Here is a 57,671-nt window from a genome sequence, read left to right as displayed (position 1 = left end):
TTCTTCCGGCTTAATACCCAGCGTATCGGCCAGCGACTTCACGCCGGTGCCTTTATTGACGCGTTTATCGAGGATTTCGAGGAAGTACGGCGCGCTTTTCAGCACGGTATACTTCTCTTTCACTTCCGCCGGAATACGAGCGATGGCCCGATCGAGAACGGCAGGCTCATCGATCATCATCACCTTCAGCAGCTGAATGTTACGGTCCATTTTTTCTGCTTCGCAGAATACCAGCGGAATGGTCGCCACGTAGGATTCATGCACCGTGTAGTAGCTGATATCGCGGTTCGCGGTATAAAGCGTATTACGATCGAGCGCGTGGAAATGCGAGCCGACGTCACGAGAGAGTTGCTCAAGGAAGCGATAATCATCGTAGCTTAACGCCGTTTGTGCCACGGTGCTGCCGTCGCTGGCTTTCTGAACCAGCGCACCGTTATAGGTGATGCAGTAGTCGCCCGGCTGTTCCATGTGCAGCTCTTTCAGGTAGCTATGAACACCAGCGTAAGGGCGGCCAGTCGTCAGCACCACGTTAACGCCGCGGGCGCGCGCTGCCGCGATGGCGGTTTTCACCGCCGGAGAAATGGTATGGTCCGGCAGCAACAGCGTGCCGTCCATATCAATTGCAATCAGTTTAATAGCCATGGGATCCCCGGGTAAGATGAGTCTTTACTCATGCTAACGCGATTCCGCTCAAAAAACAGCTCTCGCAACGGGAGAAAACGAGGATGGATTGCGTGGGAGGATTCCTCTTTTGCCGCAAAAGAAAAACCCGGCAGCGCAACGCATACCGGGTTTAGCAAAGCCGTGGCCCCGGTAGACAGTATGTCGCCGGGGAAATACAGGCTTAGATATCGATGTTCGCCGCTTTCAGGGCGTTCTCTTCGATAAAGGCGCGACGCGGTTCAACGGCATCGCCCATCAGGGTGGTGAACAGCTGGTCGGCGGCAATCGCATCCTTCACGGTGACGCGCAGCATGCGGCGGCTGTCCGGATCCATGGTGGTTTCCCACAGCTGATCCGGGTTCATCTCGCCCAGACCTTTATAACGCTGGATAGAGAGGCCGCGACGCGACTCTTTCACCAGCCAGTCGAGCGCCTGTTCGAAGCTAGCTACCGGCTGGCGGCGCTCGCCGCGTTCGATAAACGCGTCGTCTTCGATAAGCCCGCGCAGCTTCTCGCCGAGGGTGCAGATGCGGCGGTATTCCGCGCCGGTGATGAACTCGTTATCCAGCGGGTAGTCGGTATCGACGCCGTGGGTACGCACGCGCACGATAGGCTCGAACTGCTGCAACTCGCTGTTTTCACGAATATCAAACTTCCACTGGCTGCCGTGCTGCTCTTTTTCGTTCAGCTCGCTAATCAGCTGATTAACCCAGCGGGTGACGGTCTGCTCGTTGCTCAGATCGGCTTCGGCCAGCGTCGGCTGATAGATAAGCTCTTTGAGCATCGCTTTCGGGAAACGGCGCTCCATGCGGCCAATCATTTTCTGCGTCGCGTTGTACTCGGCCACCAGTTTTTCCAGTGACTCGCCGGCTAAGGCCGGTGCGCTGGCGTTGGTGTGCAGGGTCGCGCCGTCGAGCGCGATGGAGATCTGGTACTGATCCATCGCTTCGTCGTCTTTAATGTACTGTTCCTGCTTGCCTTTCTTCACTTTGTACAGCGGCGGCTGAGCAATGTAAACGTGACCGCGTTCAACGATTTCCGGCATCTGACGATAGAAGAAGGTCAACAGCAGGGTACGAATGTGCGAGCCGTCGACGTCCGCATCGGTCATGATGATGATGCTGTGATAACGCAGTTTATCCGGGTTGTACTCATCGCGGCCGATGCCGCAGCCCAGCGCGGTGATAAGCGTGGCTACTTCCTGAGAAGAGAGCATTTTATCGAAGCGGGCTTTCTCAACGTTAAGGATTTTACCCTTCAGCGGCAGGATAGCCTGGTTCTTACGGTTACGGCCCTGTTTCGCAGAGCCGCCCGCGGAGTCCCCTTCCACGAGGTACAGTTCAGACAGCGCCGGGTCGCGTTCCTGGCAATCCGCCAGTTTGCCCGGCAGGCCTGCCAGGTCAAGCGCGCCTTTACGACGGGTCATTTCACGGGCGCGACGCGCGGCTTCACGCGCACGCGCGGCGTCGATAATTTTGCCGACCACGATTTTCGCATCGGACGGGTTTTCCAGCAGGTATTCGCTCAGCAGTTCGTTCATCTGCTGTTCAACCGCCGATTTCACCTCGGAGGAGACCAGCTTGTCTTTAGTCTGAGAGGAGAACTTCGGATCCGGCACCTTTACGGAAACCACGGCAATCAGGCCTTCACGCGCATCGTCGCCGGTAGCGCTGACTTTCGCCTTTTTGCTGTAGCCTTCTTTATCCATGTAGGCGTTCAGGGTACGGGTCATCGCCGCGCGGAAGCCCGCCAGGTGAGTACCGCCGTCGCGCTGCGGAATGTTGTTGGTAAAGCAGTAGATGTTTTCCTGGAAACCATCGTTCCACTGCAGCGCCACTTCAACGCCAATACCGTCTTTTTCGGTGGAGAAATAGAAGATATTCGGGTGGATCGGCGTTTTGTTCTTGTTGAGATACTCAACAAACGCCTTGATGCCGCCTTCGTAGTGGAAATGGTCTTCTTTGCCGTCGCGCTTATCGCGCAGGCGGATAGAGACCCCGGAGTTGAGGAACGACAGCTCGCGCAGACGTTTCGCCAGGATTTCGTATTCGAATTCAGTGACGTTGGTAAAGGTTTCCAGGCTTGGCCAGAAACGCACCATGGTACCGGTGCTTTCGGTTTCACCGGTTACCGCCAGCGGCGCCTGCGGCACACCGTGCTCATAAATTTGTTTGTGAACTTTGTTATCGCGTTGGATAACCAGCTCCAGCTTCTGCGACAGGGCGTTAACCACCGAGACGCCTACGCCGTGCAGACCGCCGGACACTTTATAGGAGTTATCATCGAATTTACCGCCGGCGTGCAGGACGGTCATGATAACTTCCGCCGCGGAGACGCCCTCTTCCGGGTGAATGCCGGTTGGGATGCCGCGGCCGTCATCCTGTACGGAGACGGAGTTATCGCTGTGGATAGTAACAACGATGTCTTTACAGTAACCTGCGAGCGCTTCGTCGATAGCGTTATCCACAACCTCGAATACCATGTGGTGCAGACCGGTGCCGTCATCCGTGTCGCCGATATACATACCCGGGCGCTTACGCACCGCATCCAGCCCTTTCAGGACTTTGATACTGGAGGAGTCATAAGAATTCGACATCAACGTTTCTCGCTCATTTAATCTTGGGTTAATCCGTTATTTTACCCTTTTCCACGGTGAACATCTTCGAATTTTTGTCCGACATGTCCATTACGTGTTCAGCGCTGATTGCGCTGACGAAAACCTGCGATTGCGTGGCTTTTAAGCGGCTGGCAAGCAACCCGCGCCGGGCATCGTCAAGCTCCGAGGCAAAATCATCTATCAGGTACAGGCAGCGCCGCCCGCTTTCGCGGGTCAGGAACTCGCCCTGCGCCAGTCGTAGGGCGCACATCAGCAGCTTAAGCTGCCCGCGCGACAAGGTGTCTTCCACCGGCGCCCCATCGGCGCGAATGCGAAAATCCGCTTTATGCGGACCGTGGGCGGTGTAGGTTAACATTCTGTCGCGTTCGAAATTCCGCTCCAGCACCTCGGCGTAGTCCGTTTCTTTTTCCCAGCCGCGCTGGAAAGAGAAGGTGAGGGTGAATTCCGGTAAAAATTGCTGACAGGTATCCGCCATGTCTTCGACAATAGCGGCGCTGTATTCGGCACGCCAGCGGCTGATTTGTTCCGCCAGCGGGATTAATTCCAGGTCCCACGGCCGCAGTTGCGCATAGCGGCTCACCTGGCGCAGCGCGGCGTTGCGCTGTTTCAGCAGGCGCTTCAGGTTGCTCCAGGCGGTGAAGAATCCGGCTTCGTTATGAAAGCATCCCCAATCAAGGAACGCTCTTCTGTATTTGGGGCCGCCGTTGAGTAAAGTAAACCCCTCCGGCGTGATCAGCTGCATCGGCATCAGGTGCGCCAGTTCCGCCACCTTGTGGCCATCGGTGCCGTCGATACGCACTTTGCTGTCGCCCTGTTTGTCTTTGGTCAGGCCAATGGCGGTTTCCCGCTCTTCGCCCTGTAAACGCCCGTGCAGGACAAACGAATCCTGCTCGTGACGAATTACCCGGCCAATTTGCAAACTGCGAAACGCCCTGCCATGGCCGAGCGTATAGATAGCTTCCAGCACGCTGGTTTTGCCGCTGCCGTTTGCGCCAACCAGGAAGTTAAAGCTGGGGGATAAAGCGAGATCCGCATTTTCGATATTGCGGAAATCTTTGATTAGGAGTCGGGATAGCGACATATCAGCTCGTCATCATTCAAGGGGCGTGGGTGTCGCAGCCAGTTCGTCTACCGCCAGCGCGCAGAAAGCGGAGCGTACACGAAGTACGTGAGCATTTCGAGCACTGCCGGAAGGCGAAATGGCAAGTAAACCAGCCCCTTTGCAGATTCTACAATCTCATAGGCATGACAACATAGGCGGCGGACTGTGAAGCCGCATCCTCAATCTGCACGCTCGATACGGAATCCGTCAGCAGTATGCGCACATTCTCGCACTTCAGCGCATTGAGCACATCCAGCACGTAGCTAACGTTAAAGCCGATTTCCATCTCGCTGCCCGAATAAGTGACATCGAGAATCTCTTCCGCCTCTTCCTGTTCCGGGTTATTCGCGGTGATTTTCAGCTGGTTTTCGCTGACGTACAACCGCACGCCGCGGAATTTCTCGTTCGACAGAATTGCCGCGCGGGCAAAGGCCTGCTTGAGAATGTCGCAGCCGGCATCAAGGTGTTTATCCGGGTTTTTCGGCAATACGCGGCGATAGTCCGGGAAACGGCCATCAACCAGCTTCGAGGTGAAGATAAAATCGCCGACGTGAGCACGGATATTGTTGCTGCCGATCTGCACGCGCAGCGGCGTATCGCCGCCATCGAGCATACGCATCAGCTCAATCACCCCTTTACGCGGCACGATCACCGAATGGTTCGGCAGCGACTCTTCCAAAGGCATTGAACAAACCGCCAGACGGTGGCCATCGGTGGCGACGGTGCGCAGTTCGCTACCTTCGGTTTCAAACAGCATGCCGTTTAAGTAGTAACGGACATCCTGGTGCGCCATCGAAAACTGGGTGGCTTCAATCAGGCGCTTCATCGTCGCCTGCGGCAGGGTAAATTCCACTTCGCTCTGCCAGTCGTCGAGATTCGGGAAATCGGCGGCAGGCAGGGTCGACAGCGAGAAGCGGCTGCGGCCGGAGCGCACCAGCATACGGTCGCCTTCAAGCTGCACGGCGATCTCCGCGCCTTCAGGCAGGCCGCGGCAGATATCAAAGAATTTACGCGCCGGAACGGTGGTGGCGCCCGCTTCGTGCGGCTGAATCAGCGACACGCGCGCGACCATTTCCATTTCCAGATCGGTACCGGTTAGCGACAGCGTGCCGTCCGCGACCTGAAGCAGCAGGTTACCGAGAATTGGCAGCGTCGGACGACCACCTAACGGACCGCTCACCTGTTGCAGCGGTTTTAATAAATGTTCACGTTCTACGGTAAATTTCATAGCGTCACGAGGATAATGTTCTGATTAAATTGGAAAAATCTTCTTTAATATCGTGGCTTTCTTCACGCAACTGCTCAATCTTACGGCAGGCGTGCAGCACGGTGGTATGGTCGCGACCGCCAAACGCATCGCCGATTTCCGGCAGGCTGTGGTTGGTCAGCTCTTTGGCCAGCGCCATCGCCATCTGGCGTGGGCGCGCCACCGAACGGGAGCGGCGTTTGGACAGCAGGTCCGCTACCTTAATCTTGTAATACTCCGCCACCGTCTTTTGAATATTGTCGATGGTGACTAATTTTTCCTGCAGCGCCAGTAAATCGCGCAGCGCTTCGCGCACGAAATCGATGGTGATCGCCCGGCCGGTAAAGTTGGCGTTAGCAATGACGCGGTTCAGCGCCCCTTCCAGCTCACGCACGTTCGAACGCAGACGCTTAGCGATAAAGAATGCGACTTCGCCCGGCAGGCGGATATCGTTCTCATCGGCTTTCTTCATCAGGATCGCGACGCGGGTTTCCAGTTCAGGCGGCTCGATCGCCACCGTCAGGCCCCAGCCAAAGCGCGATTTCAGACGATCTTCAACGCCGTTGATCTCTTTTGGATAACGATCCGAAGTGAGGATGATCTGCTGATTACCTTCCAGCAAGGCGTTGAAGGTATGGAAGAACTCTTCCTGCGAACGCTCTTTATTGGCGAAGAACTGAATATCATCGATCAGCAGGGCGTCAACGGAGCGGTAATAGCGTTTAAATTCTTCGATGGCGTTGTTTTGCAGGGCTTTAACCATGTCCTGCACGAAACGCTCGGAGTGCATATAAACCACTTTAGCATTTGGCTTACGCGCCACAATGCCGTTGCCGACGGCGTGCAACAGGTGGGTTTTACCCAGACCGGTGCCGCCATAAAGGAACAGCGGGTTATACGCGCCGCCCGGGTTATCGGCCACCTGACGCGCCGCCGCGCGTGCCAGCTGGTTAGATTTACCTTCGACGAAGTTATCAAACGTATGCTTGACGTTGACGTTGGAACGGTAGGTGGGCTCTGCCGGCGCCGGAACGTTATCCCAGCCCTGACGGGCGACAGCCGGCGCGACGCGCGCGGTTTGCACCTGAGCGGCCGGGATCGCCGTGGCGACGTTGGCCGTCCCCTGGTGGGACGGCGCCGCAGGCTTCGCGCCCACTTCAAAGCGCAGCTGTGGGGCGTCCGCACCACAAAAGTCATTGAGGAGCCCATTGATATTATTGAGGTATTTGTCCCTTACCCAATCGAGCACAAAACGGTTTGGCGCATACAGTGCCAGCGTGTTATCGCTCAGTTCCGCCTGCAATGGGCGGATCCACATGCTGAATTCTGTGGCTGGTAACTCATCCTGCAATCGGGCAAGACACTGCTGCCAAAGCGAAAGTGACACGGCGGACTCCACTCGAACATAAAATCGATATAAAAGAAAAACTGAAACAATCGTGATTGTTGGCACACGTCGCAAGACCCTGCATTAGCCGAAAAAGCCCCTGCGCAAAAGGGGTGACGTGCGAACCGCTATTTGCGGTTTTACCCGGGACGGATCCGTGGATCGCGATCGGGACCGGGGATCATAGCCTAAACTGAGAAAGAGATCTTGTGTTTCTCAACAGATTCTTCCCGATTTATCCACAGGAGGATCGAAACCGGGTAAGTGTAATCGATCCTGGCGAGAGTGCGGCACGATTTCGCCCGCATATTGGAAAAATTAATGAGCTATGCCGGTTTTGAACAGAATTGATCTAACAAAGATCCTTTACGATCCTTGCGCTTTACCCGCCAGGCCGTATAATCCCCCACCCGGCGCGTAACGCCCGTTTTCGCAACTCGTCTCAGCTTATTTTTTGTGCGGCAAGGTGCGAGAAATAAGGAAAGAGAATTGACTCCGGAGTGTACAATTATTACAATCCGGCCTCTTTAATCACCCACGCTGAGGCGTAAGTCGTTCGAAGTTCGTTCGGGTCTACGCAAAAGTCAGTGAATTTATTCAAGTTTAGGTAGAAATCGCCATGAAACGCACTTTTCAACCGTCTGTACTGAAGCGCAACCGTTCTCACGGCTTCCGTGCTCGTATGGCTAATAAAAATGGTCGTCAGGTTCTGGCACGTCGTCGTGCTAAAGGCCGCGCTCGTCTGACCGTTTCCAAGTAATAAAGCTAACCCTGCGTGGTTAAGCTAGCATTTCCCAGGGAGTTACGTTTGTTAACTCCCAGTCATTTCACTTTCGTCTTCCAGCAGCCACAACGGGCTGGCACGCCGCAAATCACCATCCTCGGCCGCCTGAATTCGCTGGGGCATCCCCGCATCGGTCTTACCGTCGCCAAGAAAAACGTTAAGCGCGCGCATGAACGCAATCGGATTAAACGTCTGACGCGTGAAAGCTTCCGTTTACGTCAACATGAACTCCCGCCAATGGATTTCGTGGTGGTGGCAAAGAAAGGGGTTGCCGACCTCGATAACCGTGCTCTCTCGGAAGCGTTGGAAAAATTATGGCGCCGCCATTGTCGCCTGGCTCGCGGGTCCTGATAGGCCTTATCAGGGTCTATCAGCGCCTGATTAGTCCGCTACTCGGGCCGCACTGTCGTTTCACGCCAACCTGTTCTCAATACGGAATTGAGGCATTGCGCAGGTTTGGAGTGATAAAAGGCAGTTGGTTGACGGTGAAACGCGTATTAAAATGCCACCCTTTACACCCTGGTGGTGACGACCCCGTCCCGCCTGGACCATTTGATACCAGAGAACACTAACGATGGATTCGCAACGCAATCTTCTTATCATCGCTTTGTTGTTCGTGTCTTTCATGATCTGGCAAGCCTGGGAGCAGGACAAAAATCCGCAAACCCAGCAGCAGACCACGCAGACTACGACCACAGCAGCGGGTAGCGCCGCAGACCAGGGCGTACCGGCCAGTGGCCAGGGGAAACTGATTACGGTTAAAACTGATGTGCTTGATCTGACCATCAACACCAGCGGTGGTGATGTTGAGCAAGCGCTGCTTCCGGCTTACCCGAAAGCGCTGAAATCTACTGAACCGTTCCAGTTACTGGAAACCACGCCACAGTTTATCTATCAGGCACAGAGCGGCTTAACTGGTCGTGACGGCCCGGATAACCCGGCTAACGGCCCGCGTCCGCTGTATAACGCTGATAAAGATGCGTATGTACTGGCTGACGGCCAGAACGAAATCGTTATTCCGCTGACCTACACCGACAAAGCGGGCAACGTCTTCACCAAAACCTTCACCCTGAAACGCGGTGATTATGCGGTGAACGTTGGCTACAACGTGAAAAACGTCGGCGAAAAACCGCTGGAGATCTCCTCCTTCGGTCAGCTGAAGCAAACAGCAGCGCTGCCATCAAGCCGCGATACGCAAACCGGCGGTCTGTCTACCATGCACACCTTCCGTGGCGCGGCGTACTCCACTGCTGATTCGAAATACGAAAAATATAAATTCGATACTATCGTCGATAACGAAAACCTGAACGTCAGCACCAAAGACGGTTGGGTGGCGATGTTGCAGCAGTACTTCACCACCGCGTGGGTTCCGCATAACAACGGCACCAACAACTTCTATACCGCTAACCTCGGTAATGGCGTTGTCGCTATCGGCTATAAATCACAGCCGGTACTGGTGCAGCCAGGTCAAACCGACAAGCTGGAAAGTGTGCTGTGGGTCGGTCCGGCTCTGCAGGATAAAATGGCTGCCGTCGCGCCGCACCTGGATCTGACCGTCGACTACGGCTGGCTGTGGTTCATCTCCCAACCGCTGTTTAAGCTGCTGAAATTCATCCACGGCTTCCTCGGCAACTGGGGCTTCTCGATTATCGTCATCACCTTTATCGTTCGTGGCATCATGTACCCGCTGACTAAAGCGCAGTACACCTCCATGGCGAAGATGCGTATGCTGCAGCCGAAGATTCAGGCAATGCGCGAGCGTCTGGGCGACGATAAACAACGTCAAAGCCAGGAAATGATGGCGCTGTATAAAGCTGAAAAAGTTAACCCGCTGGGTGGCTGCTTCCCGCTGATTATTCAGATGCCTATCTTCCTTGCTCTGTACTACATGCTGAGCGCCTCGGTTGAACTGCGTCATGCGCCGTTTATCCTGTGGATCCATGACCTGTCCGCGCAAGACCCGTACTACATCCTGCCGATCATCATGGGCGCGACCATGTTCTTCATCCAGAAGATGTCGCCGACCACCGTGACCGACCCGATGCAGCAGAAGATCATGACCTTTATGCCGGTCATCTTCACGGTGTTCTTCCTGTGGTTCCCGTCTGGTCTGGTGGTGTACTACATCGTCAGCAACCTGGTAACCATTATTCAGCAGCAGCTGATTTACCGTGGTCTGGAGAAGCGTGGCCTGCATAGCCGCGAGAAGAAAAAATCCTGATACTCTTCATTCTTCAAGCCGCAGATGCGTTGGCTTCATTAGTTCGCCCCAGTCACTTACTACAGTAAGCTCCTGGGGCCTCACTAACTTGCCGCCTTTCTGCAACTTGAATTATTTCGAGTATCTACGGTAACGTTAATGCCAGAGAAGGCGGTCAATGGACCGCCTTTTTTACATCTACATAGAGAGTCACCATGAGCCATAACGACACTATCGTCGCCCAGGCAACCCCTCCGGGACGCGGGGGTGTGGGCATCCTGCGTATCTCCGGCCTTAAGGCGCGCGACGTCGCGCAGGCGGTACTCGGCAAGCTGCCGAAGCCGCGCTATGCCGACTATCTGCCGTTTAAAGACGCCGACGGTACGCCGCTGGATCAGGGGATTGCGCTGTGGTTTCCGGGACCTAACTCCTTTACCGGCGAAGATGTCCTCGAACTGCAGGGCCACGGCGGCCCGGTCATTCTGGATCTGCTGCTCAAACGTATTCTGACGTTGCCCGGCGTACGCATCGCTAACCCGGGCGAGTTTTCCGAGCGCGCGTTCCTCAACGACAAGCTCGATCTGGCGCAGGCAGAGGCCATCGCCGACCTTATCGACGCCAGCTCAGAGCAGGCGGCCCGTTCGGCGTTGAACTCCTTGCAAGGGGCCTTCTCCGCGCGTGTGAACCATCTTGTGGAAGCGCTCACTCACCTGCGCATCTACGTGGAAGCGGCGATTGATTTCCCGGATGAAGAAATTGATTTCCTCTCCGATGGTAAAATTGAAGCCCAACTGAACGACGTGATCGCCGATCTCGATGCCGTCCGCGCCGAAGCCCGTCAGGGCAGCCTGCTGCGTGAAGGGATGAAAGTGGTGATCGCCGGACGGCCAAACGCCGGTAAATCCAGCCTGCTCAACGCGCTGGCCGGACGCGAAGCGGCGATCGTCACCGATATCGCCGGCACCACCCGCGACGTACTGCGCGAACATATTCACATCGACGGTATGCCGCTGCATATCATCGATACCGCAGGCCTGCGTGACGCCAGTGATGAAGTGGAGCGCATCGGCATTGAACGCGCCTGGCAGGAAATTGAACAGGCGGATCGGGTGCTGTTTATGGTCGACGGCACCACCACCAGCGCCGTTGACCCGGCGGAGATCTGGCCGGACTTTATCGAGCGCCTGCCCGCTAAGCTGCCGATTACCGTGGTGCGTAATAAAGCCGATGTCACCGGCGAAGCGCTGGGGCTCAGCGAAGTAAATGGCCACTCACTAATCCGCCTGTCGGCGCGTACCGGTGAAGGGGTCGAGGTGCTGCGCAACCACCTTAAGCAGAGCATGGGCTTCGATACCAACATGGAAGGCGGCTTCCTCGCCCGTCGTCGCCATCTGCAAGCGCTGGAAACGGCTGCGGACCATCTGCAGCAGGGCAAAGCGCAGTTGCTGGGCGCCTGGGCCGGTGAATTACTGGCGGAGGAGCTGCGTCTGTCGCAACAGGCATTAAGTGAAATTACCGGCGAATTTACCTCTGACGATCTGCTGGGCCGCATCTTCTCCAGTTTCTGTATCGGTAAGTAAGCGTTACTGGTAAGCATCTACTAACCCGCCATAACCATCTGTTATGGCGGGTTTTTTATTTGATTGCCTTAATCACATCAACTCTGTGAAGCAATCAACTGTTTTTCCTTTCAGGAAAAGAGTGTTGTCCAAATGGCAACTCGTACTCCCTGGCGTTAGCCACTATGCTGTACGCCATTCTTATTGCGAGGGTCCTATGGCACGCTTTCTTATCTGCAGTTTCGCATTGGTACTGCTCTATCCATCCGGCATTGATATGTATCTGGTCGGCCTACCGCGCATCGCCCAGGATCTTGGCGCCAGCGAGGCGCAGCTGCATATCGCCTTTTCGGTCTATTTAGCCGGTATGGCTACCGCGATGCTTTTTGCCGGGCGCGCGGCGGATAAATCCGGGCGTAAACCGGTCGCGATTTTCGGCGCCATCACCTTCATACTGGCCTCGCTACTGTGCTCGCAGGCGCATAACAGCACGCATTTCCTGATCGGCCGCTTTATCCAGGGGATCGGCGCGGGAAGCTGCTACGTCGTCGCTTTTGCCGTTCTGCGCGATACGCTGGACGAGCGCCGCCGCGCCAAGGTACTGTCGCTGCTTAATGGCATTACCTGCATCATTCCCGTTCTCGCGCCGGTACTTGGCCATCTGATCATGTTGAAATATCCGTGGCAGAGCCTGTTCTACACCATGACAGGCATGGGGGTGATGGTAGGGTTATTGTCGGTGGTTATGCTGCGCGAGACGCGCCCGACAACGCATCCGCAGGCAGGCGCACAGCATAATGCCACTGCTGAATCGCTGCTAAACCGGTTTTTCCTTAGCCGCATAGTCATTACGACTCTTAGCGTCACCGCAATTCTGACCTACGTGAACGTCTCTCCGGTGCTGATGATGGAAGAGATGGGTTTCGACCGCGGAACTTATTCAATGGCGATGGCGCTGATGGCGATGGTCAGCATGGCCGTGTCGTTCTCCACGCCGTTCGCTCTGACGCTGTTTAAACCACGTACCCTGATGCTGACCTCGCAGACGTTGTTCCTTATCGCTGGCGTGGTATTGAGCCTCGCCGACAGCCAGCCCATCACCATGCTGGGATTAGGTATGATCTGCGCGGGTTTCTCGGTCGGCTTTGGCGTCGCGATGAGCCAGGCGTTGGGGCCTTTCACGCTGCGGGCGGGCGTCGCCAGCTCCGCCCTCGGCATCGCTCAGGTCTGTGGTTCTTCGCTGTGGATTTGGCTGGCGGCTATCATCGGGCTGAGCGCCATGAATATGCTGATCGGGATACTCATTGCCTGTAGCATAGTCAGTATTGTTCTGATACTGGTCGTCTCACCGGCGCGCGCGACGCAAGATAATGAAGAAATCCCTGTCGAGTCTCGATCTTAACTTACTGTTATGTCTGCAGCTTCTGACCCAGGAGCGCAGCGTCACCCGCACGGCGAAACGGATGAACGTTTCGCCGTCGGCGGTGAGTAAATCATTGGCCAAGTTACGCACCTGGTTTGACGATCCGCTGTTTGTTAAAACACCGCTAGGGCTGGCGCCAACGCCGTTAATGAGCAACATGGAGCAGGATCTTGCCGACTGGATGCAGATGGGCAATCAGATCCTCGATAAACCGCACCACACCATGCCAAGCGGCCTGAAGTTCGAGCTGGCGGCAGAATCACCGCTACTGATGATCCTGCTCAACACCCTCTCCCAGCAAATTTATCAACGTTATCCACAAGCGCTGATCCGTTTACGCAACTGGGATTACGACTCGCTGGATGCCATCATTCGTGGTGAGGTTGATATCGGTTTTTGCGGCAAGGAAACCCATCCGCGTTCGCGCGAACAGCTGAGCCTGCTGCCGTGGTATATCGATTTTGATGTCCTGTTTAGCGACCTGCCGCAGGTGTGGCTGCGCGCCGATCATCCGGCGCTCAATGAAGAGTGGAACCTGGCGGCTTTCCTGCGCTATCCGCACATCAATATCTGCTGGGAACAAAGCGATACCTGGGCGCTGGATGATGTGCTGCATGACCTGGGCCACAAACGGACCGTTGCCCTGACCCTACCCGGCTTTGAGCAGTCGCTGTTTATGGCGGCACAGCCGAATCACACCATGATAGCCACCGCGCCGCGCTATTGTCAGCACTATAATCAGCAGCATCATCTGCCGCTGGTATCGCGCCCGCTGCCGCTGGAGCCGCAGCTACTGGAAAAAATGCGCGTGCCGTTCACCCTGCTGTGGCATAAGCGTAATAGCTATAATCCAAAGATCGTATGGCTCAGAGAGACCCTTAAACAGCTCTATTCCAATACGCTGTAGGGAAATTGCCCATCATCCTCACGTTGTTGCGCAAGAAATTGTAAAAGTCAGACATTATCCCTTCTCAAGGAAGAATTTCCGCATTAAAACCTGCTCATTGTGAGCGATAATATCATTCACAATTTTTATCTCTGACCATTAATCACGGAGCGACGAATGGCAACGCATTTTGCAAGAGGGATACTCAACACCAGGGAGCCGCTATCGACGCGTTTGTCGGCGGCATGTCATCAATCCGCACGTAACCTACCCGAATACCGACAGAGCCGCTATCGCGCCTCGCGTTCGCTGCTCGCAGAACTGCTTTTCATGCTTTATGGTATCGGCGAGCTGCCGGAAATCATCAGCGAACCCAATGGACGGCCCGTATTTCGCGATCCCCACCTTCCCCGCTTTTCCATCTCTTATGCCGGGAATATCGTCGGCGTAGCGCTGACGACCGAAGGTGACTGCGGTCTCGATATGGAACTGCAGCATGCCTCGCGTGGCGTCCATCCGCTACATGCCGCCGATCGCTATGTCTTCAATAGCAATGAGAATTTATGGATTAACATCCAGCACGATCCGGATGAAGCCCGCGCCCAACTGGTGGCGCTGCGCCGCAGCGTGCTGAAGCTCACCGGTGAAGCCCCCGTGCGAGTACAACTGCTGCCGGGGTCTGGTCGCCTGCGTACCGCTGGCACCCAATCGATTGAAGCCATCTGTGATGCTGAAACGTTGCTGGTGTGGTCAATCGCCGTCACCCCGAATATCGGGCCGCTGAAGGTCTGGGAATATGATAGTAAAGAGGGCTGGCGCTGCCTGCCTGATGCGCAAACGCGCGCCAAAGAGACTGACGCGCGCCTGATGCGCTTTACCAGCTTACCGGTAGAAAAAGTATTCTCCCTCAACTGACCGGTTTAGCCGGCCATCATGATGCAAAGGAGCACTCATGTCTGATACGTTGAAAGTTGTTACGTTACTCGGAAGTCTACGCAAAGGTTCTTTTAATGCCATGGTTGCGCGCACGCTGCCGGGCATTGCGCCTGCGGGCATGGAAATCTCCGCGCTGCCGTCGATCGGCGATATCCCGCTGTACGATGCCGATATCCAACAGGAAGAGGGGTTCCCGCAGAGCGTGCAGGCGATCGCGAAACAAATCCGCGAAGCGGATGGCGTGGTGATCGTTACTCCGGAATATAACTACTCGGTACCCGGCGGTCTGAAGAACGCTATCGACTGGCTCTCGCGTCTGCCGGAACAGCCGCTGGCCGGTAAGCCGGTGCTGATCCAGACCAGCTCCATGGGCGCCATCGGCGGGGCCCGCTGCCAGTATCATCTACGCCAGATTCTGGTCTTCCTCGATGCGATGGTCATGAACAAGCCGGAATTTATGGGCGGTGTGATTCAGAACAAAGTCGATCCGCAGGCGGGTGAAGTGGTCGATCAGAGCACACTGGACCATCTGCGCGGCCAGTTGACCGCCTTTGGCGATTATATTCAGCGGGTTAAAGCATAAAAAAAAGCCCGGCAGCGATGCCGGGCCATTTCATCATGCGTGCGGATCAATGCGCATCGATAAAGACAATTTTCAGCACGAACAGCAGCGAAACGATGATCACGCACGGGCTGAGTTCACGCAGACGGCCGGTACCAATCTTCATCACGCAGTAGGAAATAAAGCCCAGGGCGATACCTTCGGTGATCGAGAAGCTGAACGGCATCATCACCGCGGTGATAAACGCCGGTACCGCTTCCGTCAGGTCATCCCACTTCACGCGCGCCAGGCTTGAGGTCATCAGCACGCCAACGTAAATCAGCGCCCCAGCGGCGGCATAGGCCGGAACCATCCCCGCCAGCGGCGACAGGAAGATGACCAGCAGGAACAGGATACCTACGACAACGGCGGTCAGGCCAGTACGCCCGCCAACCGAAACGCCGGAGGAGGATTCGATATAGGCCGTAACCGAAGAGGTGCCAATAAAGGAGCCGGCAACAGACGACACGCTATCGACGAACAACGCCTGCTTCATGCGTGGGAATTTACCCTGCGCATCTGCCAGCCCGGCTTTATCGGTGACGCCAATCAGGGTGCCGGAGGAGTCGAACAGGTTAACCAGCATGAACGAGAAGATCACGCCCGCCAGGCCAAGGTTCAGCGAACCGGCCAGATCGACCTGACCCACAACCGAGGTCACGCTCGGCGGCGCGGAGACGATGCCGGTATAGTGCACATCGCCGAGCATCCAGCCCAACAGGGTGGTGACGACGATGGAGACCAGCACGGCGGCATGAATATTACGCGATGCCAGGATAGCGATAATAAAGAATCCGAGCACGCCCAGCAGCACGCTGTGGGAAGTCAGGTTGCCGATGCTGACCAACGTGTCCTGGTTCGCCACGATAACGCCGGCGTTCTTCAGGCCCATCATGCCGATAAACAGCCCGATACCGCTGGTGATACCCACGCGCAGGCTCACCGGGATATTGGCAATCATCCAGTAGCGTACGCGGAAGAGGGTCAGCAGCAGCAGGCCAACGGCGCCCCAGAAAATCGCGCCCATACCCACCTGCCACGGCAGGCCCATCGCCTGAACTACCACGAAGGCAAAGAAGGCATTCAGACCCATCGCTGGCGCCAGCGCCACCGGCAGATTCGCGAACAGACCCATCAGAATGCTGCCGAAGGCAGCGATCAGACAGGTGGTCACAAAGACAGCGCTGGTATCCATACCCGCCACGCCAAGAATTTGTGGGTTCACGAAGACGATGTAGACCATCGTCAGGAACGTGGTGAAACCGGCGATCGCTTCAGTGCGCACCGTGGTGCCGTGCTCGCGCAGTTTAAATACGCGCTCCAGCAGACCCTGGCCAGAAGACTGGCTGGTTGGTTGTTGACTCATTATCGGTTTCCGAACGTAAAGGAGGGAAAATTCGAGGCTATCCTATACCAAATTACGGCACCAGGCGCGGTTGTATGGTAATTTTTTTCATTTATTTTGCTTATACGGCAACGATTGCGTCGCGGCATTGAGCATTACGAAAACGTTAAACTTGTTAAACTGGAAAGAGTATGACCCAACCACAAGCAGTATTTTTCGATTGTGACGGCACGCTGGTCGATAGCGAGGTGATTTGCTCACGCGCCTATGTTCACATGTTTCAGGAATTCGGTATTACGCTGGATTTAGCCGAAATTTTTAAGCGCTTCAAGGGCGTTAAGCTGTACGAGATTATCGACACCATCAACGCTGAATATGGCGTTAACCTGCAGAAAGAGACTCTGGAGCCGGTGTATCGCGCCGAAGTCGCCCGTCTGTTCGATAGCGAGCTGGAGGTCATCCCCGGCGCCGCTGCGCTGCTGGACGCGGTGAAGATCCCCATGTGCGTGGTGTCGAATGGCCCGGTCAGTAAAATGCAGCATTCGCTCGGTAGAACGCAGATGCTGCACCACTTCCCAGACCGGCTGTACAGCGGTTACGACATTCAGCGCTGGAAACCCGACCCGGCGCTGATGTTCCATGCGGCAGAGGCCATGCAGGTACAAGTCGAAAACTGTATTCTGGTCGATGATTCCAGCGCGGGAGCCCAATCAGGGATCGCCGCGGGTATGGAAGTCTTTTACTTCTGCGCCGACCCGCACAACCAACCGATCGATCATCCGAAAGTAACGACCTTTACCGATTTAGCTGAGCTGCCGGCATTGTGGAGAGCGCGTGGCTGGGATATTACTCGTTAAGACCCGACGTCGCTACGCTCGGTCGGGCTACGGTTGGTCACAACGGTAGCCCCGCTGGCCAGCGGCTTTTTAGTGCTGCAATTCCGCCGCAGCCGCTTTATCAGCAATAATCACCAACGAAGGGTGCAACTTGAGTACAGAGGCCGGCACCAGTTCGCTGACCGGGCCTTCCACCACCTGCTTTAGCGCTTGCGCCTTTGCCGCGCCGCTGACAATCAGCAGCAGGTTTTTTGCCGCCATCACGCTTTTCGGCCCCATGGTGACATAGCTATCCGGCACCACATTGAAATCGCCCCCCATTTCGCCGTTCGCGACAATGCCAATCAGCTCCCCCTGAATCGGTACTTCGACCGTCTCATCATGAAAACGTGTAGTGTTCGGCAGGTTGCCGCAAAAATGGCCGTCGGCACCCAGCCCCAGCACGACCAGGTCAAGACCGCCGGCCTCTTCGAGGCGGCGATCGTGTTGAGCCGCGTTCTCCAGTGTCAATTTATGGATGTTCTCTTCTTTGATTTGCGCTGGAGTAAAAAACAGCTGGCGCAGGTTGGAAATCGTCACCCCTTCACGCTGCTGGCCGCGAAAAGGAATCTCATCAAAGTTGTAATAGTGAACCCGATCATAGAATGATTTCCCTTTGATGGCGGCGGTCAAATGCTCATACATGCGCTTTGGCGTACTCCCCGCCGTCACCGCCAGATTCATCCGTCGCGGCACCGTGATATAGCCTAAAAGATGATGGCTGGCGACCAGGCTCATCTCTTCATAATCTTCCGTCACAATCAATTTCATCTCATCTTCCTTTACTGGTTGAGACAGGGGGCGCCATGCCCCTGACGGTTATTTAAAGAGCTTTTGCACAAACTCGGCATAGGCCGGACGCCAGACGTCCATTTCATGATTCAGGCCAGGATAAGAGTGGTAATCAAATTTGATCTTCTGCTTTTCCAGTTCGCTTTTCAGGCCGGCAATATCTTTGCCAGTGACGGAGTCTTTTTCGCCAACCACCAGCGTAAAGTTACGCAGTTGCTTATTGATAGCGTCAGGGTTATTCAACTGCGCCTCCACGCCAGCATCGGGAACCGTGGTTGTCGTAACCCCGCTAAAGGTGGCAAGCCACCCGAAGCTCTCAAGATGGTTCATCCCGGACACCAGCGCCTGGTAACCGCCCTGCGACAGCCCTGCCAGCGCCCGGCCGTCGGCATCTTTACGCACGTTAAATCGGGAATCGATCAGCGGAATGATGTCGTGCATCAATTCGTTGTCTGCGGCTTTCGCATTGAGTGGATAGAAATTTTTACGCCGCTCCTGCGGCGGGAAGTTTTCCGCGATCGCTTGTGGAATATCGGTTTCGGTATCCGGCACCACCACCAGCATCGGCTTGATTTTGCCCTCCGCCAGCAGGTTATCCATCATTTGCGGAATGCGTCCCTGATCGATGGCCGACAGGCCGCTATCGCCAAAACCGTGGTAGAAATAGAGCACCGGCAACGGTTCGCCGCTGCCGTTATAGCCCGGCGGCGTCCAGACGTAGACGCGGCGTTCTGACTTAAGCGCCGTCGAATGGTAGGTGACGGTACGCAGATCGCCGTGCGGGACTGCCCGATCGTCAAGAATGCTGCCGGGCACCAGGATCAGGCTGGTATTCACCTGGCGCTGCGGCTTCTGATAACGGCTGCCGGTATCGACAGAACGAAAACCGTCCACGTCGAAGTAGTACTCATAAAGATTGGCGGCCAGGCGATCGCTCTTCCACGTCCATATGCCCTGGGTATCTTTGGTCATGTCATGAGAGACAAAGGTATCCGGCGTCGACCCCGTGACGACGGAAACGCGCCTGGCATCGGGGGCAAATAACCGGAAAGTCACACTGTTATCCGTATTCACCTGAGTAATATATTGGCTGACAGGAATGGCGGCATCAGGCGTCGTCGGCAGCGGCGCGGCGTGCGCCGTAAATGTGGCGCCAGCCAGCGCCAGGGTGAAGTAGATTGCATGTCGTTTCATCTTGATTCCTTTTACGTTTTTATGAGCAGGCGCTTGCGGCCTTACCACCAAATTTCGGCCTGCGCGCCGAGTGCGAATTGGTCGTTCTTGCCATCTTCAAAAACCGCGGTGGTATTGTTAGCGGCCTTATCCAGGTCGATATCTTCGGCTTTAATATAAGTCGCATAAAAACGGATTTCCGGGCGCGAGGTCAGCATACTGGTATTAACTTTGAAGGTATGGAATAAGGTGGTCTTATAACCGGATTCGTTATATTTCTTGCCCGTCACATCTTTGTTCTGCTGTTTGAAGTAGCCCAACTCAACGCCGGTCTGATTATATTTATTCCAGATATATGCCGGGCGAACCACGGCGCGAATAGATTCAAAATCTGAATGGGCGCCGGTTTCGTAGCTATAGACGTCATTACCAAATGAGTAGACGATTGCATTCGCCATAATGACATCATCACGCAAATAGGTTTCCCCCTGCGAGGTTAAGCGCACGGCGGTGCCGTTGGTATGATCGCCATAATAGCGCCCATTATTGGTGGTATACGGGCTCGAACCGGCATAGCGCGAGAAGCTGCTGGCGATGGAGTTATTCGCCAGTAATAATGAGAACTCGTTAAAGCCGCCGTTATCAAATTTCTGCGTTAACGAAGTTCCCACCATCCAGGTATCTTTCCATTGGTAGTAACCTTCATTCCCCTCTTTATATTTCTCTGATGAGCTTTGATTGGCGGCGACATAGCGCCCGCTGACCATCAGCGAGGCTTTGTCCCACAGCGGAATATCTTTGTAACGCACATCCAGGGTATTGGTATTAATTTGCTGCTTATTAGTCAAAGAGCGGTCGTAATCATCAATATCTTCGCGCACCAGCGCGATATCAAATTTACCGGCGCCCACTTTCCAGTTTTCAAGCCCTACGCCAGCTGCCGCATCGGTTCTTTGTGTTTTCCAGTCCAGCATCTGGATCTCGATTTTCGGCGCACCGTGCTTACCGACCCAAAAATCCGCTTCCTGGGCAAACGGCAAAAAGCCTTTGGTGTTGACGTACATATCCGAGAACTGAAGGTAGTTTTCGCCGCCGGCGTTGTCGCCAAACCAGCCGGCAGAATATTGCTGACCCACGTTGCCATCGAGCATCACGATGGCGTCCACACGTTTGTCGCCTTCCTGAAAAACGCGCTGTTTAAGCTGTAAATCAAACCAGCCGGAATACTCGTTACCCAAACGGCCAAGCGAGCCGATGGCCCACGATTTTGGCGAGCCGTGCGAGGCAGTTCCCCAGCCAGAACGGTAATAGCCGTTATAGCTAAAGCCAATTTCATCTTTCACGAATTTGCTAAAATCTTTCAGCGTCATGGCGCTATAGGCTGGCTCACCGCCCTGCGCCGGCTGTTCATTTTTGACCAGTACCGCGTCTGGCTTAACGGCCGCTTGGGTCGCCGTAGGCGCTTTCGCACTCTGGCTCTTCTGGCTATTTACCGGTTGCGACCAGGCGGCCCAAACCTGGTTTCTTTTTTTCTCCTGATCCTGATATTTCTTGAGTTCTTTTTGCGTGTCCTGAAGCGCTTTTTCCAGAAGCGCCAATCGTTGTTCAACCGTAAGCTGTCCGGCAATAAGATTTGTTGAATAAGAAAGCGGCGCCAGCAAAACCATCGCTGAAGCGATCATATTTCTTCTAATCATAATAATCCCTTATATAAGCATTGGCGTAAATGAAACACGTAATGAATAAATAGCGTTATGTTTTTAATAAACTGTATTAATACCATTCCACGTAACTGCAGCTTTTATTTTCATGCCGAATAAGTGGCAAAAAAAAAACCTGAAGGAGACCATCTGCATTAACAGATAATCCTCTTCAGGTTTTGCCCGCTCATTGCGGTAGCAACCCTTATCAGCAAACCATTCAGCGTCTAAAACAAAAAACCTGACATCGCCGCCTGGGGCAATATCAGGTTTTGCCTGCTGTCGCAGTAACAATCCATTTTAACCATCTGAGCTTCAGCGCTCAGTCAGTGAGAAGGATTGTTACGCGAGAAAATTTAAAACTCAAATAGCCAGAGTATTAATTGTGACGATAATCGCAGCAATATTTCAGAGATGCGCAAAATCATAGTCGATTCTGATAATTTCCTTTACCAGAATCGGCCACCATGATTTTTACTCTTTCGGATCTTTACCCGCGAGCAGTTTATCCAGTTCGTCGCCGCCTACGTGACGGAAATCCTGGCCTTTAACGAAGTAGAAAATATATTCGCAGATATTCTGGCAGCGATCGCCGATACGCTCGATGGAGCGCGCGCAGAATAATGCGGTCAGGACGCTCGGAATAGTACGTGAATCTTCCATCATATAGGTCATCAGTTGACGCACGATGCCTTCATATTCCTGATCGACTTTCTTGTCTTCGCGATAGATACGTACCGCTTCATCAAGATCCATACGCGCAAAGGCATCCAGCACATCATGCAGCATCTGTACGGTATGGCGGCCTAGCGACTCCAGGCTCACCAGCAGCGGTTGGTGCTGCTGGGAAAACTTCTCCAGCGCGGTACGGCAGATTTTATCCGCCACGTCGCCAATACGTTCCAGCTCGGCGATAGTCTTGATGATCGCCATCACCAGTCGCAGGTCGCTGGCGGTCGGCTGACGTTTAGCGATGATGCGCACGCAGGCCTCGTCGATCGCCACTTCCATCATATTGACCTGCTTGTCGCCATCGATTACGCGCTTCGCCAGATCGCTGTCCTGATTGTGCATCGCGGTGATCGCATCAGAAAGCTGTTGCTCCACCAGCCCACCCATGGTCATTACCTGGGTGCGAATGTACTCCAGTTCGGCGTTGAACTGGCCGGAAATATGTTTATTAAGATTTAAGTTATCCATGATGTCTCCTGATTGCCCATCGGGTTAGCACCTGAAAGCAGAAGGGCAATCAACCGTAGCGGCCAGTAATATAATCTTCAGTTTGCTTCTTAGCGGGCTTGGTAAACAGATCGTCCGTGTTGCTGAATTCAATCAGCTCGCCGAGATACATAAATGCCGTATGGTCGGAACAACGCGCAGCCTGCTGCATGTTGTGGGTAACGATAACGACGGTGTAATCCTGCTTCAGCTCGGTGATAAGTTCCTCGATGCGCCCGGTGGAGATCGGGTCCAGCGCTGAGCAAGGTTCATCGAGCAGCAGCACTTCCGGGCGAATCGCGATACCGCGGGCGATACACAGACGCTGCTGCTGACCACCGGAGAGAGAATACCCGCTCTGGTGCAGTTTATCTTTGGTTTCATTCCATAATGCGGCTTTGGTCAACGCCCACTGTACGCGCTCGTCCATATCGGCGCGCGACAGCTTCTCGAACAGACGCACGCCGAAGGCGATGTTGTCGTAGATAGACATCGGGAACGGAGTCGGCTTCTGGAATACCATCCCTACTTTCGCGCGCAGCAGCGCGATATCCTGGGTATTGGTGAGAATATTGTCGCCATCCAGCAGAATTTCGCCTTCTGCACGCTGCTCCGGGTACAGCTCAAACATCTTGTTGAACGTACGCAGCAGAGTGGATTTACCGCAGCCTGACGGGCCGATAAACGCCGTCACCTGGTTCTTAGCGATATCCAGGTTGATGTTCTTCAGGGCATGGAATTTGCCGTAGTAGAAGTTCAGGTCACGAACTGAAATTTTACCCGGATTCGCGTTCACCATACTCATCTCAATCTCTTCCTCATTCGGCGCCGCTTAGGCCGCGCCGCAAAAATTAACCGTGTTTCTTCTTCGCGAAGACAACGCGCGCCAGAATATTCAGCAGCAAGACGCACAGGGTGATAATCAATACCCCGGCCCATGCCAGTTGCTGCCATTCCGCGAACGGACTCATGGCAAATTTAAAAATGGTCACCGGCAGGTTGGCGATCGGCTGCATCATATCGGTGCTCCAGAACTGGTTGGAGAGCGCGGTGAACAGCAGCGGCGCCGTCTCCCCGGCGATACGGGCAATGGCCAGCAGGATACCGGTCATAATGCCGGATACCGACGCCTTAAGGGTGATCGCGGAAATCATCTTCCATTTCGGCGTCCCCAGCGCATAGGCTGCTTCACGCAGGCTATCCGGCACCAGCTTCAGCATGTTTTCAGTGGTACGAATCACGATTGGCACCTGCAGCAGCGCCAGCGCGATAACGCCCGCCCAGCCGGAGAAGTGCTGCATCTGCGCCACCACGATGGTGTAGACGAACAGCCCCACGACGATAGATGGCGCGGAAAGCAGAATATCGTTAATAAAGCGGATGATTTCCGCCAGTACCGACTTTCTGCCGTACTCCGCCAGATAGATACCGGCCATGATGCCAAGCGGCGTACCAAAAACGGTCGCCCACAGGATCAGCAGGCCGCTGCCCGCCAGGGCGTTCGCCAGACCGCCGCCCGCGGTATTCGGCGGCGGCGTCATTTCGGTAAACAGCGCCAGACTCATGCCGTCGATGCCACGCGTAATGGTCGACATCAGGATCCAGATAAGCCAGAAGAGGCCAAACGCCATGGTCGCCATCGACAGGGTCAGGGCGATGCGGTTCTTCAGGCGGCGCTTAGCCTGCATCTTGCGACGGGATTCCGCCAGCGCGGCGGTGGTTTGCAATTCGATCGTTGCCATTAGCGTGCCCCCTCGTTCTTAGCGAGACGCATAATCATGAACTTCGACGCGGCCAGAACGATAAAGGTGATAACGAACAGGATCAGACCCAGTTCCATCAGCGCCGCTACGTGCAGGCCGCTTTCCGCTTCCGCGAATTCATTGGCCAGCGCCGAGGTAATACTGTTGCCCGGCATATACAGTGAAGCGCTGTCGAGCTGATAGGTGTTACCGATAATAAAGGTGACGGCCATGGTTTCACCCAGCGCGCGGCCCAGGCCGAGCATGACGCCGCCAATCACCCCGTTTTTGGTGAACGGCAGCACGATGCGCCAAATTACCTCCCACGTGGTGCAGCCGATCCCATATGCGGACTCTTTCATCATCACCGGCGTCTGCTCGAAGACGTCACGCATTACGGCGGCGATATAAGGAATGATCATGATGGCCAGAATGACGCCGGCCGCCAGGATGCCGATACCGAACGCCGGGCCGGCAAACAGCGCGCCGACAAACGGGATCGTCGAAAGGACGTTGCCGACTGGTTCCTGGAAGTAAGTCGCAAACAGCGGGGCGAAAATAAACAGGCCCCACATGCCGTATACGATACTCGGGATCGCCGCCAGCAGCTCAATAGCAATACCCAGCGGGCGTTTTAGCCAGGCTGGGGAGAGTTCAGTCAGGAACAGCGCGATGCCGAAGCTCACCGGAACGGCGATCAACAACGCGATAATTGAGGTAACCAGGGTCCCGTAAATTGGTACCAGCGCACCGAAGATCTCATTCGGCGCATCCCACTCTTTGGTCCACAAAAAGGAAAAGCCAAATTTCTGAATACTTGGCCATGAAGAGATGATGAGGGAAACGATGATGCCACCCAGCATCAATAGCACAATCAGCGCAGCCAGTTTCACCAGCGCGCTGAAGATCATGTCACCCTTTTTCCCCGGAGGGTTGAATGCCGGCTTGGTTGCAGCCATAGGTTACTCTTTAAGTTCGGGCCCAAAAAGCCAGCATTTTACTGAGCTTACGGGCAAAGGTAATGCTATACCCGAAATAATTCGAGCTGCAGGAAGCTAGCCGGCAGCTCGACATTCCGCGGGTATTAGTACAGCGCTTTACCGCTGCTGTCTTTCACGTTGGTTTTCCATGCGGCGCGAACCTGCTCAACCACGCTGTCCGGCAGGCTGGCGTAATCCAGCGCATTCGCTTCTTTGCCGCCGTTTTTATATGCCCAGTCGAAGAACTTCAGCACTTCCGCGGTATTCTCCGGCTTATTGGAGGCCTTGTGGACGAGGATGAAAGTGGTTGAGGTGATCGGCCATGCATTTTCACCTTTCTGGTTAGTCAGGTCCTGAGCGAAGGACTTGCTCCAGTCGATACCTTTCGCCGCATTAGCGAAGTTATCTTCCGTCGGGCTGACCGGTTTGCCGTCAGCGGACAGCAGTTTGGTGTAGGCCAGGTTATTCTGCTTAGCGTAAGCATACTCGACGTAGCCGATAGCGCCCGGCAGACGCTGAACGAAGGCTGCGATCCCGTCGTTGCCTTTACCGCCCAGGCCGGTTGGCCAGTTTACGGTAGAGCCTGAGCCAATTTTAGATTTCCACTCTTCGTTCACTTTCGCCAGATAGCTGGTGAAGACGAAGGAAGTACCGGAACCATCCGCGCGGCGAACCACGGCGATGTTCTGAGCCGGCAGCTTCAGGCCAGGGTTGAGTTTAGCGATCGCTTCGTCATCCCATTTTTTGATTTTGCCCAGATAGATGTCGCCGAGGGTTTTACCATCGAGCACCAGCTCGCCGGATTTAACGCCCGGCAGGTTAACCGCCAGCACCACGCCGCCGATAACGGTCGGGAACTGGAACAGGCCTTCCTGCGCCAGTTTGTCATCAGCCAGAGGAGCATCAGAAGCACCGAAATCCACGGTGTTGGCAATAATCTGTTTAACGCCGCCAGAGGAACCGATACCCTGGTAGTTAACTTTATTGCCCGTTTCTTTCTGATAGGTATCAGCCCATTTGGCATACACCGGAGCAGGGAAAGTTGCACCTGCGCCAGTCAGGCTTGCTGCTGCGAAAGCAGAGAAAGCGCTCATCGATAAGGTCGCGGCGACAACTGTTGCGACGGTGGTACGCATAACGTTCATAATGTCTCCTGCTGGGATTCGTAAACCGTTGTTTCGAAGCTATGGTGAGCAAAATAGGACAAACAGGTGACAGTAAAATGTACGAATTATGACAGTTTTATGACATACCAGGGCAATGTAAGACAAGCCAAAATAAAATAAATTATATCAATGGATTACGATTTTATCTTTTGGTCATATGACAGGAAGATTTGGCTTTTATTACATGATTATGGATAGCGTAAAATCATCTGGCAACGTTGAGATGTTGGGCAACCATAGCAAGCCTGATCGTACGGCGATAAAGCGTAAACAGTGTAAAAGCCGTTCCATTCATCAATCTACGGCCTAACCAGAGTACGGCTATCTCACACATAAAAAGAATGACCTTATTGGCAGCAATAGCTTCATCTGCGATGACGGCAAGCGCCAGGACTAGACAAAAAATAAACAAATTGGCGAGATATAGGTACATAAAAATACGTAATCCAACAGCATGACCTCGACCTACTAACCCTGCAGCTAAGCTGGTTATAACAATAACCCCTAATAGCAGCGGAAAGTAGAAAGCCAGAAAACGGGGCGGAGTAAGTTGGAGACTCTGCAATATAAAAGCCGCATTAACTGAAAAAATAACAATTAATATCAAATAAATACAAGCAGGAACTAGCGGAGAAGGTGATAAGCGTTGCCCATGAGACAAACTCATCATATCTGTTGTTGTATGCTGCGCGATCTCATCTCTATCTCTTCGCTTGATAAGTTGATCGATTTCCACACCATGCTTGAGAAGCGCTAAGAAATTATTACCACATAAGTTTTTCATTTTAGAAGCGCCACTGAGTAAATTTCATTGGTTTTTATAAGCAATGGCGGTAACGCTATCCGCAAACACACAATCAACCGTTGATAGCTGATAAAAAAATCCGGCATCCCTTTGCAGAAATACCGGATTATAGCGTCACTCACAAGAGTGTCGGTCCGTACAGCCTGATTACTCTACGGTCACCGATTTCGCCAGGTTACGCGGCTGGTCAACGTCGGTGCCTTTGATCAGCGCAACGTGATAAGCCAGCAGCTGCAGCGGCACGGTGTAGAAGATCGGCGCAATCATCTCTTCGACATGCGGCATCTCGATGATGTGCATGTTGTCGCTGCCGCTGAAACCGGCGTCTCCATCGGCGAAGACGTACAGTTCACCGCCGCGGGCGCGAACTTCTTCAATATTGGATTTCAGTTTTTCCAACAGTTCGTTGTTCGGCGCCACAACGATGACCGGCATTTCGGCATCAATCAGCGCCAGCGGGCCGTGTTTCAGCTCGCCCGCCGCATAAGCTTCAGCATGAATGTAGGAGATCTCTTTCAGCTTCAGCGCCCCTTCCAGCGCGATCGGGTACTGATCGCCGCGGCCAAGGAACAGCGCGTGATGCTTATCGGAGAAACGCTCCGCCAGCTGTTCGATGCGCTTATCCTGCGACAGCATCTGCTCGATACGGTTCGGCAGCGCCTGCAGGCCATGCACGATATCCTGCTCGATAGCCGCATCCTGGCCCTTGAGACGCGCCAGCTTCGCCACCAGCATCAACAGCACGGTCAGCTGAGTGGTAAAGGCTTTGGTCGATGCCACGCCGATTTCGGTACCGGCTTTGGTCATCAACGCCAGGTCAGACTCGCGCACCAGCGAAGAGCCCGGAACGTTGCAGATGGCCAACGAACCCAGATAGCCGAGCTCTTTAGAGAGGCGCAGCGCCGCCAGGGTATCCGCCGTCTCACCGGACTGGGAGAGGGTGATCATCAGGCTGTTGCGGCGCACCGCGGATTTGCGGTAGCGGAATTCCGAAGCAATCTCGACATCGCACGGCACGCCGGCTAACGCTTCGAACCAGTAACGGGAGACCATCCCGGAGTTATACGAGGTTCCGCAGGCAACAATCTGGATATGCTCAACCTGCGACAGCAGCGCGTTGGCATTCGGCCCCAGTTCGCTGAGATCGACCTCGCCATGGCTGATGCGCCCGGTCAGGGTGTTCTTAATCGCGTTCGGCTGCTCGTAAATCTCTTTCTGCATATAGTGGCGATAAATCCCCTTATCACCGGCGTCATACTGCAGATTAGATTCGATCTCCTGGCGATTCACTTCCGCGCCGGATTTATCGAAAATCACCACCGTACGACGGGTAACTTCGGCAATATCGCCCTCTTCGAGGAAGATAAAGCGGCGGGTCACCGGCAGCAGCGCCAGCTGGTCAGAAGCGATAAAGTTTTCGCCCATGCCCAGGCCAATGACCAGCGGGCTGCCTGAGCGTGCCGCCAGCAGCGTCCCCGGATCGCGGGTATCCATGATCACCGTACCATAGGCGCCGCGCAGCTGCGGGATTGCGCGCAGTACGGCTTCACGCAAGGTGCCGCCCTGTTCCAGCTCCCAGTGCACCAGGTGCGCGATAACTTCGGTATCGGTCTCAGAGACAAAGACATAGCCGCGAGACTGCAGCAGGGCGCGCAGCGGCTCATGGTTCTCGATGATCCCGTTATGGACCACAGCAATATGTTCAGAAACATGCGGATGCGCATTGCTCTCAGACGGCTCGCCGTGCGTCGCCCAGCGGGTATGGGCAATCCCGGTACCGCCGTGTAACGGTTGCTCTTCTACCGCCTGAGCCAGCATCTGAACTTTACCGAGACGACGAACGCGGGTCATATGACCTTCGTTATCGACCACTGCCAGACCGGCAGAGTCATAGCCACGGTATTCCAGACGACGTAAACCTTCGAGAAGGATTTCAGCAATATCACGCTGCGCGACTGCGCCAACAATTCCACACATAGTTAAATTTCCTGATAATGGCGATATGCCATGCGTTGTCGCTGACCTGTATTTGCCCTTTACGGGCGCCCCGAGCCTTGTAGAGAGTGGGGTTATTTTTATGGTACTGCCTGCGGACGGGGACCTATATTGATCCTCTCATCCTGGTTTGCCGGGCGATCTCTCACCCGGCGACAATCTAATCACTACTTTTTCTTCACCGGTCGCTGCCAGCCCTGTTTGTGGACCTGCGGCACGCGACTTAGCACCAGTTCGTTGTCAGCTATATTACGCGTGACGGTGGTGCCCGCGGCAATTGTCACGCCATTACCGACGCTGACCGGCGCGACCAGTTGCGTATCAGAACCGACAAACACATCATCGCCGATGATCGTTTTATGCTTATTTGCTCCATCATAGTTACAGGTGATAGTACCCGCGCCGATATTAACGTTGTCGCCAATTTCAGCATCACCGAGGTAGGAGAGATGACCTGCCTTCGAACCTTTGCCCAGACGCGCTTTCTTCATTTCGACAAAGTTGCCGACGTGAGCGCCTTCCAGCAGCTCAGCCCCCGGACGCAGACGCGCAAACGGGCCGATGGTGCAGGCGGCCTGCAGCTGCGCATCTTCAACCACGCTATACGGGCTGATTTCGCAGTCATCACCGATGACGCTGTCTTTGATGACGCAGCCGGCGCCGATCTTCACGCGATCGCCCAGCACGACATGACCTTGCAGAATAACGTTAGTATCAATTTCGACATCGCGCCCGTGTTTCAGCACGCCGCGCAGATCGAAACGCGCCGGATCGCGCAGCATCACGCCCGCCAACAGCAGTTTTTCCGCCTGCTCTGACTGATACACTCTTTCCAGACGCGCAAGTTGCAGGCGATTGTTCACCCCTTCAACTTCGCTCAGGCGCTGAGGATGCACCGCAACGATCTCATGACCTTCCTGATGGGCCATCGCGATAATATCGGTGATGTAGTATTCGCCCTGGGCGTTATTGTTGGTGAGCTTCGCCAGCCAGCGTTTCAGGTCCGCGCCGTTAGCAACCAGAATCCCGGTATTGATTTCCTGAATCTGGCGCTGAGCTTCGCTGGCGTCTTTATGCTCAACGATACCTGTCACCTGGCCATTTTCACGCGTGATACGTCCATAACCGGTTGGATCATCCAGCTTCACCGTCAACAGGCCAATACCGCCCTGCGGTTTTGCGGCGCGCAGGCGCTGTAGGGTTTCAACCGAAATCAGCGGCACATCGCCATAGAGCATCAAGATATCTTCATCATCATTGAAGAACGGCGCCGCCTGCTGCATCGCATGGCCGGTACCGAGCTGCTCTGCTTGCAGCACCCAGTTGAGGTTATCTTCATGCAACGTTTGACGCAGCAGATCGCCGCCGTGGCCGTACACCAGGTGTACCGCGGCAGCGCCTAAATCTTTAGCCGCATCAATGACGTGTTGCACCATTGGCTTCCCGGCCAGAGTATGCAGCACCTTAGGAAGATCGGAATACATGCGGGTCCCTTTGCCTGCGGCAAGGATAACCACGCTCATCGCACTGTTTGACATACGCATCCTGACAGCTGTTAGAACGAAAAGTAAAAGCCTTTCACGTTGAAATTGCTACATATTTTTCATCATGAAACGAGACGCGGAGAAAACGTCCAGGCTCAATGCTATACACCATTTTAGGGCGCTATTTTTAACCATCGTAAAACAGTTTAACGCTGAAAAACGATGATAGTGAGGGGAATGGCCTTCTATCTCACTGCTTTTGCTGTTTTTTTGTCACCTGAATAAAGCAGTGTTTACCGTTGTCGCTGATAAACCGTAAGTTTATAACCTGACAGAATTTTAGCCTGTCCCGGGCGGGAAAGGTCAATGAGTTTGGGCTGGAAAGTGGTTAAAGAGAGGCATAAAAAGCAAAGAGGCCACTCTCGGGTGACCTCTTTTCCGTTGTTTCACATCGCATGTGTTGTCGTTTTGATGAGCGATAGTGCGTGAAAGCAGGACGGTAGCGCGGCGATCAGAAGCTCAGGGCGCTAAATTTGGCGATGATTTTGTGGAACAGTTTCATGATGATTTCCAGATTGCAGGTGCGGTTTGACAGTGTTTTTTGTGATTTGCATCACAAAAATCAGTCTACGCTTCATCATTTAACTAATCAATAACAATTAAGGGGGAGTGTGTTTTGTCCGACGTCACCGCTGTCGTATTAAGCATAAAAAAAGCCAGTCTGTTTCCAGACTGGCTTTTAGCTTTCAAGCCGGTGTTACATCGCTTTTTTGGTCAATTCGATAACGCGCAGTTTAGCGATCGCTTTGGCCAGTTCCGCGGACGCCTGAGCGTAATCCACGTCGCCGTGAGAGCTCTTGATGTGCTCTTCCGCTTTACGTTTCGCTTCCAGGGCTCGCGCTTCGTCGAGATCCTGACCACGAATTGCCGTATCGGCCAGAACGATCACGTTGCCCGGTTGCACTTCAAGAATGCCGCCGGACAGATAGATAAACTCTTCGTGACCGAACTGTTTAACGATGCGAATCATACCAGGCTTAATGGCGGTGAGCAGCGGCGCGTGACCCGGGAAAATACCCAGCTCACCTTCGCTACCCGTTACCTGGATTTTCTCGACCAGGCCAGAGAACATCTGTTTCTCTGCGCTGACGACATCCAGGTGGTAAGTCATTGCCATATCACCCTCCGATTAAGGCGTTAAAGTTTTTTGGCTTTTTCCACGGCTTCTTCGATGGAACCGACCATGTAGAACGCCTGCTCCGGCAGGTGATCGTATTCGCCTTCCATGATGCCTTTAAAGCCACGGATGGTGTCTTTCAGCGAAACGTATTTGCCCGGGGAACCGGTAAATACTTCAGCTACGAAGAACGGCTGGGACAGGAAGCGCTGGATCTTACGAGCGCGAGCTACCACCAGTTTATCTTCTTCAGACAGTTCATCCATACCCAGGATGGCGATGATGTCTTTCAGTTCCTGATAACGCTGCAGCAGGGACTGTACGCCACGCGCGGTGTCGTAGTGTTCCTGACCAACAACCAGCGGATCCAGCTGACGGCTGGTGGAATCCAGCGGGTCAACGGCCGGGTAGATACCCAGAGACGCGATCTGACGGCTCAGTACCACGGTTGCGTCAAGGTGCGCAAAGGTGGTTGCTGGGGATGGGTCAGTCAAGTCATCCGCAGGTACGTATACCGCCTGAACGGAGGTGATAGAACCGGTTTTGGTGGAGGTGATACGTTCCTGCAGAACGCCCATCTCTTCCGCCAGAGTCGGCTGATAACCTACCGCTGAAGGCATACGGCCCAGCAGTGCAGATACTTCAGTACCGGCCAGGGTGTAACGATAGATGTTATCGACGAACAGCAGAACGTCACGACCTTCGTCACGGAATTTCTCAGCCATGGTCAGGCCGGTCAGCGCAACGCGCAGACGGTTTCCCGGCGGCTCGTTCATCTGGCCGTAAACCAGGGATACTTTATCCAGAACGTTGGAATCGGTCATTTCGTGGTAGAAGTCGTTACCCTCACGAGTACGCTCACCAACGCCCGCAAACACGGAGTAACCGGAGTGCTCGATCGCGATGTTACGGATCAGCTCCATCATGTTTACGGTTTTACCTACACCCGCACCACCGAACAGACCAACTTTACCGCCCTTAGCGAACGGACACATCAAGTCGATAACTTTGATGCCGGTTTCCAGCAGTTCCTGAGAGCTGGACAGCTCTTCATAGGAAGGCGCCGCGCGGTGGATAGCCCAACGTTCTTCTTCGCCGATGTCGCCTTTCATGTCGATCGGCTGACCCAGGACGTTCATGATACGGCCCAGAGTCGCTTTACCTACCGGGACTTCGATCGGGTGCTCGAGGTCTTTAACTTCCAGACCACGACGCAGACCGTCGGAAGAACCCATGGCGATAGCACGAACTACGCCACCGCCGAGCTGCTGCTGAACTTCCAGCACCAGGCTCTCATTACCATTCTGTACCTCAAGGGCATCGTACACGCGTGGTACGGCATCCTGAGGGAACTCGACGTCGACCACGGCGCCGATTACCTGGACAATCTTTCCAGTAGCCATCTTAAATCCTCTACGAAATAACCTGGTTAAACCGCGGCGGCCCCCGAGACGATCTCGGTGAGTTCCTGAGTAATGCTGGCCTGACGAGCTTTGTTGTATACCAACTGCAGCTCTTTAATCAGGCTGCCGCCATTATCGGTCGCGGCTTTCATCGCCACCATACGGGCGGCCTGCTCGCTGGCCAGGTTTTCTACCACGCCCTGATAAACCTGAGACTCCACATAACGACGCAGGAGGGTATCCAGCAGCGCTTTCGGATCGGGCTCATACAGGTAATCCCAGGACTTACGTTTCAGATCATCATCTTCTGAAGCCGGTAACGGCAGCAGCTGAGTGATGGTCGGAGCCTGAGACATGGTGTTAATAAATTTGTTGCTGACAACGTAAAGCTTGTCCAGACGGCCTTCATCGTAGGCCTGCAACATCACTTTTACCGGGCCGATCAGTTCGGACAGGGACGGGTTATCACCCATACCGGTCACCTGGGCCACAATATTGCCGCCCACGGAGTTAAAGAAAGACACGCCTTTAGAGCCGATCATTGCGAGGTCGCACTGAACGCCTTTATCGGACCATGCTTTCATATCCGCCAGCAGTTTTTTGAACAGGTTAATGTTCAAGCCACCGCACAGACCACGGTCGGTCGACACCACCAGGTAGCCCACGCGTTTAACGTCGCGTTCTTCCAGGTATGGGTGCTTATATTCCAGATTACCGTTCGCAAGGTGACCAATCACTTTGCGCATAGTATCTGCATATGGACGGCTGGCCGCCATGCGATCCTGCGTTTTACGCATTTTGGAGGCGGCGACCATCTCCATCGCTTTGGTGATCTTTTGCGTGTTCTGGACGCTTGCGATCTTACTACGTATCTCTTTTGCGCCGGCCATGAGCTTCTCCTCAATGCCTTGCGGCCTGCCCTAAGGCAAGCCGCCAGACTTTACCAGGACTGGGTTGCTTTGAAGGAGTCGAGGATGCCTTTCAGCTTGCCTTCGATCTCGTCGTTATAGCCACCGGTCTGGTTAATCTCTTGCATCAGCGGAGCGTGGTCACGGTCAACGTAAGCCAGCAGAGCGGCTTCGAAGCTACCGATTTTCGCCAGTTCCACATCTTCGAGGTAACCGCGTTCAGCAGCGAACAGTACCAGGCCCTGCTGTGCTACAGACATAGGGGCATACTGTTTCTGTTTCAGCAGTTCGGTCACTTTCTGACCGTGGCTCAGCTGCTTACGAGTCGCTTCGTCCAGATCGGATGCGAACTGAGAGAACGCAGCCAGTTCACGATACTGCGCCAGCGCGGTACGGATACCACCGGACAGTTTCTTGATGATCTTGGTCTGAGCAGCACCACCAACACGGGATACGGAGATACCCGGGTTAACCGCCGGACGAATACCGGAGTTGAACAGGTTGGTTTCCAGGAAGATCTGACCATCGGTAATGGAAATTACGTTGGTCGGAACGAATGCGGAAACGTCACCCGCTTGCGTCTCGATAATCGGCAGCGCAGTCAGGGAGCCGGTTTTACCTTTAACTTCACCATTGGTGAACTTCTCAACGTATTCCGCGTTAACGCGGGATGCGCGCTCCAGCAGACGGGAGTGGAGGTAGAACACGTCGCCCGGGAATGCTTCACGTCCTGGCGGACGACGGAGCAGCAGGGAAACCTGACGGTAAGCAACAGCCTGTTTAGACAGGTCATCGTAAACGATCAGCGCATCTTCACCGCGGTCGCGGAAGTATTCGCCCATTGCGCAACCGGCATACGGCGCCAGGTATTGCAGCGCAGCAGATTCAGAAGCGGTCGCCACAACAACGATAGTGTTGGACAGCGCGCCGTGCTCTTCCAGTTTACGCACCACGTTAGAGATGGTGGACGCTTTCTGGCCGATAGCGACGTATACGCATTTGATGCCGGAATCACGCTGGTTGATGATCGCATCGATTGCCATCGCGGTTTTACCGGTCTGACGGTCACCGATGATCAGCTCACGCTGGCCACGGCCGATTGGAATCATGGCATCAACAGATTTGTAACCGGTCTGTACCGGCTGGTCTACGGATTGACGATCGATAACGCCCGGAGCGATAACTTCGATTGGCGAGAAACCATCGTGCTCAACAGGACCTTTACCGTCAATTGGCGCACCCAGGGTGTTCACCACGCGGCCTAACAGACCACGACCGACCGGAACTTCCAGAATACGGCCAGTACACTTAACCTTCATGCCTTCGGCGAGGTCAGCATACGGACCCATCACAACCGCACCAACGGAGTCGCGCTCCAGGTTCAGTGCGATAGCGTAACGGTTACCCGGCAGGGAGATCATTTCACCCTGCATACAATCGGCCAGGCCGTGGATGCGGATAACACCGTCACTTACAGAAACAATAGTACCTTCGTTGTGAGCTTCACTCACAACATTGAACTGAGCAATGCGCTGCTTGATCAGTTCGCTGATTTCGGTGGAATTCAGTTGCATGCTCCAGTCCCCTTAAGACTGCAAGACGTCTGCCAGGCGATCAAGACGGCCGCGTACGCTACCATCAATGACCATATCACCCGAGCGGATGATAACTCCTGCCATAACAGACTTATCGATTTTGCAATTCAGCTTAACTTTGCGTGACAGACGCTTTTCCATCGCGCCGGAGATCTTCGCAAGCTGTTCTTCACTCAGTTGGTTGGCAGAAATAACATCTACCTCTGCGATGGCCTCGCTGGCCGCACGCAGGTGAATGAACTGCTCAAGAACATCCGGGAGCACCTTCAGACGACCATTTTCAGCCATCACCCGAATCAGGTTCTGACCATTTTCGTCGAGTTGCTCGCCGCAGATAGCGATAAACGCATCTGAGAGCGTTTCCGGCGCCAGGGCACCGGAGAGAAGCTCTGCCATTTGTTCGTTTTTAGTCACTTCAGCGGCAAACGCCAGCATATCCTGCCAGCGCTCAACACTTTTGTGTTCGACGGCAAAGTCAAAAGCTGCTTTGGCGTAGGGGCGAGCTACCGTTACAAATTCAGACATCAGCCCCTCCCTCCTTACAGTTCAGCGACAAGTTTATCCACGATGTCGCTGTTAGCAGCTTCATCCACGGAACGTTCGATGATCTTCTCGGCGCCAGCAACAGCCAGGATAGCAACCTGCTTACGCAGTTCTTCGCGAGCACGTTTACGTTCGGCATCGATTTCAGCCTGCGCCTGTGCGACGATTTTGGTGCGTTCCTGTTCTGCTTCAGCTTTAGCTTCGTCCAGAATCTGAGAGCGACGCTTGTTCGCTTGCTCGATGATTACCTGGGCTTCCGCTTTCGCTTTTTTCAGCTGGTCGGTCGCGTTGGCCTGTGCAAGGTCCAAATCTTTCTTAGCGCGTTCTGCAGAAGCTAAACCGTCAGAAATTTCTTTCTGGCGCTTTTCGATGGCAGCCATTAACGGCGGCCATACGTACTTCATGCAGAACCATACGAAGATAACAAACGCGATGGCCTGGCCGAGGATTGTTGCGTTCATGTTCACAGCACAATACCTCTTAAATTAACTCTGTGGCTTAGGTTTCTTTCGAACAACTTACTACGCGACAGCAAACATCACGTACAGACCCAGACCTACAGCGATCATCGGGATAGCATCCACCAGACCCATAACGATAAAGAACTGAGTACGCAGCAGAGGAATCAGATCCGGTTGACGCGCTGCGCCTTCCAGGAATTTACCCCCGAGGATGCCGATACCGATCGCAGCACCGATTGCCGCCAGACCCATCATCACAGCGGCAGCCATGTACAGCAGATCCATATTCAGGTTTTCCATGACAGTCTCCAGTTTGTTTCAGTTAAAACGTAGTAGTGTTGGTAAAAATCAATGCTCTTCGGATGCCATCGACAGATAGACAATCGTCAGAACCATGAAGATGAAGGCTTGCAGCGTAATAATCAGGATGTGGAAAATGGCCCAAGGCACATTCAGAATCCACTGTGACCACCACGGCAACAGACCAGCAATCAGAATGAAAATCAGCTCACCGGCATACATGTTGCCGAACAGTCGCAGACCGAGAGAAACCGGTTTGGACAGCAGGCTTACCCCTTCAAGGATTAAGTTGACAGGAATGAACGCCCAGTGATTGAACGGCTGCATGGTCAGTTCTTTAACGAACCCACCAACGCCTTTCATTTTGATGCTGTAGAAAATAATCAGGATGAACACGCCAAGCGCCATTGACAGGGTGATGTTCACGTCAGCAGACGGAACCACGCGCAGTGCAGGCAGGCCGAAAATGTGTTCGCCGATATAAGGAATCAGGTCGATTGGCAGCAGGTCCATCAGGTTCATCAGGAATACCCAGACGAACACGGTAAGCGCCAGCGGCGCGATGACCTTGCTCTTGCCATGGTACATGTCTTTGACGCTGCCATGGACGAAGCCGATGATCATTTCGATGAAGGTTTGGAATTTCCCTGGTACGCCGCTGGTCGCTCTCTTAGCAACGCTACGGAACATGGCAAGGAACAGCAGACCGAGAACCACCGAGAAAAACATGGAGTCAATATTGAGCGTCCAGAAGGTGGCTGGGGGGTTGTGCGGATCCACCAGCGAGAATGTACGTAGGTCCAACTGAAGGTTATTCAGATGGTGTCCTATGTAATCCTGCGGCGTCATATTTTCTGAAGCCATGATGCCTTTTACCCTTTGTTGTTAATTACAGCTGGAGCCAGAATTTGTACCACCAGCACCAAAACCCACGTCACTATCAGCGGCAAAAATACCACTTCAAAAACCGCCAGCGCCATCGCCAGTAGGGCGAAGGTCAGCAACACCTTGAATGCTTCACCGAAGGCGAAGGTCCAGGCCACTCGGCCTTGTGCTGGTGTATGCGCCTGATGGCGCCAGGCAAAAATCATAAACAACGCGTTTGGCAAAACAACTGCCAAACCTCCGCATATGGCGGAGATGCCCCAGAAGGGGTCTTTGAGGCTGAACAGCAGTCCACTTGCTATTACTGCCAGTAACTGAATAAACAGAAGCTTTCGAGCAACGTTTCGACTCACGAGCGACATAGACATCACGTTTTTACTCCTGCTCCCTTCGAGGTATGCCGCGTGTCGTATAAAACGTTCTTTAAGACCAAGAGTCAAGCGTCAAAAAGCGGACAAATTATACGGTGACAACACGTGATTTCAAACATTAAGTAGCAAAATAGTGAATAAATGTTTAATTATTTTCTGAGCGGCAATTTTTCATGCATTTCGTCAATCAGTGAGGGATCAACCAGAAGTGCAAATAATGAGAAAACGCGGCCATTAAAGCGTGCATCAGATCACATAATAAACATTTTCGGCGCAATCGAATTAAATCTGTACAGAATCAGTAAGTTTTCATCTTTTTGATATTCAAGATAAAAAGTGAGGTCTTTTTGTAAAACAACCCCACATACAATAAAAACCTTTTATTGACATTTATAATAAAAATTTAACATCAATATGAACTGACAGTTCATCGATTTTTAGCACCCTGATATTTTCAAAGTTGACTATTCTGCCAGTAAACCACCACGCTAAAGTTAAACACTAGAAAAGCCATAGTAAAAACAAGGTTAAAAGTGGCCAGATAATACCCGCAGGTAACTTTGATTTTTGTAACATGCGCAGGCCACATTTTTTCCACATTTTTTGATAAAAATTATAAGGCGTTTGGCTTAATGACCACCAAATGTCTCTCCCCTTCCAACTGGGGTACATGCAGTTTAATCACGTCGCAAACCTGGTAACCTTCTGGCAGGTCTGCCATTTCACTTTCCTGCGCCTGCCCTTTCAACGCGTAGAAATGCCCCTCTGCCGCCGGCAGGTGGTGGCACCAGCTCACCATGTCGTTCAGCGAAGCAAAAGCGCGGCTAATGACGCCATCAAACGGCGGCTCGGCGGGAAACGCTTCCACACGGCTCTGCACGGGGGTGATGTTATCCAGTTTTAGCTCATGCTGGACCTGGCGCAGGAAGCGCACACGCTTGCCAAGGCTATCCAGTAATGTGAAATGAGATTCCGGGCGCACGATAGCCAGCGGAATACCCGGCAGGCCCGGGCCGGTTCCCACATCGATAAAGCGGGAGCCCTGTAGATATGGCGCAACGATAATGCTATCGAGGATATGGCGAACCAGCATCTCGTTAGGATCGCGAACAGAGGTCAGGTTATAGGCTTTGTTCCACTTATCCAGCAGCCCGACATACGCCACCAGCTGGTTTTTCTGGTGATCGGTGAGCGAAATACCCGCTTCATCCAGCAGACGAGAAAGTTTGTTGAGCACTGTGAGTACCTTCTAAAAATAATGAGCCCGGAGGCGCTAACGCTTACCGGGCTGTGAATTATAAAGGCGAACGCTGATTTTGCATCCGCCAAATTAACGCGCTCTGACGATTATCAGGCGCTGCGGCGCAGCATCCCCTGCTTTTTCAGCCACACCAGCAAAATAGAAATTGCCGCCGGGGTAATCCCGGAAATACGCGATGCCTGGCCGATCGATGACGGTTTATGGTCGTTCAGCTTGGCAATAACCTCGTTGGACAGGCCGGATACCTGACGGTAATCGAGCGTTGCCGGCAGCAAAGTATTCTCGTTGCGCTGCTGCTTTTCGATTTCGTCCTGCTGACGAGCGATATAGCCTTCGTACTTAACCTGAATCTCAACCTGCTCTGCCGCCTGTTGATCCTGCAGGCCCGGCGCGAACGGAGAAAGCTGAACCAGCTGTTCGTAGGTCATTTCCGGACGACGCAGCAGATCTTCGCCGCTGGCTTCACGCGATAGCGGCGCGGTCAGGTGAGCGTTCACTTCGGCAGCGCTTTCCGCCAGCGGGTTGACCCAGCTGGTTTTCAGGCGTTGGCGTTCACGCTCAATGCTTTCCAGTTTCTCGTTGAAACGCGCCCAGCGCTCATCGTCCACCAGCCCCAGCTCACGCCCCTGTTCGGTCAGGCGCAGATCGGCGTTGTCTTCACGCAGCATCAAGCGATATTCCGCACGGGAGGTAAACATGCGGTACGGTTCTTTGGTGCCAAGTGTGCACAGATCGTCCACCAGCACGCCAAGGTAGGCCTGATCGCGACGCGGCGCCCAACCCTCTTTTTCCGCTGAGAAGCGGGCGGCATTAAGACCGGCAAGCAAACCCTGTGCGGCGGCTTCTTCATAACCGGTAGTGCCGTTAATCTGGCCGGCGAAGAACAGACCCTGAATGTATTTGCTCTCCAGCGTCGGCTTCAGGTCACGCGGGTCAAAGAAATCGTACTCAATGGCATAGCCAGGGCGAACGATCTTCGCGTTTTCCATCCCCTGCATTGAACGGACGATTTGCATTTGCACATCAAACGGCAGGCTGGTGGAGATACCGTTTGGATAAATTTCGTTTGAAGTCAGCCCTTCCGGTTCAAGGAAGATCTGATGCTGGTTGCGATCGGCAAAGCGCATGACCTTGTCTTCGATCGACGGGCAGTAACGTGGGCCGATACCTTCAATCACCCCGGCGTACATGGGGCTGCGATCGAGGTTGCTGCGGATCACATCATGGGTTTTCTCGTTGGTGTGCGTGATATAGCACGGTACCTGGCGCGGATGTTGATCCACGGAACCCATAAACGAGAAGACCGGCATCGGGTTATCGCCGTGCTGTTGCGCTAGCACGCTAAAATCGATGGTGCGTGCGTCAATACGCGGCGGAGTACCGGTTTTCAGGCGGCTTACGCGCAGCGGCAGTTCACGCAGACGGCGAGACAGCGGGATCGACGGCGGATCGCCAGCGCGACCGCCGCTGTAGTTGTCCAGCCCAATGTGGATTTTGCCATCCAGGAAGGTGCCGACGGTTAGTACCACCGACTTAGCGCGGAACTTGAGGCCCATTTGGGTCACCGCGCCGACGACACGATCGTTTTCGACAATCAGATCTTCTACCGCCTGCTGGAAGATCATCAGGTTCGGCTGGTTCTCCAGCGCGGTGCGTACCGCCTGGCGATACAGCACGCGGTCGGCCTGGGCGCGGGTCGCACGAACAGCTGGGCCTTTGCTACCGTTTAGTATCCTAAACTGAATACCTGCCTGATCGATCGCTTTCGCCATCAGACCACCGAGCGCGTCCACTTCTTTTACCAGGTGTCCCTTCCCAATGCCGCCAATCGCCGGGTTGCAGCTCATCTGCCCCAGCGTGTCGATATTGTGTGTCAAAAGCAGGGTTTGTTGGCCCATTCGCGCTGCTGCCATCGCGGCCTCAGTGCCTGCATGACCCCCGCCAATGATGATGACGTCAAAAGGATCCTGATAAAACATGGTGATCTGCCTCGCATAACGCGGTTTGAAAATGGATTAAAGCCCGGGCCGTGGATTCTACTCAACTTTGCTCTTTCGAGAAAGGGGCCGGGATCCTGAGTATTAAAAAGAAGATCTTTTATTTAGAGATCTGTTCTATTGTGATCTCTTATTAGGATCGACTCTCTTTGTGGATAAGTCGGATCCACTGTTTAAGATCAAACGCTTAAGAAGGATCACAATCTGTGAATGATCGGTGATCCTGTTCCGTATAAGCTGGGATCAGAATGAAGGGTTATGCACAGCTCAAAAAGCATACTCCGGTTATTCTTTGGATAACTACCGGTTGATCCAAGCTTTTGAGCAGGGTTATCCACAGAAGAAGCTGCGGATCTTTACAAAACTCAGAGTAAATCTTTCCAGGATCCCACCCAAACCTCGGCCGGATCTTCAGGAATCTCGTGTTCGAGGACATTAATTTTCAGCGTTTCACCGATCTGTTTTGCCCCGTTGGCCTTTAATGCCGCTTCGAGTTTGTCGATTGCGCCGCAAAAAGTGTCATATTCGCGGCTACCGATACCCACCGCGCCAAAGCGAACGGCAGAAAGATCGGCCTGCTTCTCCAGCAACGCTTCATAAAAGGGGACCAGGTTGTCCGGAATATCGCCGGCGCCATGGGTAGAAGAGATAACTAACCAGATCCCTTCAGCCTGCAGATCGTCAACCAGCGGACCGTGCTGGATATCAGTGCTGTAGCCCGCTTCTTCCAGCTTTTCTGCCAGATGTTCTGCTACATATTCCGCACTGCCCAGGGTGCTGCCGCTGATAAGTGTAATGTCTGCCATGATCGCCGATCGCTCGCTCAACTATTCTGAGTGGCGTATTGTACGCTGTGAGCGAGCTGGGATCTACCTGTGGAAAAATGTGGGATTAAAAAAAACGATCAGGGCTTGATAGTACGCATGATCGGGTTTTGCAGCACGATCAGGGTTTCAGTGGACTGAATTTCATCGATTGTTTGGATCTTGTTGATAAGTACCTGCTGCAGGGCATCGATAGATTTACACATCACCTTAATAAAGATGCTGTAGTGGCCGGTGGTGTAGTAAGCCTCTGTCACCTCTTCCAGGCTCTCCAGCCGGGCGAGGGCGGAAGGATAGTCTTTAGCGCTCTTAAGAATGATGCCGATAAAACAGCCGACGTCATAACCGAGCTGTTTCGGGCTAACGTCAATTCGCGCGCCGGTAATAATGCCCGCCTGTTTCATTTTCTCTACGCGTACGTGAATCGTACCTGGACTCACGCCGAACTGTTTGGCCAGTTCGGCGTAAGCGGTGCGCGCATTCGCCATTAGGGCATCAAGAATGCCGCGGTCCAGATTGTCGATCTGATAATTTTCCATTGTTTTTTCTTATGATGTTTGATGATTCTTTCTATTTTAGCTTTTTAATTTAATGAATCAAAACTCAAGGCGTCTTTTTATTGATTGATTATTGAATTCAGTGCCATTTCTGTTGCTTAATCAATATCAACAGGACGCAGGAGTAATAAAAAATGAAAACCGCATACATCGCAAAACAACGCCAGATTAGTTTCGTTAAATCCCATTTTTCCCGTCAGCTGGAAGAGAAGCTTGGCCTGATTGAAGTGCAGGCGCCGATCTTAAGCCGCGTAGGAGATGGGACGCAGGACAACTTGTCCGGCTGCGAGAAAGCGGTTCAGGTAAAAGTGAAAACACTGCCAGACGCCCAATTCGAAGTGGTTCATTCACTGGCGAAGTGGAAGCGTCAAACCCTGGGACAACACGACTTCAGCGCGGGCGAAGGGCTGTACACGCACATGAAGGCCCTTCGCCCCGATGAAGACCGCCTCACCCCAATTCACTCCGTTTACGTTGACCAGTGGGACTGGGAACGCGTCATGGGCGACGGCGAACGCCATACTGGCACGTTGAAAGCGACGGTTGAGGCGATCTACGCCGGGATCAAAGCCACCGAGCTGGCGGTAAGTCAGGAATTTGGTCTGACGCCATTCCTGCCGGAACAGATCCACTTTATTCACAGTCAGGAGTTGCTGAGCCGTTATCCGGATCTGGATGCCAAAGGCCGCGAGCGGGCGATAGCTAAAGAGCTTGGCGCCGTTTTCTTAATCGGTATCGGCGGTAAACTGTCTGACGGCAAGCGCCACGATGTTCGCGCGCCGGATTATGATGACTGGAGCTCGCCATCAGCGGAGGGTTTTGCCGGCCTGAACGGCGATATCCTGGTGTGGAACCCGGTGCTGGAAGACGCTTTTGAGCTTTCCTCTATGGGGATCCGTGTTGACGCCGAGGCGCTGAAGCGCCAGTTGGCGGTGACCGGCGATGAAGACCGTCTGCAGCTTGAATGGCACCAGGCGCTGCTGCGCGGCGAAATGCCGCAGACCATTGGCGGCGGTATTGGCCAGTCTCGTTTAACCATGCTGTTGCTGCAGCTTGACCATATCGGCCAAGTACAGTGCGGCGTATGGCCCACGCAGGTGCGTGAAAGCGTCGCCGCTCTGTTGTAAAGATTAACGCCGCCAGCGACGCAGCAGGCGGCTACGCAATCCGGTATCAAAGCGCCAGATATGATCGAAGATGCGCATGATGCCGGGTTTGCCGTGTACCGACATCGCCACCGCGTGAAAACGGTGCTGATGTTTGTGCTGCAACTCCCCCACCTTATTGACCACCTCATCCGGCAACCGCTGGGCGATAAAATCGGAAATCACCACCGCATCGGCATCGACCCATTGCGGGCTTTGCAAACGTTCAACGATCGCGCGAAAACAGCTGGCCAGATCGGTGCCGCCGCGAAAACGCTGGCTTAAAAAACGGATCGCCTGTTCAAGCCCCTGCGGGCCGGTTAGCTCGTAGTGCACCACTTCGCTGGAGAACAGCATGATGTAGCAGCGACGGTTATCCGCCAGCGCGACGCGCATCAGCGCCAGACAAAAGGCTTTAGCGCATTGCTCGTTAAAGCCGCCCATCGAACCTGAGGTATCTACGCAGACAATAAATGGCCCCCGCGGCTGCTCATCAAAATCCTGCCGGGTTACCGGGCGTTCGGTTATTTTCTCCCGCCATGCGTCGCCGTGCAGGCGATAGGTTAACAACTGTTTTTCCACCAGCTTACGGTAGAACTCGAACTCGAGTTCGGTGATGCCGAGCGTTGCCAACTCTGGCGGCAACAGACGTAGAATATCGTCGCTTTGCTGCAGGCCATCGACCTGCTCTGGTACCGTTGCCGGTTCACGAACCATCGCGCGGAAGGTCTCCATCGGCGCATCTTTCTTCGGCACCAGTTTGGCTTCCCGCGATCTGCCCAACTGCTCAGCCAGTTGCATCAGTTCCGGTTGTTGGCTGAGAAAATCGCCATAGCGCACGATCAGCTGATAATCGCCACGTTTAAGCTCGCCGGCGCTCATATCCCACAGGCGGCCAGCGGCGTTGTCGTTTTCCACCAGCACCGGCTCTAGCTGCCCGCTGAGCGTCATTCGTTCCTGCACCTCGCTGAGCAGCTGATCGCGCTCATCGTCTAATAGGTGCTGGTTGAGGGTGGTGGTCTGTACCACGAGGCTTAAGCGCCAGCGTTGTAAGAACAGAGTATGTAGCGCTGGGGTGAAGGTCGCGTTATCGTCCACCAGCTGCTGCGCCTGAGCGGCAAAGGGCGACTGTAGCTTATGCAGCTTGCCGAGGATCTGCGGCAGTTGCACAATAAATTGCGACGTTGAAAGCAGCTGAGCCTGCTGATAGATCTGCACTTCGGCGTCCAGTTCGGGAGGGATCTGCGTCTCTTTGAGCCGGGCGCGAACCGCTTCTCGCCAGCGCGGAATATCGGCGGCGATGATATTTTTCAGCCGCGGAAATTTTTCAAAGAACACCGCCAGTTGAGGAGAGGCCAGCAGCGCCAGCAGCATCTCCTCGATCATCCCTTCTTCGCTGACCGCCAGCATGACATTCAGCATGTCGAGCGTCATGGCTGGCGCGCCTGTTTAATTTGCGCGCCGACGTCCTGCAGGCTGGCTTCGATACGCCCCAGCCAGTCGCCGGGAATAAACAGGCATTTTTGCTGTTCGCTAAAGCGGTTATGTTGCTGGTGCCACTCGTCATCCAGCGCTTCCAGCTGCTGGCGGATCTCGGCTGGCATATTTTCCTGAGATTCGCTGCCTGGCAGCGACAGGCGTGAGCCTTGCAGGCTGACGTCGCGCACCACCAGGTGCTGGCTGGCATCGACATCCATCGTCAATGGCTGGGCAAAACCGATGCCGTTGAGCTTGCCGCGGATCTCGCCGCCTTTCTCCAGCCAGTTGACCAGCGCTACGCGTTCGAAGGCGATATGAATGACTTCGAGATCGTGCAATTTCAGCGGTTGCTGGAGAAGCAGCGTCAACGTCTCGCCTTCAATTCCGTCCGGCAGTTCATAATGCGGCTTACGGCTGAACATGCCGCCCACGCGCGTGACTTTAAGCGCGGTTTTATCGCTGTGCTGCTGCTGGATTTGAATACGGCGTTGGATGATAGCGCCCAGTTTAGTCAGCATCGCCTGCTGGCCCCAGGCATGGCTGGTCATCAGGGATTCCAACTGCTGCGACATCAGATTCATGCTTTCGATGTTATGCCACAGGCAATCTTTCAGCAGGATCAGGTCGATAGGCGCGATGGCGTCGCGGCCGCTAAAGAAGGCGCTGGCCTGCAGCAGACGGATGGCTTTTTTCCAGCGGCGATCGGAAACGTAAGGCGCATTAGGCAAGGCATCTAATTGCTGGCGCAGTTGGAAAACCAGCTCGAAGACATTGTCCGGCAACTTCACGGTACCAATGTCATGCTGCCACTGGGTGAACTCTTCGGTGCTGATTTGCAGGTTTTCGGGAACCGGATTGCTGTTTTCATCCTGTTGGCTCACCAGCATCGAGCGGAAGTTAGTTTTATCCTGCACTTTATCCAGCCACAGGCGGATCAGCATGCGGTCATATAAGGCTTCGAGGCTGTTATCCGCTTCGGGAAGTTCGTTCGACGCCGCAACCAGCAGGCGCATCGGGATTTTCTCTTCATGGGCGCCGTTGCGGAAGTGGCGTTCGTTGATGGCCGTCAGCAGGGTATTAAGGATAGCCGGGCCGGCTTTCCAGATTTCATCCAGGAAGACGATTTCCGCCTCTGGCAGATAGCCTGCCGTTAAACGCTCATAGCGCCCTTCATCTTTGAGCGCCTGAATAGACAGCGGGCCGAAAACTTCTTCCGGGGTGGAGAAGCGGGTCATCAGATATTCGAAAGCGCGCGCCTGCTTGAAAGCGAACTTAAGCCGGCGGGCGATCAGGCTTTTCGCGATGCCGGGTGGACCCAGCAGGAATACGCTCTCGCCGCTGAGCGCAGCCAGCAGGCACAGACGTATTGCGTGGCTGCGTTCAAAGAGTCCTTTTTCCAGGGCGGCGCTAAGTCGGGAAATTCTTTCTGCCAGTAAATGTGATTGAGCCATAATAGAGTTGCGTGCTTTGTCGTGTGTCGTTATTGCGTCGAGTATAGATGTTTGATTAGGGGTGGTAATAGCCTGAAGAATCGATTTATTTTCTTTGAGCTAAGTTAATATGGTGTCAGTTAGGGGTACGATTCAGCAAATAATCGTGCATACTGTGCGCTTTTTGTGGGCCAAGGGACTAGGCACACATTTGTTTTATAAACGAAAAGACTAGTCTATGAGCACTGATAATAAACAATCGTTGCCGGCAATAACGCTGGCGGCAATCGGCGTGGTTTACGGCGATATCGGTACCAGTCCACTGTATACTCTTCGCGAATGTCTGTCAGGCCAGTTTGGCTTTGGCGTTGAACGCGATGCGGTGTTTGGCTTTCTGTCGCTGATTTTCTGGCTGTTGATCTTTACCGTATCAATTAAATACATCACCTTCGTGATGCGGGCGGATAACGCCGGCGAGGGCGGGATCTTAACGCTGATGTCGCTGGCGGGGCGCAACACCTCGGCAAAGATGACCTCCGTGTTGGTGATCCTCGGCCTGATTGGCGGTAGCTTCTTCTATGGCGAAGTAGTAATAACCCCGGCAATATCGGTGATGTCGGCGATAGAGGGGTTGGAAATTATCGCCCCACAGCTGGATACCTGGATTGTCCCCATCTCCATTATTGTGCTGACCCTGCTATTTGCTATTCAAAAACACGGTACCGGGATGGTCGGCAAGCTGTTCGCGCCAATTATGCTGATCTGGTTCCTGTTGCTGGCGGTGCTTGGCGCGCGCAGTATCCTCGATAACCCGGAAGTTCTGCAGGCGCTGAACCCTTACTGGGCGGTACATTTCTTCCTGCAGTACAAAACGGTATCCTTTATTGCGCTTGGCGCGGTGGTGCTGTCGATTACCGGTGTGGAAGCGCTGTATGCCGATATGGGTCACTTCGGCAAACTACCGATTCGCGTGGCGTGGTTCTCGGTGGTGCTGCCATCACTGGTGCTTAACTATTTTGGCCAGGGCGCGCTGCTGCTGAAGCACCCGGAAGCCATTAAAAACCCGTTCTTCCTGCTGGCGCCGGAATGGGCGCTGATCCCGATGCTGATTATCGCGACCCTGGCGACGGTTATCGCCTCTCAGGCGGTGATTTCCGGGGTCTTCTCGCTGACTCGCCAGGCCGTGCGTCTGGGCTATCTGTCGCCAATGCGCATTATCCATACTTCGGAAATGGAGTCCGGGCAGATTTACATCCCGTTCATTAACTGGCTGCTGTACGTTTCTGTGGTCATCGTCATTGTCAGCTTCGAGCACTCTTCTAATCTGGCGGCGGCGTACGGGATTGCGGTAACGGGCACCATGGTGTTGACCTCCATTCTTTCGGCGACCGTGGCGCGCAAAAACTGGCACTGGAATAAGCTGTTTGTCGGCCTGATGCTGGTGGCCTTCCTGTGTATCGATATTCCGCTGTTCTCGGCGAACCTCGATAAAATCGTCTCCGGCGGCTGGTTGCCGTTATCGCTGGGCCTGGTGATGTTTACGGTGATGACCACCTGGAAGAGCGAGCGTTTCCGCCTGCTGCGCCGGATGCACGAGCATGGCAACTCGCTGGAAGCGATGATCTCCTCGCTGGAGAAATCGCCGCCGGTGCGCGTACCGGGTACCGCGGTCTATATGTCTCGCGCCCTGAACGTGATCCCTTTTGCTCTGCTGCATAACCTGAAACACAACAAGGTGCTGCATGAACGCGTGATCCTGCTGACTCTGCGTACCGAAGATGCCCCGTATGTGCATAACGTTCGCCGCGTGCAGATTGAGCAACTGTCGCCGTCGTTCTGGCGCGTCGTGGCAAGCTATGGCTGGCGTGAAACGCCGAACGTCGAAGAGGTGTTCCATCGCTGCGGTCTGGAAGGGTTGAGCTGCCGAATGATGGAAACGTCGTTCTTTATGTCCCATGAGTCGCTGATTATTGGCAAACGGCCATGGTATCTGCGCCTGCGTGGCAAGCTGTATCTGCTGCTGCAGCGTAACGCCCTGCGCGCGCCGGATCAGTTTGAAATCCCACCTAACCGGGTTATTGAGCTCGGTACGCAGGTGGAAATCTGATGTCGAAAAGCCCTTCAATAACGAAGGGCTTTTTTGTCTCTCACATCTTGATGTAACTTCTTGTCCCCGCGTTGCGAAACGTTTCGATGGCGATCACATTTCTCTCTTCTGCCGGTGGTTTTCTGTTCGCTGATTGACAATACTTAGGGCAGCGAAACGTTTCGCTAGTGGAGCAAAAGAGACAAAATGAAAAAAGGCACCGTACTTAACGCTGATATTTCTTCCGTTATCTCCCGCCTCGGTCATACCGATACGCTGGTTGTTTGCGACGCCGGATTGCCGGTTCCCCGCAGCAGCGCGCGCATTGATATGGCGCTTACTCAGGGCGTACCTTCTTTTATGCAGGTACTGGAAGTCGTAACGGCGGAAATGCAGGTTGAGGCGGCGGTCATCGCGGAAGAGATTAAAACCCATAATCCGCAACTCCACGCGACGTTGCTCAATCATCTTGAGCAGCTGCAGCAGCACCAGGGAAATACGATTGAAATTCGTTACACCAGTCATGAGCAGTTCAAAAAACAAACCGCAGATAGTCAGGCGGTAATTCGCAGCGGGGAGTGTTCCCCGTATGCGAATATTATTCTCTGTGCCGGCGTCACTTTCTGAGGTCGCCGTCATGGAAGCTTTATTACAGCTGAAAGGGATCGATAAAGCGTTCCCTGGCGTCAAAGCGCTCTCCGGCGCGGCGCTGAATGTCTATGCCGGCCGGGTGATGGCGCTGGTAGGGGAAAATGGCGCCGGTAAATCTACAATGATGAAGGTACTGACCGGTATCTATACCCGTGATGCCGGTTCTTTGCTGTGGTTAGGTAAAGAAACGACCTTTAACGGCCCAAAATCCTCACAGGAAGCCGGTATCGGCATCATTCACCAGGAACTCAACCTGATCCCGCAATTAACGATTGCCGAGAACATCTTCCTCGGCCGCGAGTTCGTGAACCGCTTTGGCAAAATCGACTGGAAAAAGATGTATGCCGAAGCGGACAAGCTGCTGGCGAAGCTGAATTTACGCTTTAACAGCCAGAAGCTGGTGGGCGATCTGTCGATTGGCGATCAGCAAATGGTGGAAATCGCTAAAGTGCTGAGCTTCGAATCGAAGGTCATCATTATGGATGAGCCTACAGATGCCCTGACCGATACCGAGACCGAATCGCTGTTCCGCGTCATCCGCGAATTGAAGTCGCAGGGGCGCGGTATCGTCTATATCTCCCACCGCATGAAAGAGATCTTCGAAATCTGCGATGACGTCACCGTATTTCGCGACGGGCAATTTATTGCCGAGCGCGAAGTGGCTTCGCTGGATGAGGATCGACTGATCGAGATGATGGTTGGCCGTAAGCTGGAAGATCAATATCCGCATCTCGATAAGGCGCCGGGCGCGGTACGTCTGAAGGTTGATAATCTCTGCGGCTCCGGTGTGGAAAACGTGACGTTTACCCTGCGTCAGGGCGAAATCCTCGGCGTCGCCGGGCTGATGGGCGCCGGGCGTACTGAACTGATGAAGGTGCTGTACGGCGCGCTGCCGCGTAGCAGCGGTTCCGTGACGCTGGATGGCCATGAAGTCGTCACCCGTTCGCCGCAGGATGGCCTGGCGAACGGCATTGTCTATATCTCCGAAGACCGTAAGCGTGATGGCCTGGTGCTCGGAATGTCGGTCAAAGAAAACATGTCATTGACCGCGCTACGCTACTTCAGCCGGGCGGGCGGCAGCCTTAAGCATAAAGATGAACAGCAGGCGGTCAGTGATTTCATTCGGCTGTTTAATGTGAAGACGCCTTCAATGGAGCAGGCAATCGGCCTGCTTTCCGGCGGTAACCAGCAAAAAGTCGCTATCGCTCGCGGGTTGATGACCCGGCCGAAAGTGCTGATCCTCGATGAACCGACCCGCGGCGTCGACGTTGGGGCGAAGAAAGAGATCTACCAGCTGATTAACCAGTTTAAAGCCGATGGCCTGAGCATCATTCTCGTCTCTTCGGAGATGCCGGAAGTGCTGGGCATGAGCGATCGCATCATTGTGATGCATGAAGGGCATCTCGGCGGTGAATTCACACGCGAGCAGGCCACCCAGGAAGTATTGATGGCTGCCGCTGTGGGCAAGCTTAACCGTGTGAATCAGGAGTAAAAAAGATGACTACCCAGGCTGTTACTGGTCGCCGCTATTTCACTAAAGCGTGGCTGATGGAGCAAAAATCGCTGATCGCCCTGCTGGTGCTGATAGCGATCGTTTCGACCATGAGCCCCAACTTTTTTACCGTCAATAACCTGTTCAATATTCTGCAGCAGACTTCCGTTAACGCCATCATGGCGGTCGGGATGACGCTGGTCATTCTGACATCGGGGATCGATCTGTCCGTCGGTTCTCTGCTGGCGTTGACCGGCGCCGTCGCGGCGTCTATCGTCGGTATCGAAGTGAATGCGCTGGTGGCCGTTGCCGCCGCGCTGGCGCTCGGTGCGGCTATTGGCGCGGTGACCGGGGTGATTGTCGCGAAAGGGCGCGTGCAGGCGTTTATCGCCACTTTGGTAATGATGCTGCTGCTGCGCGGCGTGACGATGGTTTACACCAACGGCAGCCCGATCAACACCGGCTTTAGCGATAACGCCGATCTGTTCGGCTGGTTCGGTATCGGACGCCCGCTGGGGATCCCGACGCCGGTATGGATTATGGCGATTGTCTTCCTGGCGGCCTGGTACATGCTGCACCATACTCGCCTGGGTCGTTATATTTATGCCTTGGGCGGTAATGAAGCGGCGACGCGGCTTTCCGGCATCAGCGTAAATAGAGTGAAAATCATCGTCTATGCGTTATGCGGAATGTTGGCTTCACTGGCCGGGATCATCGAAGTGGCGCGTCTTTCCTCTGCGCAGCCGACGGCGGGGACGGGCTATGAATTAGATGCGATCGCAGCGGTCGTACTTGGCGGCACTAGCCTGGCCGGTGGTAAAGGTCGTATCGTCGGCACGCTGATTGGCGCGCTGATCCTTGGCTTCCTGAACAATGGTCTGAACCTTTTAGGCGTTTCTTCCTATTACCAGATGATCGTCAAAGCGGTGGTGATTTTGCTGGCGGTACTGGTAGATAACAAAAAGCAGTAACTGAGAACTCTACAGGACATCTTAACTATGAATATGAAAAAACTGGCGACCCTGGTCTCTGCTGTTGCTCTAAGCGCGACCGTTAGCGCAAACGCGATGGCGAAAGATACCATCGCACTGGTTATCTCTACCCTGAATAACCCGTTCTTCGTTTCTCTGAAAGACGGCGCGCAGAAAGAAGCCGATAAGCTGGGTTACAACCTGGTGGTGCTGGATTCTCAGAATAACCCGGCAAAAGAGCTGGCGAACGTACAGGACTTAACGGTGCGTGGCGCTAAGCTGCTGCTGATTAACCCAACCGACTCCGATGCTGTCGGCAATGCGGTGAAGATGGCGAACCAGGCTAAAATCCCGGTCATTACCCTTGACCGCCAGGCTTCTAAAGGTGATGTGGTGAGCCATATTGCTTCCGATAACGTGCTGGGCGGTAAAATGGCCGGCGACTATATTGCGAAGAAAGTTGGCGAAAGCGCGAAAGTGATTGAGCTGCAAGGTATTGCTGGTACCTCTGCGGCGCGCGAGCGTGGCGAAGGTTTCAAACAGGCCGTGGCGGCGCATAAGTTCAACGTACTGGCCAGCCAACCCGCTGACTTCGACCGTACTAAAGGTCTGAACGTGATGCAGAACCTGCTGACGGCGCATCCTGACGTGCAGGCGGTGTTTGCGCAGAACGACGAAATGGCGCTGGGCGCGCTGCGTGCGCTGCAGACTGCAGGAAAATCTGATGTGATGGTGGTTGGATTTGACGGTACTCCGGATGGCGAAAAAGCAGTAAATAGTGGCAAACTGGCAGCGACTATCGCCCAGTTGCCGGAGCAGATCGGCGTTAAAGGCGTCGAAACCGCTGATAAAGTGCTGAAGGGCGAAAAAGTGGATGCCAGCTATCCGGTTGAGCTGAAACTGGTCATTAAGCAGTAAAATGCGATTCGGGCCGGCAACGGCCCGAGGGACAACATAAAAAGAAAAGCAGGGCATGCGCCACCGGAGTCCGGTGGCGCGCTTTCCCGGGAATAAAGATGATGAAAACCGCAGGCAAACTTGTCGTCCTTGGCAGCATCAATGCCGATCACATTCTTAACCTTGAATCCTTCCCTACTCCAGGTGAGACCGTCACCGGAAACCACTATCAGGTCGCATTCGGCGGTAAAGGCGCTAACCAGGCGGTGGCTGCCGGGCGTAGCGGAGCGGATATTGCCTTCATTGCCTGTACTGGCGATGACGACATTGGCGAACGCGTCCGCCGCCAGCTGGAGAGCGATAATATCGACGTGGCCCCGGTGCGTGCCGTTGCTGGCGAATCTACCGGCGTCGCGTTAATTTTCGTTAACGCGGAAGGTGAGAATGTCATCGGTATTCATGCCGGCGCTAATGCAGCGCTATCGGTTTCTCAGGTAGAGGCGGAGAAAGAACGTATCGCCAACGCGCAGGCATTGTTAATGCAGCTGGAGTCGCCGCTGGAGAGCGTGATGGCTGCCGCGAAAATCGCTCATGAGCATCAGACGACGGTGGTACTCAATCCCGCACCGGCGCGTGAACTTTCGGATGAGCTATTGGCGCTGGTGGATGTCATTACGCCGAATGAAACCGAAGCGGAAAAGCTGACCGGTATTCGCGTTGAGAGCGACGACGATGCCGCGAAAGCCGCCAGTGCGCTTCATGCGAAGGGAATTGGTACGGTGATGATTACTCTCGGCAGCCGCGGCGTTTGGTTAAGCTGCGAGGGCGAAAGCCGCCGGGTTCCAGGATTTAAAGTTCAGGCCATCGATACGATTGCCGCTGGCGACACTTTTAATGGCGCATTTGTCACCGCGCTGCTGGAAGGCCGTGAAGTGTCAGACGCCATCCGTTTTGCCCATGCCGCCGCCGCGATTGCCGTCACCCGTAAGGGGGCGCAACCGTCTGTGCCGTGGCGCAAAGAGATCGACGAATTCTTGCGTCAACAGGGGTAATGCTTGGCTACCATGAAGGATGTGGCCCGCGTCGCGGGCGTTTCCACCTCGACCGTTTCTCACGTCATTAATAAAGACCGCTTTGTCAGCGAGGCGATTACCGCCAAAGTTGATGCGGCGATCAAAAGTCTTAACTACGCGCCTTCGGCGCTGGCGCGCAGCCTCAAGTTAAATCAGACGCGAACCATCGGCATGCTGATCACCGCCAGTACTAACCCGTTTTATTCGGAGCTGGTGCGCGGCGTGGAACGCAGCTGTTTCGAGCGCGGCTACAGCCTGGTGCTATGTAATACCGAAGGCGATGAGCAGCGGATGAATCGCAATCTGGAAACGCTGATGCAAAAACGCGTCGATGGTCTGCTGCTGCTGTGCACCGAAACGCATCAACCTTCCCAGGAAATCATGCAGCGTTATCCGTCGGTGCCGACGGTGATGATGGATTGGGCTCCGTTCGACGGCGACAGCGATCTCATTCAGGATAATTCGTTGCTCGGTGGCGATATGGCGACCCAGTATCTGATCGATCGCGGTCATACCCGTATTGCCTGCATTGCCGGGCCGCTGGATAAAACGCCGTCGCGACTGCGGCTGGAGGGCTATCATGCGGCGATGGCGCGCGCCGGGCTGGATGTCGCCGAAGGTTATGTCATTACCAGCGATTTTGAATTTGGCGGCGGTTTTACTGCGATGCAGCAACTGCTGGCGTTAACGCCACGGCCGCAGGCGGTCTTTGTCGGTAATGATGCGATGGCGGTCGGCGCGTATCAGGCGCTGTATCAGTCCGGGTTGCATATTCCGCAGGATATGGCGCTGGTGGGGTATGACGATATTGAACTGGCGCGCTATATGACCCCGCCGCTCACCACCATTCATCAACCTAAAGATGAACTGGGAGAGCTCGCTATCGATGTGCTGATTCACCGCATGGCGGATCCCGGGCAAAAACAGCAGCGCGTGCAGCTCACTCCAGAGCTGGTGATTCGCGGTTCAGCTTAGTGCTTGTGCCGCTCCGTTATCAGGTTGCGGCCATCTTTGGCTCTGAGCAGCATAAACATCAACGCTGACACCACGGTGATCGCACCCATCGTGATAAAGGTATAGTGGAATTGTTCGATGGTACTGGCGTTATCAAACCCTTCATAAAAACGCAGAACCGCCGCGCTGATGGCTACGCCAAGGCTAATCGACAGCTGCTGGGTTACCGCGAGCAGGCTGTTGCCGCTACTGGCATTGTCATCGGTTAAATCAGCAAGCGTAATGGTGTTCATCGAGGTGAACTGCGTGGACATCGCCATCCCCAGTACAAATAGCGGCAGTAGTAGCAGCCACAGCGGCATTCCCGGCGACTGCAGCGCAAACTGCGCGATCATCAAACCAATAAAGATGGTGACTCCCACCAACGTTTTGCGATAACCAAACCAGCGCAGGATCTGCGTGACGGTCGACTTGGCGATTATCGAGCCGATGGCCGTCGGCGCAATCATGCAGCCGGCGATAATGGCCGGGTAGCCGAAACCGACTTGTAGCATCAGCGGCATCAGGAACGGCACGCAGCCGGTACCTAACCGTGTCGCCAGGTTACCGGCGATCCCGACAGAGAAGGTATGGGTCTTAAATAGAGAGAGCGAAATCAGCGGAGTGGGATGGCGACGAGCATGCCGAATATAGGCCAGCATGAGCACGACGCTCAGGGCGATGACGGCCAGCGCTATCCAGCTGGCGACGATTTTCTCGCCAAAGAGCTCAATACCACTGGAGAACAGCACCAGGCTTAAACCAAAAAGCACAAAACCGCTGGTGTCGAAACGACGGCGGGGCGTGGTGAAGTCCGGCATATATTTGCGGGCGTAGAGAATGCCGATGATGCCAATCGGGATGTTAATCAAGAAAATCCAGTGCCAACTGGCCCAGGTGACTAACACGCCGCCGAGTACAGGGCCGAGGATGGGGCCGACCAGTCCGGGCATGGTAACGAAGTTGAGTACCGGCAGCAGTTCGCTACGCGGATAGGCGCGTAACAGCGCCAGGCGCGCAACCGGCATCATCATTGCGCCGCCGATCCCCTGGATGACGCGGAAGACAACCAATTCGGGAAGCGAAGTGGAAAGCGCGCAGGCGAGGGAGCCCAGGGTAAACAGGCTAACGGCAACGATAAAGACCTTGCGGGTGCCAAAGCGATCGGCCAACCAGCCGCTCACCGGAATCAGCATCGCTACCGTCAGGGTGTAGCTGATAATGGCGGATTGCATCGCCAGCGGGGAGTGACCGAGGCTATGCGCAATCGCGGGAAGCGCGGTATTAAGAATAGTGGCGTCCAGCGCCTGCATAAAGAAAGCCATGGCCGCAATCCATGGCAGTCCGGCCATACTCAGCCCTTTCTTCCCGGTCATGCCATTTCCTTCTTTATTTACCTGTGTGGTTTGGGGTGTTCAATAATGTCTGGCAGGCAAGCTGCGCGCGTGGACCGTCGCTTTCCTGAATGGCGTCAACAATAGCCTGGTGTAGATCGAGTTTAACGACTTCATTTTGCGTAATCGAGGTGAAATAGGTCTGATATACCGAATGGAATAACGACGCGAAAGAGGTGAGAAACGGGTTGCCGCTCATCGCATAAATATGTTCATGCCAGGCCATATCGACTTCAATCCAGCGTTCGCGGATAAAATGTCTTTTCAGCTCGATCATTTCTTCCATTAGCGTATTGAGCTGCGCTTTCTGCTCGGAGGTGCCGTTTATCGCCGCCAGAAAACAGGCCTGAGGCTCCAGGCTGCTGCGCATCACCAGAAAATGGCTAACCACCTCGGCAAAATTATCTTCCGTCAGCCACCAGGCAAGCAGCTCTTTATCCAGAAAGTTCCAGCTGCTGCGTGCCAGAACGCGAGTTCCGATACGCGGGCGCGGAAGCAGCATGCCTTTCGCTGCCAGCGTTTTTACCGCTTCTCGTACTGCCGTCCGGCTCACGCCAAACTGTTCGCCCAGCTCCATTTCACCAGGAAGAATGCTCTCTGGCGGATATTCGCCGGTGAGAATTTTTTGGGCGATCTTCTCCGCGATGACCCAGGAGATGTTTTTTTGTGCCGCCAGCTGCTGTGCGCTTATAGACATAAATGCCGTTCCTTTCTCTTTTCTACTTCATCAGTATGCCACCTGGCGGCTTGTTTCGGTGGTTAAAACAGCAAAAGGGCGATTTTTTACGGTTTTGACACCGCCTTTGGTGAAAAAAGAGACGGTTGAAAAGTTTTTTGAAAACAGGGCTTGTCAACGTCTCAGAACTCCCTATAATGCGCCTCCACTGACACGGAACAACGGCAAGCAAGCCGCCGGGTCAGCAGGGTTTCAGCGGTAAATAACAACGCTGAAAACCGACAGAGAAAAGTGAAAATAAACGCTTGACTCTGAATGAGGAAAACGTAATATACGTGACCTCGCAACGGTGAGCTGAAAGCCGCGTTGCACTGCTCTTTAACAATTTATCAGACAATCTGTGTGGGCACTCAAAGTGACATG

52 protein-coding genes (1 of these 52 running past the window's edge) are annotated in these 57,671 nt (G+C 54.2%); 18 read left to right on the top strand and 34 right to left on the bottom strand.

Annotated elements, in window-relative coordinates; all coding sequences use genetic code 11:
• From yidA to dnaA, 5 genes are all read right to left on the bottom strand, one after another.
• A protein-coding gene (gene yidA, locus ABLV07_RS24545) for a sugar-phosphatase (protein ID WP_015369035.1) crosses the window boundary here: on the bottom strand, positions 1–642 show its 5' portion. Its footprint begins 171 nt before the window's first position; 642 of the gene's 813 nt are visible here — the first part of the coding sequence; the start codon lies at positions 640–642; the stop codon falls past the left edge of the window.
• 202 nt (positions 643–844) lie between these two features.
• Positions 845–3,259, bottom strand: a complete 2,415-nt coding sequence (gyrB, locus tag ABLV07_RS24540; RefSeq protein WP_015703899.1) for a DNA topoisomerase (ATP-hydrolyzing) subunit B — start codon at positions 3,257–3,259, stop codon at positions 845–847.
• 28 nt (positions 3,260–3,287) lie between these two features.
• A complete protein-coding gene (gene recF / locus ABLV07_RS24535) occupies positions 3,288–4,361 on the bottom strand; it encodes a DNA replication/repair protein RecF (protein WP_015369033.1) in 1,074 nt (357 codons plus the stop codon).
• A 148-nt stretch (positions 4,362–4,509) separates the two neighbouring features.
• Entirely contained in the window at positions 4,510–5,610 is a 1,101-nt protein-coding gene (gene dnaN / locus ABLV07_RS24530; protein ID WP_015369032.1) for a DNA polymerase III subunit beta, read from the bottom strand.
• 4 nt (positions 5,611–5,614) lie between these two features.
• Complete coding sequence (dnaA, locus tag ABLV07_RS24525; RefSeq protein ID WP_015703901.1) at positions 5,615–7,015, bottom strand: chromosomal replication initiator protein DnaA; 1,401 nt, start codon at positions 7,013–7,015, stop codon at positions 5,615–5,617.
• Between the two features lie 619 nt (positions 7,016–7,634).
• Here dnaA and rpmH point away from each other — a divergent pair.
• The 9 genes from rpmH (at position 7,635) to ABLV07_RS24480 (ending at position 15,386) form a co-directional block, all read left to right on the top strand.
• On the top strand, positions 7,635–7,775 hold the full coding sequence (rpmH, locus tag ABLV07_RS24520) for a 50S ribosomal protein L34 (RefSeq protein ID WP_015369029.1): 141 nt from the start codon (positions 7,635–7,637) through the stop codon (positions 7,773–7,775).
• Between the two features lie 15 nt (positions 7,776–7,790).
• Positions 7,791–8,150, top strand: a complete 360-nt coding sequence (gene rnpA, locus ABLV07_RS24515; protein ID WP_015703902.1) for a ribonuclease P protein component — start codon at positions 7,791–7,793, stop codon at positions 8,148–8,150.
• The gene (yidD, locus tag ABLV07_RS24510) at positions 8,114–8,371 is read left to right on the top strand and encodes a membrane protein insertion efficiency factor YidD (protein ID WP_015703903.1); all 258 of its coding nucleotides are present in this window, start codon (positions 8,114–8,116) and stop codon (positions 8,369–8,371) included. Before rnpA ends, yidD begins: the two co-directional genes overlap by 37 nt.
• 2 nt (positions 8,372–8,373) lie before the next feature.
• Positions 8,374–10,020 carry a membrane protein insertase YidC gene (yidC, locus tag ABLV07_RS24505; RefSeq protein WP_015369027.1) on the top strand — a complete coding sequence of 549 codons (1,647 nt, stop codon included), beginning with the start codon at positions 8,374–8,376 and terminating at the stop codon, positions 10,018–10,020.
• A 194-nt stretch (positions 10,021–10,214) separates the two neighbouring features.
• Positions 10,215–11,579, top strand: coding sequence for a tRNA uridine-5-carboxymethylaminomethyl(34) synthesis GTPase MnmE (mnmE, locus tag ABLV07_RS24500; protein ID WP_015703904.1), 1,365 nt, complete (start codon positions 10,215–10,217; stop codon positions 11,577–11,579).
• Positions 11,580–11,775: 196 nt separating this feature from the next.
• Positions 11,776–12,960 (top strand): MFS transporter, encoded by a 1,185-nt coding sequence (locus ABLV07_RS24495; RefSeq protein WP_230250272.1) that lies wholly within the window; start codon positions 11,776–11,778, stop codon positions 12,958–12,960.
• Positions 12,929–13,888 carry an HTH-type transcriptional regulator YidZ gene (gene yidZ, locus ABLV07_RS24490; RefSeq protein ID WP_042894102.1) on the top strand — a complete coding sequence of 320 codons (960 nt, stop codon included), beginning with the start codon at positions 12,929–12,931 and terminating at the stop codon, positions 13,886–13,888. Before ABLV07_RS24495 ends, yidZ begins: the two co-directional genes overlap by 32 nt.
• A gap of 309 nt (positions 13,889–14,197) precedes the next feature.
• Positions 14,198–14,782 carry a hypothetical protein gene (locus tag ABLV07_RS24485; protein ID WP_162378695.1) on the top strand — a complete coding sequence of 195 codons (585 nt, stop codon included), beginning with the start codon at positions 14,198–14,200 and terminating at the stop codon, positions 14,780–14,782.
• A gap of 37 nt (positions 14,783–14,819) precedes the next feature.
• On the top strand, positions 14,820–15,386 hold the full coding sequence (locus ABLV07_RS24480) for an NADPH-dependent FMN reductase (RefSeq protein ID WP_015369022.1): 567 nt from the start codon (positions 14,820–14,822) through the stop codon (positions 15,384–15,386).
• A gap of 46 nt (positions 15,387–15,432) precedes the next feature.
• Here the strand turns inward: ABLV07_RS24480 and ABLV07_RS24475 are convergent, their stop codons facing one another.
• A complete protein-coding gene (locus ABLV07_RS24475) occupies positions 15,433–16,770 on the bottom strand; it encodes an NCS2 family permease (RefSeq protein ID WP_015369021.1) in 1,338 nt (445 codons plus the stop codon).
• A gap of 170 nt (positions 16,771–16,940) precedes the next feature.
• On the opposite strand from ABLV07_RS24475, the gene yieH reads away from it, so the two are divergent.
• Positions 16,941–17,606, top strand: a complete 666-nt coding sequence (yieH, locus tag ABLV07_RS24470; RefSeq protein ID WP_032713001.1) for a 6-phosphogluconate phosphatase — start codon at positions 16,941–16,943, stop codon at positions 17,604–17,606.
• Positions 17,607–17,675: 69 nt separating this feature from the next.
• Here the strand turns inward: yieH and ABLV07_RS24465 are convergent, their stop codons facing one another.
• The 24 genes from ABLV07_RS24465 to asnC form a co-directional block, all read right to left on the bottom strand.
• Complete coding sequence (locus ABLV07_RS24465; RefSeq protein ID WP_048231459.1) at positions 17,676–18,395, bottom strand: glucosamine-6-phosphate deaminase; 720 nt, start codon at positions 18,393–18,395, stop codon at positions 17,676–17,678.
• 48 nt (positions 18,396–18,443) lie between these two features.
• A complete protein-coding gene (locus ABLV07_RS24460) occupies positions 18,444–19,610 on the bottom strand; it encodes an alpha/beta hydrolase-fold protein (RefSeq protein ID WP_230250271.1) in 1,167 nt (388 codons plus the stop codon).
• A gap of 41 nt (positions 19,611–19,651) precedes the next feature.
• The gene (locus ABLV07_RS24455; protein WP_045362088.1) at positions 19,652–21,286 is read right to left on the bottom strand and encodes a carbohydrate porin; all 1,635 of its coding nucleotides are present in this window, start codon (positions 21,284–21,286) and stop codon (positions 19,652–19,654) included.
• A 477-nt stretch (positions 21,287–21,763) separates the two neighbouring features.
• Positions 21,764–22,489 (bottom strand): phosphate signaling complex protein PhoU, encoded by a 726-nt coding sequence (phoU, locus tag ABLV07_RS24450; RefSeq protein WP_004145007.1) that lies wholly within the window; start codon positions 22,487–22,489, stop codon positions 21,764–21,766.
• A gap of 49 nt (positions 22,490–22,538) precedes the next feature.
• Positions 22,539–23,312, bottom strand: a complete 774-nt coding sequence (gene pstB, locus ABLV07_RS24445) for a phosphate ABC transporter ATP-binding protein PstB (RefSeq protein WP_015369015.1) — start codon at positions 23,310–23,312, stop codon at positions 22,539–22,541.
• Between the two features lie 46 nt (positions 23,313–23,358).
• Entirely contained in the window at positions 23,359–24,249 is an 891-nt protein-coding gene (gene pstA / locus ABLV07_RS24440) for a phosphate ABC transporter permease PstA (protein WP_015369014.1), read from the bottom strand.
• Positions 24,249–25,208 carry a phosphate ABC transporter permease PstC gene (gene pstC, locus ABLV07_RS24435; RefSeq protein ID WP_015703914.1) on the bottom strand — a complete coding sequence of 320 codons (960 nt, stop codon included), beginning with the start codon at positions 25,206–25,208 and terminating at the stop codon, positions 24,249–24,251. Before pstC ends, pstA begins: the two co-directional genes overlap by 1 nt.
• Positions 25,209–25,333: 125 nt before the next feature.
• Entirely contained in the window at positions 25,334–26,374 is a 1,041-nt protein-coding gene (gene pstS / locus ABLV07_RS24430; RefSeq protein ID WP_032712997.1) for a phosphate ABC transporter substrate-binding protein PstS, read from the bottom strand.
• Positions 26,375–26,600: 226 nt separating this feature from the next.
• Positions 26,601–27,179: a hypothetical protein gene (locus ABLV07_RS24425; protein WP_032712996.1), complete on the bottom strand. Its 579-nt coding sequence runs from the start codon at positions 27,177–27,179 to the stop codon at positions 26,601–26,603.
• A gap of 168 nt (positions 27,180–27,347) precedes the next feature.
• Positions 27,348–29,177, bottom strand: coding sequence for a glutamine--fructose-6-phosphate transaminase (isomerizing) (gene glmS / locus ABLV07_RS24420; protein WP_032712995.1), 1,830 nt, complete (start codon positions 29,175–29,177; stop codon positions 27,348–27,350).
• 185 nt (positions 29,178–29,362) lie between these two features.
• Positions 29,363–30,733: a bifunctional UDP-N-acetylglucosamine diphosphorylase/glucosamine-1-phosphate N-acetyltransferase GlmU gene (gene glmU, locus ABLV07_RS24415; protein ID WP_015369010.1), complete on the bottom strand. Its 1,371-nt coding sequence runs from the start codon at positions 30,731–30,733 to the stop codon at positions 29,363–29,365.
• A gap of 703 nt (positions 30,734–31,436) precedes the next feature.
• Complete coding sequence (locus ABLV07_RS24410; protein WP_015703917.1) at positions 31,437–31,856, bottom strand: F0F1 ATP synthase subunit epsilon; 420 nt, start codon at positions 31,854–31,856, stop codon at positions 31,437–31,439.
• A gap of 20 nt (positions 31,857–31,876) precedes the next feature.
• Positions 31,877–33,259, bottom strand: a complete 1,383-nt coding sequence (gene atpD / locus ABLV07_RS24405; RefSeq protein ID WP_015369008.1) for a F0F1 ATP synthase subunit beta — start codon at positions 33,257–33,259, stop codon at positions 31,877–31,879.
• Positions 33,260–33,285: 26 nt separating this feature from the next.
• Positions 33,286–34,149 (bottom strand): F0F1 ATP synthase subunit gamma, encoded by an 864-nt coding sequence (gene atpG / locus ABLV07_RS24400; protein WP_015369007.1) that lies wholly within the window; start codon positions 34,147–34,149, stop codon positions 33,286–33,288.
• A 50-nt stretch (positions 34,150–34,199) separates the two neighbouring features.
• The gene (atpA, locus tag ABLV07_RS24395; protein WP_015369006.1) at positions 34,200–35,741 is read right to left on the bottom strand and encodes a F0F1 ATP synthase subunit alpha; all 1,542 of its coding nucleotides are present in this window, start codon (positions 35,739–35,741) and stop codon (positions 34,200–34,202) included.
• 12 nt (positions 35,742–35,753) lie between these two features.
• Entirely contained in the window at positions 35,754–36,287 is a 534-nt protein-coding gene (gene atpH, locus ABLV07_RS24390; protein ID WP_015369005.1) for a F0F1 ATP synthase subunit delta, read from the bottom strand.
• A 14-nt stretch (positions 36,288–36,301) separates the two neighbouring features.
• Positions 36,302–36,772, bottom strand: a complete 471-nt coding sequence (atpF, locus tag ABLV07_RS24385) for a F0F1 ATP synthase subunit B (RefSeq protein ID WP_004107293.1) — start codon at positions 36,770–36,772, stop codon at positions 36,302–36,304.
• A 54-nt stretch (positions 36,773–36,826) separates the two neighbouring features.
• Entirely contained in the window at positions 36,827–37,066 is a 240-nt protein-coding gene (gene atpE, locus ABLV07_RS24380; protein ID WP_000429386.1) for a F0F1 ATP synthase subunit C, read from the bottom strand.
• Positions 37,067–37,114: 48 nt separating this feature from the next.
• Positions 37,115–37,930, bottom strand: a complete 816-nt coding sequence (atpB, locus tag ABLV07_RS24375) for a F0F1 ATP synthase subunit A (protein WP_015369004.1) — start codon at positions 37,928–37,930, stop codon at positions 37,115–37,117.
• Between the two features lie 8 nt (positions 37,931–37,938).
• Positions 37,939–38,319 (bottom strand): F0F1 ATP synthase subunit I, encoded by a 381-nt coding sequence (atpI, locus tag ABLV07_RS24370; RefSeq protein WP_015703918.1) that lies wholly within the window; start codon positions 38,317–38,319, stop codon positions 37,939–37,941.
• Between the two features lie 616 nt (positions 38,320–38,935).
• The gene (rsmG, locus tag ABLV07_RS24365; RefSeq protein ID WP_032712994.1) at positions 38,936–39,559 is read right to left on the bottom strand and encodes a 16S rRNA (guanine(527)-N(7))-methyltransferase RsmG; all 624 of its coding nucleotides are present in this window, start codon (positions 39,557–39,559) and stop codon (positions 38,936–38,938) included.
• A gap of 113 nt (positions 39,560–39,672) precedes the next feature.
• A complete protein-coding gene (mnmG, locus tag ABLV07_RS24360) occupies positions 39,673–41,562 on the bottom strand; it encodes a tRNA uridine-5-carboxymethylaminomethyl(34) synthesis enzyme MnmG (protein ID WP_032712993.1) in 1,890 nt (629 codons plus the stop codon).
• A 383-nt stretch (positions 41,563–41,945) separates the two neighbouring features.
• Positions 41,946–42,386: an FMN-binding protein MioC gene (mioC, locus tag ABLV07_RS24355; RefSeq protein ID WP_015368999.1), complete on the bottom strand. Its 441-nt coding sequence runs from the start codon at positions 42,384–42,386 to the stop codon at positions 41,946–41,948.
• Positions 42,387–42,484: 98 nt separating this feature from the next.
• On the bottom strand, positions 42,485–42,943 hold the full coding sequence (gene asnC / locus ABLV07_RS24350) for a transcriptional regulator AsnC (RefSeq protein WP_015368998.1): 459 nt from the start codon (positions 42,941–42,943) through the stop codon (positions 42,485–42,487).
• Between the two features lie 152 nt (positions 42,944–43,095).
• Here asnC and asnA point away from each other — a divergent pair, with 152 nt between their 5' ends.
• Positions 43,096–44,088, top strand: coding sequence for an aspartate--ammonia ligase (asnA, locus tag ABLV07_RS24345; protein WP_032712991.1), 993 nt, complete (start codon positions 43,096–43,098; stop codon positions 44,086–44,088).
• A gap of 3 nt (positions 44,089–44,091) precedes the next feature.
• Here the strand turns inward: asnA and viaA are convergent, their stop codons facing one another.
• Positions 44,092–45,540: an ATPase RavA stimulator ViaA gene (viaA, locus tag ABLV07_RS24340; RefSeq protein WP_015703920.1), complete on the bottom strand. Its 1,449-nt coding sequence runs from the start codon at positions 45,538–45,540 to the stop codon at positions 44,092–44,094.
• Complete coding sequence (gene ravA, locus ABLV07_RS24335; RefSeq protein ID WP_047036362.1) at positions 45,537–47,036, bottom strand: ATPase RavA; 1,500 nt, start codon at positions 47,034–47,036, stop codon at positions 45,537–45,539. The genes viaA and ravA overlap by 4 nt, the downstream gene beginning before the upstream one ends.
• A gap of 217 nt (positions 47,037–47,253) precedes the next feature.
• Between ravA and kup the strand changes: the two genes are divergently transcribed.
• From kup to rbsR, 7 genes are all read left to right on the top strand, one after another.
• A complete protein-coding gene (kup, locus tag ABLV07_RS24330; protein WP_015368994.1) occupies positions 47,254–49,122 on the top strand; it encodes a low affinity potassium transporter Kup in 1,869 nt (622 codons plus the stop codon).
• A gap of 186 nt (positions 49,123–49,308) precedes the next feature.
• Positions 49,309–49,728 carry a D-ribose pyranase gene (rbsD, locus tag ABLV07_RS24325; protein ID WP_015368993.1) on the top strand — a complete coding sequence of 140 codons (420 nt, stop codon included), beginning with the start codon at positions 49,309–49,311 and terminating at the stop codon, positions 49,726–49,728.
• A gap of 10 nt (positions 49,729–49,738) precedes the next feature.
• Positions 49,739–51,244 (top strand): ribose ABC transporter ATP-binding protein RbsA, encoded by a 1,506-nt coding sequence (gene rbsA / locus ABLV07_RS24320; protein ID WP_015368992.1) that lies wholly within the window; start codon positions 49,739–49,741, stop codon positions 51,242–51,244.
• A 5-nt stretch (positions 51,245–51,249) separates the two neighbouring features.
• Positions 51,250–52,215 carry a ribose ABC transporter permease gene (gene rbsC, locus ABLV07_RS24315; protein WP_015368991.1) on the top strand — a complete coding sequence of 322 codons (966 nt, stop codon included), beginning with the start codon at positions 51,250–51,252 and terminating at the stop codon, positions 52,213–52,215.
• Positions 52,216–52,242: 27 nt separating this feature from the next.
• On the top strand, positions 52,243–53,133 hold the full coding sequence (gene rbsB, locus ABLV07_RS24310) for a ribose ABC transporter substrate-binding protein RbsB (protein ID WP_015368990.1): 891 nt from the start codon (positions 52,243–52,245) through the stop codon (positions 53,131–53,133).
• 98 nt (positions 53,134–53,231) lie between these two features.
• Positions 53,232–54,164 (top strand): ribokinase, encoded by a 933-nt coding sequence (gene rbsK / locus ABLV07_RS24305; protein ID WP_162198570.1) that lies wholly within the window; start codon positions 53,232–53,234, stop codon positions 54,162–54,164.
• A gap of 3 nt (positions 54,165–54,167) precedes the next feature.
• Complete coding sequence (gene rbsR, locus ABLV07_RS24300) at positions 54,168–55,160, top strand: ribose operon transcriptional repressor RbsR (protein ID WP_015703923.1); 993 nt, start codon at positions 54,168–54,170, stop codon at positions 55,158–55,160.
• Here the strand turns inward: rbsR and mdtD are convergent.
• A complete protein-coding gene (mdtD, locus tag ABLV07_RS24295) occupies positions 55,157–56,554 on the bottom strand; it encodes a multidrug transporter subunit MdtD (protein WP_015368987.1) in 1,398 nt (465 codons plus the stop codon). The two genes, rbsR and mdtD, sit on opposite strands and share 4 nt — an antisense overlap.
• A 13-nt stretch (positions 56,555–56,567) precedes the next feature.
• Entirely contained in the window at positions 56,568–57,269 is a 702-nt protein-coding gene (locus tag ABLV07_RS24290) for a FadR/GntR family transcriptional regulator (protein WP_015368986.1), read from the bottom strand.
• Positions 57,270–57,671 lie beyond the last annotated feature (402 nt).

This window comes from Klebsiella sp. CN_Kp097 (assembly GCF_040064495.1).
Classification (GTDB): Bacteria; Pseudomonadota; Gammaproteobacteria; order Enterobacterales; family Enterobacteriaceae; genus Klebsiella; species Klebsiella aerogenes.
The sequence above is the reverse complement of the archived record's forward strand: the minus strand, read 5'-3'. Positions and strand labels throughout refer to the sequence as shown.

Bases quoted from the DNA above. Each gene is read 5' to 3' on its own strand.
- gyrB (WP_015703899.1), bottom strand. From the start codon at position 3,259: ATGTCGAATTCTTATGACTCCTCCAGTATCAAAGTCCTGAAAGGGCTG.
- recF (WP_015369033.1), bottom strand. From the start codon at position 4,361: ATGTCGCTATCCCGACTCCTAATCAAAGATTTCCGCAATATCGAAAAT.
- dnaN (WP_015369032.1), bottom strand. From the start codon at position 5,610: ATGAAATTTACCGTAGAACGTGAACATTTATTAAAACCGCTGCAACAG.
- rpmH (WP_015369029.1), top strand. From the start codon at position 7,635: ATGAAACGCACTTTTCAACCGTCTGTACTGAAGCGCAACCGTTCTCAC.
- yidD (WP_015703903.1), top strand. From the start codon at position 8,114: ATGGCGCCGCCATTGTCGCCTGGCTCGCGGGTCCTGATAGGCCTTATC.
- yidC (WP_015369027.1), top strand. From the start codon at position 8,374: ATGGATTCGCAACGCAATCTTCTTATCATCGCTTTGTTGTTCGTGTCT.
- mnmE (WP_015703904.1), top strand. From the start codon at position 10,215: ATGAGCCATAACGACACTATCGTCGCCCAGGCAACCCCTCCGGGACGC.
- ABLV07_RS24495 (WP_230250272.1), top strand. From the start codon at position 11,776: ATGGCACGCTTTCTTATCTGCAGTTTCGCATTGGTACTGCTCTATCCA.
- yidZ (WP_042894102.1), top strand. From the start codon at position 12,929: ATGAAGAAATCCCTGTCGAGTCTCGATCTTAACTTACTGTTATGTCTG.
- ABLV07_RS24485 (WP_162378695.1), top strand. From the start codon at position 14,198: ATGCTTTATGGTATCGGCGAGCTGCCGGAAATCATCAGCGAACCCAAT.
- ABLV07_RS24480 (WP_015369022.1), top strand. From the start codon at position 14,820: ATGTCTGATACGTTGAAAGTTGTTACGTTACTCGGAAGTCTACGCAAA.
- ABLV07_RS24475 (WP_015369021.1), bottom strand. From the start codon at position 16,770: ATGAGTCAACAACCAACCAGCCAGTCTTCTGGCCAGGGTCTGCTGGAG.
- yieH (WP_032713001.1), top strand. From the start codon at position 16,941: ATGACCCAACCACAAGCAGTATTTTTCGATTGTGACGGCACGCTGGTC.
- ABLV07_RS24465 (WP_048231459.1), bottom strand. From the start codon at position 18,395: ATGAAATTGATTGTGACGGAAGATTATGAAGAGATGAGCCTGGTCGCC.
- ABLV07_RS24460 (WP_230250271.1), bottom strand. From the start codon at position 19,610: ATGAAACGACATGCAATCTACTTCACCCTGGCGCTGGCTGGCGCCACA.
- ABLV07_RS24455 (WP_045362088.1), bottom strand. From the start codon at position 21,286: ATGATTAGAAGAAATATGATCGCTTCAGCGATGGTTTTGCTGGCGCCG.
- phoU (WP_004145007.1), bottom strand. From the start codon at position 22,489: ATGGATAACTTAAATCTTAATAAACATATTTCCGGCCAGTTCAACGCC.
- pstB (WP_015369015.1), bottom strand. From the start codon at position 23,312: ATGAGTATGGTGAACGCGAATCCGGGTAAAATTTCAGTTCGTGACCTG.
- pstA (WP_015369014.1), bottom strand. From the start codon at position 24,249: ATGGCAACGATCGAATTGCAAACCACCGCCGCGCTGGCGGAATCCCGT.
- pstC (WP_015703914.1), bottom strand. From the start codon at position 25,208: ATGGCTGCAACCAAGCCGGCATTCAACCCTCCGGGGAAAAAGGGTGAC.
- pstS (WP_032712997.1), bottom strand. From the start codon at position 26,374: ATGAACGTTATGCGTACCACCGTCGCAACAGTTGTCGCCGCGACCTTA.
- ABLV07_RS24425 (WP_032712996.1), bottom strand. From the start codon at position 27,179: ATGAAAAACTTATGTGGTAATAATTTCTTAGCGCTTCTCAAGCATGGT.
- glmS (WP_032712995.1), bottom strand. From the start codon at position 29,177: ATGTGTGGAATTGTTGGCGCAGTCGCGCAGCGTGATATTGCTGAAATC.
- glmU (WP_015369010.1), bottom strand. From the start codon at position 30,733: ATGTCAAACAGTGCGATGAGCGTGGTTATCCTTGCCGCAGGCAAAGGG.
- ABLV07_RS24410 (WP_015703917.1), bottom strand. From the start codon at position 31,856: ATGGCAATGACTTACCACCTGGATGTCGTCAGCGCAGAGAAACAGATG.
- atpD (WP_015369008.1), bottom strand. From the start codon at position 33,259: ATGGCTACTGGAAAGATTGTCCAGGTAATCGGCGCCGTGGTCGACGTC.
- atpG (WP_015369007.1), bottom strand. From the start codon at position 34,149: ATGGCCGGCGCAAAAGAGATACGTAGTAAGATCGCAAGCGTCCAGAAC.
- atpA (WP_015369006.1), bottom strand. From the start codon at position 35,741: ATGCAACTGAATTCCACCGAAATCAGCGAACTGATCAAGCAGCGCATT.
- atpH (WP_015369005.1), bottom strand. From the start codon at position 36,287: ATGTCTGAATTTGTAACGGTAGCTCGCCCCTACGCCAAAGCAGCTTTT.
- atpE (WP_000429386.1), bottom strand. From the start codon at position 37,066: ATGGAAAACCTGAATATGGATCTGCTGTACATGGCTGCCGCTGTGATG.
- atpB (WP_015369004.1), bottom strand. From the start codon at position 37,930: ATGGCTTCAGAAAATATGACGCCGCAGGATTACATAGGACACCATCTG.
- atpI (WP_015703918.1), bottom strand. From the start codon at position 38,319: ATGTCTATGTCGCTCGTGAGTCGAAACGTTGCTCGAAAGCTTCTGTTT.
- mnmG (WP_032712993.1), bottom strand. From the start codon at position 41,562: ATGTTTTATCAGGATCCTTTTGACGTCATCATCATTGGCGGGGGTCAT.
- mioC (WP_015368999.1), bottom strand. From the start codon at position 42,386: ATGGCAGACATTACACTTATCAGCGGCAGCACCCTGGGCAGTGCGGAA.
- asnC (WP_015368998.1), bottom strand. From the start codon at position 42,943: ATGGAAAATTATCAGATCGACAATCTGGACCGCGGCATTCTTGATGCC.
- asnA (WP_032712991.1), top strand. From the start codon at position 43,096: ATGAAAACCGCATACATCGCAAAACAACGCCAGATTAGTTTCGTTAAA.
- viaA (WP_015703920.1), bottom strand. From the start codon at position 45,540: ATGACGCTCGACATGCTGAATGTCATGCTGGCGGTCAGCGAAGAAGGG.
- ravA (WP_047036362.1), bottom strand. From the start codon at position 47,036: ATGGCTCAATCACATTTACTGGCAGAAAGAATTTCCCGACTTAGCGCC.
- kup (WP_015368994.1), top strand. From the start codon at position 47,254: ATGAGCACTGATAATAAACAATCGTTGCCGGCAATAACGCTGGCGGCA.
- rbsD (WP_015368993.1), top strand. From the start codon at position 49,309: ATGAAAAAAGGCACCGTACTTAACGCTGATATTTCTTCCGTTATCTCC.
- rbsA (WP_015368992.1), top strand. From the start codon at position 49,739: ATGGAAGCTTTATTACAGCTGAAAGGGATCGATAAAGCGTTCCCTGGC.
- rbsC (WP_015368991.1), top strand. From the start codon at position 51,250: ATGACTACCCAGGCTGTTACTGGTCGCCGCTATTTCACTAAAGCGTGG.
- rbsB (WP_015368990.1), top strand. From the start codon at position 52,243: ATGAATATGAAAAAACTGGCGACCCTGGTCTCTGCTGTTGCTCTAAGC.
- rbsK (WP_162198570.1), top strand. From the start codon at position 53,232: ATGATGAAAACCGCAGGCAAACTTGTCGTCCTTGGCAGCATCAATGCC.
- mdtD (WP_015368987.1), bottom strand. From the start codon at position 56,554: ATGACCGGGAAGAAAGGGCTGAGTATGGCCGGACTGCCATGGATTGCG.
- ABLV07_RS24290 (WP_015368986.1), bottom strand. From the start codon at position 57,269: ATGTCTATAAGCGCACAGCAGCTGGCGGCACAAAAAAACATCTCCTGG.